The 46,726-nt window shown below is 68.5% G+C and carries 38 protein-coding genes and 1 pseudogene; 19 read left to right on the top strand and 20 right to left on the bottom strand.

Features of this window, described 5'->3' with window-relative positions:
• The 6 genes and pseudogenes from DAT35_RS55965 to DAT35_RS59660 all read left to right on the top strand — a co-directional run.
• Positions 1 to 1,096 (top strand): annotated as a pseudogene (locus tag DAT35_RS55965) (hypothetical protein); the annotation flags it as partial.
• Positions 1,093 to 2,433: a hypothetical protein gene (locus tag DAT35_RS55960; protein WP_108077683.1), complete on the top strand. Its 1,341-nt coding sequence runs from the start codon at positions 1,093 to 1,095 to the stop codon at positions 2,431 to 2,433. The pseudogene DAT35_RS55965 and the gene DAT35_RS55960, both read left to right, overlap by 4 nt.
• A gap of 175 nt (positions 2,434 to 2,608) precedes the next feature.
• The gene (locus tag DAT35_RS55955) at positions 2,609 to 2,803 is read left to right on the top strand and encodes a hypothetical protein (RefSeq protein ID WP_108077682.1); all 195 of its coding nucleotides are present in this window, start codon (positions 2,609 to 2,611) and stop codon (positions 2,801 to 2,803) included.
• 246 nt (positions 2,804 to 3,049) lie between these two features.
• Positions 3,050 to 3,400 carry a hypothetical protein gene (locus DAT35_RS58630; protein ID WP_146210305.1) on the top strand — a complete coding sequence of 117 codons (351 nt, stop codon included), beginning with the start codon at positions 3,050 to 3,052 and terminating at the stop codon, positions 3,398 to 3,400.
• A gap of 247 nt (positions 3,401 to 3,647) precedes the next feature.
• Positions 3,648 to 4,376 (top strand): hypothetical protein, encoded by a 729-nt coding sequence (locus DAT35_RS59665; protein WP_158502388.1) that lies wholly within the window; start codon positions 3,648 to 3,650, stop codon positions 4,374 to 4,376.
• A 146-nt stretch (positions 4,377 to 4,522) separates the two neighbouring features.
• Positions 4,523 to 5,257, top strand: a complete 735-nt coding sequence (locus DAT35_RS59660) for a glycerophosphoryl diester phosphodiesterase membrane domain-containing protein (protein WP_158502386.1) — start codon at positions 4,523 to 4,525, stop codon at positions 5,255 to 5,257.
• On the opposite strand, the gene DAT35_RS55940 is transcribed toward DAT35_RS59660, so the two are convergent.
• Positions 5,229 to 6,149 (bottom strand): ATP adenylyltransferase, encoded by a 921-nt coding sequence (locus DAT35_RS55940; protein WP_108077687.1) that lies wholly within the window; start codon positions 6,147 to 6,149, stop codon positions 5,229 to 5,231. The genes DAT35_RS59660 and DAT35_RS55940 overlap by 29 nt on opposite strands.
• Before the next feature lie 50 nt (positions 6,150 to 6,199).
• On the opposite strand from DAT35_RS55940, the gene DAT35_RS55935 reads away from it, so the two are divergent.
• A complete protein-coding gene (locus DAT35_RS55935) occupies positions 6,200 to 7,411 on the top strand; it encodes a transglutaminase domain-containing protein (RefSeq protein WP_146210304.1) in 1,212 nt (403 codons plus the stop codon).
• Between the two features lie 25 nt (positions 7,412 to 7,436).
• On the opposite strand, the gene DAT35_RS55930 is transcribed toward DAT35_RS55935, so the two are convergent.
• The 4 genes from DAT35_RS55930 to DAT35_RS55915 form a co-directional block, all read right to left on the bottom strand.
• Positions 7,437 to 7,901, bottom strand: coding sequence for a hypothetical protein (locus DAT35_RS55930; protein ID WP_108077678.1), 465 nt, complete (start codon positions 7,899 to 7,901; stop codon positions 7,437 to 7,439).
• A 65-nt stretch (positions 7,902 to 7,966) separates the two neighbouring features.
• The gene (locus DAT35_RS55925) at positions 7,967 to 8,224 is read right to left on the bottom strand and encodes an acyl-CoA-binding protein (protein WP_108077677.1); all 258 of its coding nucleotides are present in this window, start codon (positions 8,222 to 8,224) and stop codon (positions 7,967 to 7,969) included.
• On the bottom strand, positions 8,208 to 9,218 hold the full coding sequence (locus DAT35_RS55920; RefSeq protein WP_108077676.1) for a hypothetical protein: 1,011 nt from the start codon (positions 9,216 to 9,218) through the stop codon (positions 8,208 to 8,210). The genes DAT35_RS55925 and DAT35_RS55920 overlap by 17 nt, the downstream gene beginning before the upstream one ends.
• Positions 9,219 to 9,305: 87 nt before the next feature.
• Positions 9,306 to 10,799 carry an amino acid permease gene (locus DAT35_RS55915; RefSeq protein ID WP_108077675.1) on the bottom strand — a complete coding sequence of 498 codons (1,494 nt, stop codon included), beginning with the start codon at positions 10,797 to 10,799 and terminating at the stop codon, positions 9,306 to 9,308.
• A 113-nt stretch (positions 10,800 to 10,912) separates the two neighbouring features.
• Between DAT35_RS55915 and DAT35_RS55910 the strand changes: the two genes are divergently transcribed.
• From DAT35_RS55910 to DAT35_RS55895, 4 genes are all read left to right on the top strand, one after another.
• Positions 10,913 to 11,221, top strand: coding sequence for a hypothetical protein (locus DAT35_RS55910; protein ID WP_108077674.1), 309 nt, complete (start codon positions 10,913 to 10,915; stop codon positions 11,219 to 11,221).
• Between the two features lie 105 nt (positions 11,222 to 11,326).
• Positions 11,327 to 12,556 (top strand): TolC family protein, encoded by a 1,230-nt coding sequence (locus DAT35_RS55905; protein ID WP_233262294.1) that lies wholly within the window; start codon positions 11,327 to 11,329, stop codon positions 12,554 to 12,556.
• On the top strand, positions 12,553 to 13,743 hold the full coding sequence (locus DAT35_RS55900; protein WP_108077672.1) for an efflux RND transporter periplasmic adaptor subunit: 1,191 nt from the start codon (positions 12,553 to 12,555) through the stop codon (positions 13,741 to 13,743). Before DAT35_RS55905 ends, DAT35_RS55900 begins: the two co-directional genes overlap by 4 nt.
• Positions 13,744 to 13,755: 12 nt before the next feature.
• Positions 13,756 to 16,854: an efflux RND transporter permease subunit gene (locus tag DAT35_RS55895; RefSeq protein ID WP_108077671.1), complete on the top strand. Its 3,099-nt coding sequence runs from the start codon at positions 13,756 to 13,758 to the stop codon at positions 16,852 to 16,854.
• Positions 16,855 to 16,866: 12 nt separating this feature from the next.
• Here DAT35_RS55895 and DAT35_RS55890 read toward each other — a convergent pair whose 3' ends face one another.
• From DAT35_RS55890 to DAT35_RS55860, 7 genes are all read right to left on the bottom strand, one after another.
• Complete coding sequence (locus DAT35_RS55890; RefSeq protein ID WP_108077670.1) at positions 16,867 to 18,207, bottom strand: hypothetical protein; 1,341 nt, start codon at positions 18,205 to 18,207, stop codon at positions 16,867 to 16,869.
• Positions 18,204 to 20,495, bottom strand: a complete 2,292-nt coding sequence (locus DAT35_RS55885; protein WP_233262293.1) for a hypothetical protein — start codon at positions 20,493 to 20,495, stop codon at positions 18,204 to 18,206. The genes DAT35_RS55890 and DAT35_RS55885 overlap by 4 nt, the downstream gene beginning before the upstream one ends.
• An 86-nt stretch (positions 20,496 to 20,581) precedes the next feature.
• The gene (locus DAT35_RS55880; RefSeq protein ID WP_108077669.1) at positions 20,582 to 21,220 is read right to left on the bottom strand and encodes a hypothetical protein; all 639 of its coding nucleotides are present in this window, start codon (positions 21,218 to 21,220) and stop codon (positions 20,582 to 20,584) included.
• 12 nt (positions 21,221 to 21,232) lie between these two features.
• Complete coding sequence (locus tag DAT35_RS55875) at positions 21,233 to 21,964, bottom strand: hypothetical protein (protein ID WP_108077668.1); 732 nt, start codon at positions 21,962 to 21,964, stop codon at positions 21,233 to 21,235.
• 18 nt (positions 21,965 to 21,982) lie between these two features.
• On the bottom strand, positions 21,983 to 22,588 hold the full coding sequence (locus DAT35_RS55870; protein WP_108077667.1) for a hypothetical protein: 606 nt from the start codon (positions 22,586 to 22,588) through the stop codon (positions 21,983 to 21,985).
• A 209-nt stretch (positions 22,589 to 22,797) separates the two neighbouring features.
• Complete coding sequence (locus DAT35_RS55865; RefSeq protein ID WP_108077666.1) at positions 22,798 to 24,231, bottom strand: sigma-54 dependent transcriptional regulator; 1,434 nt, start codon at positions 24,229 to 24,231, stop codon at positions 22,798 to 22,800.
• Positions 24,228 to 25,865, bottom strand: coding sequence for an ATP-binding protein (locus DAT35_RS55860; RefSeq protein WP_108077665.1), 1,638 nt, complete (start codon positions 25,863 to 25,865; stop codon positions 24,228 to 24,230). The genes DAT35_RS55865 and DAT35_RS55860 overlap by 4 nt, the downstream gene beginning before the upstream one ends.
• A gap of 66 nt (positions 25,866 to 25,931) precedes the next feature.
• On the opposite strand from DAT35_RS55860, the gene DAT35_RS55855 reads away from it, so the two are divergent.
• Together DAT35_RS55855 and DAT35_RS55850 are read left to right on the top strand one after the other, a co-directional pair.
• Positions 25,932 to 26,984, top strand: a complete 1,053-nt coding sequence (locus DAT35_RS55855; RefSeq protein WP_108077664.1) for a hypothetical protein — start codon at positions 25,932 to 25,934, stop codon at positions 26,982 to 26,984.
• Entirely contained in the window at positions 26,981 to 27,868 is an 888-nt protein-coding gene (locus tag DAT35_RS55850) for an SUMF1/EgtB/PvdO family nonheme iron enzyme (protein WP_199243312.1), read from the top strand. The genes DAT35_RS55855 and DAT35_RS55850 overlap by 4 nt, the downstream gene beginning before the upstream one ends.
• Positions 27,869 to 27,878: 10 nt before the next feature.
• Here DAT35_RS55850 and DAT35_RS55845 read toward each other — a convergent pair whose 3' ends face one another.
• Both DAT35_RS55845 and DAT35_RS55840 read right to left on the bottom strand, forming a co-directional pair.
• Positions 27,879 to 31,232 carry an ATP-binding protein gene (locus tag DAT35_RS55845; RefSeq protein WP_233262292.1) on the bottom strand — a complete coding sequence of 1,118 codons (3,354 nt, stop codon included), beginning with the start codon at positions 31,230 to 31,232 and terminating at the stop codon, positions 27,879 to 27,881.
• A gap of 231 nt (positions 31,233 to 31,463) precedes the next feature.
• On the bottom strand, positions 31,464 to 32,333 hold the full coding sequence (locus DAT35_RS55840; protein WP_108077662.1) for a LysR family transcriptional regulator: 870 nt from the start codon (positions 32,331 to 32,333) through the stop codon (positions 31,464 to 31,466).
• Positions 32,334 to 32,447: 114 nt separating this feature from the next.
• Here DAT35_RS55840 and DAT35_RS55835 point away from each other — a divergent pair, with 114 nt between their 5' ends.
• Both DAT35_RS55835 and DAT35_RS55830 read left to right on the top strand, forming a co-directional pair.
• The gene (locus tag DAT35_RS55835) at positions 32,448 to 33,905 is read left to right on the top strand and encodes a DNA-3-methyladenine glycosylase 2 (RefSeq protein ID WP_304466093.1); all 1,458 of its coding nucleotides are present in this window, start codon (positions 32,448 to 32,450) and stop codon (positions 33,903 to 33,905) included.
• Positions 33,902 to 34,390, top strand: a complete 489-nt coding sequence (locus DAT35_RS55830) for a methylated-DNA--[protein]-cysteine S-methyltransferase (RefSeq protein ID WP_108077660.1) — start codon at positions 33,902 to 33,904, stop codon at positions 34,388 to 34,390. Before DAT35_RS55835 ends, DAT35_RS55830 begins: the two co-directional genes overlap by 4 nt.
• 60 nt (positions 34,391 to 34,450) lie before the next feature.
• Here DAT35_RS55830 and DAT35_RS55825 read toward each other — a convergent pair whose 3' ends face one another.
• The 5 genes from DAT35_RS55825 to DAT35_RS55805 form a co-directional block, all read right to left on the bottom strand.
• Complete coding sequence (locus DAT35_RS55825; RefSeq protein WP_108077659.1) at positions 34,451 to 35,734, bottom strand: hypothetical protein; 1,284 nt, start codon at positions 35,732 to 35,734, stop codon at positions 34,451 to 34,453.
• 335 nt (positions 35,735 to 36,069) lie between these two features.
• Positions 36,070 to 36,543: a carboxymuconolactone decarboxylase family protein gene (locus tag DAT35_RS55820; protein ID WP_108077658.1), complete on the bottom strand. Its 474-nt coding sequence runs from the start codon at positions 36,541 to 36,543 to the stop codon at positions 36,070 to 36,072.
• Positions 36,544 to 36,663: 120 nt separating this feature from the next.
• Positions 36,664 to 38,130, bottom strand: coding sequence for a PLP-dependent aminotransferase family protein (locus DAT35_RS55815; RefSeq protein WP_233262291.1), 1,467 nt, complete (start codon positions 38,128 to 38,130; stop codon positions 36,664 to 36,666).
• A gap of 115 nt (positions 38,131 to 38,245) precedes the next feature.
• The gene (locus DAT35_RS55810) at positions 38,246 to 39,109 is read right to left on the bottom strand and encodes a hypothetical protein (protein ID WP_108077656.1); all 864 of its coding nucleotides are present in this window, start codon (positions 39,107 to 39,109) and stop codon (positions 38,246 to 38,248) included.
• 137 nt (positions 39,110 to 39,246) lie between these two features.
• Positions 39,247 to 40,176 carry an endonuclease/exonuclease/phosphatase family protein gene (locus DAT35_RS55805; protein WP_108077655.1) on the bottom strand — a complete coding sequence of 310 codons (930 nt, stop codon included), beginning with the start codon at positions 40,174 to 40,176 and terminating at the stop codon, positions 39,247 to 39,249.
• Between the two features lie 226 nt (positions 40,177 to 40,402).
• Between DAT35_RS55805 and DAT35_RS55800 the strand changes: the two genes are divergently transcribed.
• Both DAT35_RS55800 and DAT35_RS55795 read left to right on the top strand, forming a co-directional pair.
• Entirely contained in the window at positions 40,403 to 41,872 is a 1,470-nt protein-coding gene (locus DAT35_RS55800; protein WP_108077654.1) for a S8 family serine peptidase, read from the top strand.
• 263 nt (positions 41,873 to 42,135) lie between these two features.
• A complete protein-coding gene (locus DAT35_RS55795; RefSeq protein ID WP_108077653.1) occupies positions 42,136 to 42,855 on the top strand; it encodes an endonuclease/exonuclease/phosphatase family protein in 720 nt (239 codons plus the stop codon).
• 59 nt (positions 42,856 to 42,914) lie between these two features.
• Here DAT35_RS55795 and DAT35_RS55790 read toward each other — a convergent pair whose 3' ends face one another.
• Positions 42,915 to 43,925, bottom strand: a complete 1,011-nt coding sequence (locus DAT35_RS55790; protein WP_108077684.1) for a phosphagen kinase — start codon at positions 43,923 to 43,925, stop codon at positions 42,915 to 42,917.
• Positions 43,926 to 44,301: 376 nt separating this feature from the next.
• Between DAT35_RS55790 and DAT35_RS55785 the strand changes: the two genes are divergently transcribed.
• Positions 44,302 to 45,279, top strand: coding sequence for a hypothetical protein (locus DAT35_RS55785; RefSeq protein ID WP_108077652.1), 978 nt, complete (start codon positions 44,302 to 44,304; stop codon positions 45,277 to 45,279).
• 238 nt (positions 45,280 to 45,517) lie between these two features.
• Complete coding sequence (locus DAT35_RS55780; RefSeq protein ID WP_108077651.1) at positions 45,518 to 46,603, top strand: hypothetical protein; 1,086 nt, start codon at positions 45,518 to 45,520, stop codon at positions 46,601 to 46,603.
• The last annotated feature ends 123 nt before the right edge of the window (positions 46,604 to 46,726 follow it).

The following is a 46,726-nucleotide window of genomic DNA, read 5'->3' as shown; positions in this document are numbered from 1 at the left end:
GGAGACGGCGCGGCAGTTCAATGGGGCGATGAGCCTGGAGGGCCTGCGGGAGTTGGTGCGGGAGGTTCGGGCGAGCCGGGAGGCAGGCCGCTTCGTCGCCGTGGGCGGGGCGGACGCCGCGTTGGCGCTGCATGAGGCCGGAGGGGACGTGGCCAGGGCACGGCCGCTCATGTCCAGGGCACGTCCCGGGGCCACGGGCTCGGGCACTCCACCCGGGAAGAGTGGCGCGGGGACCGGTGCCGGGAAGGCCGCCGTGACGGAAGAGGTCGCACGCCCCTCCGCTACGAAGGCCGGTGCCGCGGAACGCCAGGGCACCCTGGCCTCGCTCGTGGACGAGGGAGTTGGCCACACCCTGGATGTGGTGGAGGCGAAGCTCGCGGCGGCGGAGCTCGAGGCCACGGGCCCGCGCCTACCCGCGGACGTGGGCGTGCTGGAGAAATACCGTCCCTCCCTCGACGCCCCGCCGCCCGAGGCTCGGGGCAACCCACGCTGGCGCGAGTACGTCGACTACTACAACAGGCGCTTCAAGGAGGTGAAGGAGGGCACGGCCGCCGAGGGCCCCCTCAAGTGGGAGCCCTACGAGCGGATGCGCGCGTGGTTTGCCCGGGGGCTGGCCTTCGAGCGCGACATGGTGAAGCTGCTGCAAGAGGACGCGAAGAAGCCTCGGGCCGAGCGCACCTTCCTCGGGGACTTCGACAAGCCCCGAATTGAAACGCAGGTGGGCGTGAGGAAGCCGGGCCCTGGCCTGCGCTACGCGGATGTGCTCGTCATCGAAGAGGGCAAGCTCGGTGGGCAGCCACGGCGCGTGGAGACGTTCAGCTTCAAGAGCCGTGATCTTTCGGGGCTGAACCCCAAAGCCCTAAAGGCGCAGATGGTTGAGGATGCGCGGGAAGCTCTGCAGAAGTACGGCGAGCGGCTGGACATCCGCCGGGACTCTCTCCAGTCCCTTTTTCCGGGAGGCATCGAGGTGGAAGTGCCGCGAGTGCACCTCGTTTACGAGGGCGGCGAGCTCAAGCCTATGAACGCAGACGCTTTGAAGGCAGCCGTGGACGCGACGAAGGATTCCGTTCCGGGAGTGGAGGTACTGTTCCAATGAAGGTGCTGAACGTGCGTGATTTGAAGGCAGAGGACAGTCTTCTGCTCACCTTTGACGGTGCCTTCGATCCAAACGCTAACCTTGGGATCGAGCTGGAGCCTTATTTCCAGGCACTCGAACTATACGCCGACGGGTGGATGCCGGACGTCGTCGAGGGTAAGCGGCGACGCAAGTACGCCCGCGCCGCCATTTGGAAGGCGCTGGAGGAGGAGCGCGACGAAAGGACCACGTCCATCGGTCTCTACCGGACGGCGTGGCCCGCATTGGATATGTGGCCAAGGCTCAATTACCCGCCGCTTCCTCTTAAGTTTGCCACCTTGCTTGAGGTGCGACCGCTTTCGTTCTTCTCCGAAACGGAGCGCTGCCAAAAGTTCGTCGAGATGGTGCGAGCTTGGGCCAGTCGCTATCCAGTCTACCATGCCAAGGCCCACAGCACTGATGACACGCAATTGACGGACTCGCCGAATTTCGGCCGCGACGACGAGACTCGACGCAGAGACGGGTTCGACAAGGTCTACGAGGTGTTCTGGCTCAACGTCTTCGGCCCCAAGTTGGTGGAAACCGTGGGTCGCGAGCGCGTGTTGTCCACACCAGCTCACCGGGTGGAGGAGTTGCCCAATGGCTCCGTCCTCTTGGTGCTGTGGCCCATTGTGGCGGATTTCGCGAGCAAGGAGGCACGGCTCGCCCAGGCCCGCGCCCACGCCCACCTCCGGCCGGACCTGGACTTCGACACTGTGCTGCGCACCTTGCTTGAGCGCAGCGCCAAGCTCGCTCCCGTGGAGCCCCGCTTCCACCCGGACCTGGCCCCGCTCCTCTCGCGTGTGGTGGACCGCGCTCCCAGTCACGAGCGCCAGCGCAGAATCGCCGAGCTCAACGCTTGGCGTCCGCCCGAGCCCGAGGAGTGGCGCCCCGCCGACTCCGCACTGCCTCCGGACGTAGAGGACCAGGCACGTGCGTGCGAGTATTACAGAACCCTCGCCGAGCACCTTGTTGCGCTGCTGCATTCGGAGGTACCCTCCGTCTTCGAGTCGAAACCCGAGTCCCTCACGGACGCCGACTTCTATTTCTGGCGCGAGGAATTCCCTACGAGCCGCCTACGGGAGGCGATTGACGAGCACGCAGTGTCCGCCATTGGTGCGTACCTGGGTGAAGTGCTGGTGCGCAACCTCGGTGGCAGGTGGATTCCGCGCCAGAAGATCGAGGAGGCACAAGTGCTCGTGGGCAACCGCGTGTGGTTGCCCTTCGCCAGAGCCCGCCACTACATGCGCTCGCGTCAGGCGCTGCTGGACTACTCCCTCACCCAGTTCTTCCGCGTGGCCGAGCGGCACCGGGGCTGAGTACCGGCAGGCAATGCCTCCGTGCTGGAGGGGCGGCTCCGCGAGCCCGGGTTCACTGTGCTCACCGCCACGGCGGATGCCGGCGCTACCGTCTCGTCGCGGAGTTGACGGAATTGGCGCCCGCGTCGAGCCTGCCCTCGCATCCGGGGACGAGCGCACCACTGGAAGTGCCCCTGTGCGCGGCCAATCCCTCGAGCCACGCGAGGGCCTCACGTCGAAACGGGGCGTGGAGGAGTTGGCCCTGTGGATGGTGGCAGGCATCGTCGCGAAGGGCCTGGGCTTCTTCGCGACGGAGGGGCTGGAGTGGGTAACGAGAGCGCTGGGGCGTGAGCCCGAAGCAGCAGCCGGCTGGCTGCGCACCGCGATCTAGCGCCTGTCACCTGCCCATGAACCATTGAAAGCCGGGAGCTCATTGGAGGGCGTTCCCTTCGACCCGGTCCTGGCGAGTATTTATGCGCGCCTGGGGCATGCTGCGTTCGCTACCGAGGTGATGGGCTGGGTTCTCAGCCGCTTCGATGACCAGGTGCACACGCTAACGAAGGATAATAAATGGTGGCGGGAAAAATACTGGGAGCGACTGGGCAAGCCCGTGACTGTTTTTGGTGGTGAGATGGCAATGGCCTATACCTATGCCACCGTGCCTGAGCTCGCGGATGAGTGGGGACGGCAGCCCGTGGTGTATATAGATACCTACGAGTACGAGCCCAAGGTCATGCCCATCGCCTCAAACGTGGACCGCTTCTTCGACAGCTACTCGCGCTACCTGGAAGCCCTCGTCGCGGAGCCGAGCTACCAGAAATCAGGAGAAACGGATCTCCTCTTTCCCTGGCACACGACCGAAATCCTCGCGCGGGACGAGCGGTTGGTGGAGTTGATGCGCGCGGGTCGCTTCGACTCGTTGATGAAGAACGTGGACGATGAAACGCGCCGCTGGGCCGCCAGGGTAATGGGCACCGCCTCGCCGTGAGCCGTGGAAGGAGCACGAGCGGCGCGGCCGCACGGGAGCTCCTCATGGACACGTCCCCAACGACTCTCATTCTCTCGGACATTTTGGTGGAGGTGGAGTTTTCACGGGCCGGGAGCCGGTCGCCGCCGTCCGCGAGCGCCTGCGCAAGGAGAAGCAGGCGGACCTGCACGAAGACATTCTGTTGGAGCTCTACCGGCACCGTATCCTGATGGAGGCCTGAGTCCGGCCGTCTCAAGGAGGAGAACGGATGCGAGTGGATATCGTGCGGGTGAGGAGCTCGTGGTGGGTGTCGTGCGTGCTGGCCCTGGTGTGCACAGGGTGTGCGGAGTTGCGGAACGCCGTGGTTCCACCTCCGGAGGCTCGGACGCGGCAGACCGCCCAGGTGCAGCAGGTCCAGGCTCAGGGGCCTTCTCCGAAGTGCCCGGAGCGCATCGCCCTGGAGGAGCCGCTGGAGCCGGGCCGCATGACCCTGCCGGGCGCCCGCGCCTTCGTTCCGGGCCTGTCGCTGCCGCAGCTCGGTCTCCTCGACGCGCGCAGCTCCTTCCAGTCCCAGCTGACGTTCGCCGAGGGTTCCCTGGAGCTGGTGGGGGTGTCGTACGAGAACGGCGCGGGCCTGCTGTTCTTGCGGCCGGAGGCGGACGGCTACTGCGTGGTGAACACGTGGTCCACGTGGCAGTCGAGTGACGTCCAGTACACGGTGGACTCCAAATGGACGTCCCCGGATGGCCGCATGGCCATCCTCCTGCTGAAGCTGATGGTGGCTCCGGGTACTCCGGGCGAGGAGACGCGCTGGGTGGTGCTGGGCACCGACGGGTGGCGCGCCTGGGTCGCCCTCGGCACGCCGCCCGAGCACCAGCTCCTGGTTCACTCGGTGAGCTTGCTGCCCAAGGGCAAGCAGCTCTACCTGGACGTGAAGATGGAGCGGACCTCGCGCTTCGCGCTGGGCAAGGACGGACACTTCATCACCGGGCAGTAGGTCCTCGGAACGACCCTCCACTCCTGGAGGCCGTGCCCTCGGCCGTGCCTCCAGGCGCTCGCTCATGCTGCTGCTGCGCGCGAGCGGGAGGCTCGCCACTCCTGATGCAGGGCTGCGTCATGGGACTCGCGGCCAGGAGATGCGAGATGGTCACCGAGATCCTCCGGGACTCCTTTTCTCTCTACCGGCGTTTCGCGGGGCGGTTCATCGCGACAGCCGCCATCGTCTTCGCGGGGCTGGATCTCTTCTCGGCACTCAGCAACGTGGAGTCTCGCCGGGGGCACACGGCGGGAGCTGTCTTCTGGGGGATCATCGCCCTCGTGGCCTGGGTGGTGGGCTCGTTCTGGATCCAGGGCGCCATCGTCGAGGCGGTGGAGGACGTGCGTGACGGCCGCGCCGACATGACGATCGGCCAGCTCTACGAGCGGGTCCGGCCCCGTCTGGCCACGCTGATCGGCGCCGGGCTCCTGGCGGGCCTTGGCATCGCCTTCGGCCTCCTGCTGTTCATCATCCCCGGGCTGTACCTGCTCACGCGGTGGATCGTCCTCGCCCCCGTCATCATCATCGAGAAGAGGAGCATCTCCGAGGCGTTCAGCCGTTCGAACAACCTGGTCCGGGGCGACGGCTGGGAGGTCTTCGCGCTGGTGCTCATCACCGGCATCCTCACCGTCCTCGCCCAGGCCATCATCGGGGCCGTGTTCTCGTGGCTGCCGCTCTTCCTGGATGTGTGGATCGGCAATCTGATCGCTCACAGCCTGGTGATGCCCTTCGTCCTCATCGTGTGGACGCTGCTGTACCACCAGCTCGTCGCCCGCCGGGTCCAGGTCCCCCCACTCCCGGGCCCGCCGCCCTTCAGACCTCCGACTCCGACGACGCCGTAGGACGGGCGGGCGGAGTGACCTGCCGCAGCAGCTCCAGGGGGCCCAGCTCCTGGAGCTTCTGGAACTGCTCCGGCGTCTTGACGAGCAGCGAGCCGGCGAACCCCATGGCGTTGACGTTGATGCCATGGGTCTCGGCGCACGAGCGGGGCACGAGCAGCATCCAGTCCCGCGTGGCGAGCAGGTTGTAGGGAGGCAGGGCGTGCTCCATCCCGAGCGTGGCCCTCAGGGACTGGTAGGCCTCGAACAGCCGCGCCCCGTCCCTCCCGGCGGAGGACTCCCACGGCCCGAGGCCCGTGAGGACGTGGAGGAAGTTCAGGGCGGGCACGGTGGTGACGTGGCCTCGCGCGGGCGGCGCGGAGAGCAGCGTCTCCATGGGAGCGCGCAGGCCCTGCGGACCCAGCGGCGGAATGAGCTGAAGGTGCTTGTGCCGCTGGCTGGCACCGGCCATCTCGCCCGAGTTGTAGAAGGCCAGCCCATCCAGGCCGCTCATGCAGAAGGCGAGCGCCTCGAAGTCCGCGGCCGTGAGCGGGGACTCCTGCTCCTCGAAGATGCGTGTCACGAGGAGCAGGTGGTGCTCGACGACGTTGAACTTGTTGAGCATGCACGTGTGGGCAGGTGGAACGTCTCCGACCACCATGACCGGGTCCGGGTTCTCGAAGGGATTGAAGGGCGCCGCGCGGGGCTTCTCGCGCTTCGCCCGGTCATCCTTGAGATGCGCCCGGCCGAGCACGCGCACCTGGAAGGGAACTTCCCGCTCCTCCAGCGTCTGACACTCGGTGGCGATCGGTTGCAGGGCTCCGGTGGCCAGTGCGTTCCGGGTCGTTTCGAGGGTCCGGGGCCACAGGTCCTCGGGCTGCGGCAGTGGCCGATGCGGGGCGGGGGGCGTGCTCATCGCGGCGCACATTACCGCAGGGAAATCGTGTGGAGTGCCAGTCGTAGAGAATGAGAATGCGACACGCCGCTTCCCTCACCGTCCTGTTGGCCCTGTTGGGCACCGCGCCGGCCGCCCTCGCCGAGGCCCCCGCCGCCACGCCCGGTCCCCTCAAGAAGATCTCCATCCTCGAGTCCTCCAACCTCAAGCTGGACGACCGCTACCGCACCCTGAAGCTGCCCGAGAGCCCCGATACCCCCGAGCTCCGCCAGTTGCGCGAGTACGTCCTGAAGGAGGTGGACCTCTCGAAGCGCTCGGAGCCGGAGGTCATCCTCGCGGCGCTCGAGTGGGTGAGCATCCAGTGGGACCACGACGGGATGAACGAGCCTGCCCCGGGCACCTCGTCGTACCAGATCCTCCAGAACGTGAAGCAGGGGCAGCGCTACCGGTGCGTGGAGTACGGCACGGTGGTGTCGGACCTGCTGCTGTCGCTGGGCTACCCCTCGCGTCCGCTCGGCATCAAGACGCCCGATGCCGCCTACGGAGGCTTCGGGCAGGCCCACGTGGTGTCCGAGGTCTGGTCCAATGCGCTGGACAAGTGGATCTTCATCGACCCGCAATTCAGCATGTACGCGACCCACCAGGGGCGCTACCTCAACTTCTACGAGATGTACCAGCTCGAGCGAGAGGGCCGGTTCGGGGAGATCCGCTTCGTCCCGTCACCTCGCTATCTCGAGCGCCACAAGAAGGATCCGGCCGAGCTCGACAAGGAGTACCGCGCGTTCCTGGGCCGGTACTTCGGCTACATGAACATCCCGTACCTGCGGGATGGGAAGAAGGCCACGTTGATGCTGCCGCTGAAGGGGAAGGGGCAGTTCGCGACCTTCCAGGGGTTCCAGTCGGATGGCCTGCTCTTCACCGATGACCCGAGAGAGCTCTACTTCCCGCTCAACCACACCCAGGTGCTGCTCACGTACAACGACGCGCGCCGGCCCATCGACCTCATCCAGGAACACCACGTCACCACGGAGCAGGAGTTCCTGAGCAAGCGGCCGCTGTTCGCCGCGCGGCCGGACTACACACTCACGCTCCAGCACGGCATGCCCTGGTTCGACCACTACGAGCTGCGTGTCGACGGTGGGGAGTGGAAGCGGCTGCCCGGCGACACGGCGCCCGCGAAGCTCCACGAGGGGGAGAACACGCTCGAGGTCCGGGCCGTGAATCGCGCCGGGGCCGCCGGTCCCGTCAATCGGATGAAGATTCGCTACGCGGCGGACCCTTGAGCCGAGGGGCCTCCAGTGGAGGCTCCTATCCGTTCGAGCCTACGCGGAACGCCTGGAAGCCCGAGTCCGGATCGTTTCCCGTCACCTCGATGCGGCCCCGGATGGACCACTCGTGCTGGGCGTAACGCCCGGTGAAGGAGGGCTGCGCGCTGGAGGGCAGGGTCACCACGCCCTCGAACACCTTCGTCTCGTTCGGGGCGAGGGTGAAGGCCGGGGCGATCCGCAGCTCCTGCTCGAAGGTGGTGTGCGAGGTCTGGATGGGCTGCTCCACGCCCACGGTCGTACCCCTCGGCAGATTCACCCGTTCGACGGCGCGGAGATCCGTGAAGACGCCACCTGACTTCACCTGCGCGCCCGTGGACGTGGCCGTGATGCGCACGGAGATGTTCTCCCCGGGGAACGCCACCTGCGGCTCGTACTCGATGGAGACGCGGGCTGCGCCTCCCGTCACCATGTTGGCCACGTCCTTCAGCTTGTCGAACAGTCCCATGCCGCCCTCCAGGCATCGTGAAATGAGGCGGCAGCATAGGCACCAGCAGTGGCTCTCCGCGAGCCTCAGCCCCGCAGCAGCCGCTCCACGAGCGCGACGTACTGTTGCTTGGCTGTCTCTCGGCCCACTCCCTTGCGGCCGGCCCACGCGTCGTACTTGGCGCGTCCCTTCAGGTCGAGCATCCCCGGGCGCTTGCCCTGCACGTCTCCCTCGGTGGCCTGCTTGAAGAGCGAATACAGCTCCAGCAGCGTCTCATTGGAGGGGCGGGTCTTGAGCGTCTTCACGCGCTCCTGTGCGGAGCGGAAATCATCCTCGAGTGCCATTCGGTGTCTCCTCTGTCATCAGCGTCTCCAGCCAGCGCGCGAAGGGCTCCGAAGCCACGATCGGCGCGAGCCTCCCGCGCAGCGCATCCCGGCCCACCTTCTGGAAGGTGTCGAGCAGTCCGAGTGTCCCGAGCACCTCGCGCACCGGGCGCTTGCCGTTGCGCTCCATGGCACGCGTGAGCCAGCCTTCCAGCTCCGCGGTGGCGTCCTTCGAGGCGAGCCACTGCGAGAGCCCCTTGCGCACCACCGCCACGCCACCCGGGACGTCCACGCGGGACAGCTCGCGTCCGAGCCGCGCCAGGGGCTGGCCCAGCACGCCGTCGAGGATGGCCACGCGCATCTCCGCCTGCTCCGAGGCCCGGTTCGGGTCGGTGAGCGCGTCGGCGAACTGCTGGAAGATGCCGGACAGCGCCGAGTCGGTGAAGTCCCGGGCGCGCTTCTCCACCTGGCGCTCGATCTCATCCGAGAGCGCACTGGCGATGCCACCCAGCGCCCCGCCGGAGCTCCTGGCCTGATCGGCCGCGAGCTTCGCCAGGCCGGAGAAGCCCTTGGCGATGCGGTTCTCCGTCACGGGTGCGCTCACCTTGCGGCTGAACTCGATGAGCACGTTGAGCAGCAGTCCGCGCGCCAGCGAGCGCACGGGCGGCCGATCCACCACTGCGAGCACCAGCGCCCGGTCCGGCGAGTAGCGGCGGGCGGCCAGCTCCGCCAGTCCCTTGGAGAGCTCCGGTGGCACGGCCTCGCGCACCGTGCGCGGGTCCTGGGTGAGCTGGCGGTGAAGGTGCTCGATGGCGGAGGCGAGCTCGCGGTCGGCGGTGTCTGAGGCGAGCCACCCCTCGAGCGCCGTCTTCAGTGCGCGCGCCACCAGGGCGGGCGGGAAGAGGGTCTCGAGAGGCTGGGAGAGCTCGTGCTCCACGACGAGCGCGGCGAGACGGTCCAGCGGACCCTCGGCGGAGGTGTCCTGGAGTCGGGCGAGGAGTTGCTGGGAATTCATGGCTGCATCACGGGGAGGTTCATCACGTCCAGGCGAGTATGGCTCGCCTCACGGGTCCTGCGTGTCTGAAAGCGCGGCCTGTCCGGTTCAGGGTTGCCCGCCTGGTGGGGCGGGTGGCGCGGCGGCGGCGGACTCCTGGTGGCCGATGCGCGAGTGCTTGCGGCCATAGCCGAAGTAGATGCCGAACCCGAGGGCCATCCAGACCAGGAGCCGCAACCACGTCGCGAGCCCCAGGCCCAGCATGAGGGTCCCGCAGATGAGGATGCCGAGCACCGGCACCACGGGAACGAAGGGCGTGCGGAAGGGCCGGGGCAGGTCCGGCTTCTGGTAGCGCAACACGAGGATGCCCGCGCAGACGACGACGAAGGCGAACAGGGTACCAATGGAGACCAGCTCCCCCAGCAGGCCGATGGGGAACAGTCCCGCCACCACCATGGACACCACCCCGGTGATGAGGGTGGCGATGTACGGGGTGCGGAAGCGCGGATGCACCCGGCCGAAGAAGGGGGGCAGCAGGCCGTCGCGCGCCATCGCGTAGAAGATGCGCGGCTGTCCCATCAGCATGACGAGCACCACCGAGGCCAACCCGGAGATGGCTCCCAGGCTGACGATGGGCCGCAGCCAGGCGAGCGCCGGTCCCGCGTTCGCGATGGCCACGTACACGGGCTCGGGCACGTTGAGGGTGCTGTAGTGCGCCAGCCCCGTCATGACCAGCGCCATGAGGACGTACAGCAGGGTGCAGATGGCGAGCGAGCCCAGGATGCCCACGGGCAGGTCCTTCTGCGGATTGCGCGTCTCCTGCGCGGCGGTGGAGACGGCGTCGAAGCCGATATAGGCGAAGAAGATGACGCCCGCTCCCGAGAGGACTCCGCTCCAGCCGAACTCGCCGAACCTCCCCGTGTTCTCCGGGATGAAGGGCTTCCAGTTGTCGGTGTTCACGTACGCCGCGCCGAAGCCGATGACCAGCAGCACGACGCCAATCTTCACGAAGACGATGATGTTGTTGACTCGCGCCGACTCGTGGACACCGACGACGAGCAGCGAGGTGAGCAGCCCCACCAGCAGCACGGCTGGCAGGTTGATGAGGGCTCCCGTGGCATGGGGGATGTGCGAGCCCGGCCGCACGTCGAAGGGGGCGCTCGTCAGCTCCGGCGGGAGCTGCCAGTGCAGGTAGTCCCTCAGGAAGGCGGTGAAGTAGCCGGACCAGCCCACCGCCACCGCCGAGGAGGCGAAGAGGTACTCGAGCATGAGATCCCACCCGATGCTCCACGCCACGAGCTCGCCAAGCGTGGCGTAGCCATACGTGTAGGCGCTGCCTGCCACGGGAATCATCGCGGCGAACTCGGCGTAGCACAGCCCCGCGAAGAGGCAGCCCACCCCCGCCATCACGAACGCCAGGGCGATGGCTGGCCCCGCGTGCTGCGCCGCCGCCGTGCCCGTCACCACGAAGATGCCCGCACCGATGATGGCGCCCACGCCCAGCAGCATCAGGTGGAAGCCGCTGAGGGTGCGACGCAGCTCGTGTGTGGTTCCTTCCTCGCCCTGCAACTGGGCGATGCTTTTCTTCGACCAGAGACCCATGGCCGGCAGTCAACAATGCTCCGGTCCATCGCGGAAGGATTTCACTTCAGGGTCGCGTGTTCTCCGCAACAACTCCGGGCAGAGCTTTCGCCGACGTGTTATGAGGGCTCCCGGTGCTTCGCGTCTGGTTCTTCCTCAGCCTGCTGCTGTTCGCCCCGGTCGGTGGTGGCCTGCTGTCCTCCGCCAGCTCGGGTGACGTGTGCGTGCAGAGCTGCCGGGATGATGACGAGCGCGGGCAGTGTGCCCCGGACTGCGTCGATTGCACCTGTTGCTCCCATGGGCGTCTGGTCGTCGTGGCTCCCGTTGCCTCGGTCGTCCCGATGGCTCCGCGGCCTCCTCCCACCGCCGGGCACGAGGAGGATGAACCCCCCTCCGCCGAGGTGGGTGACATCCTGCGTCCCCCGATAGTCCACCTCGCGTAAGGCCCTGTTCGTTCATCCGCCTCGAGCGTCATGAGGAGACGTGTGCCCCGTTCGTCCTGGGGGACTCCTCTTCGTGGCTGCTCGCGTACTTCCGCGAGGTTTTCCGTGTTCTACCGTCTGGCGACGGCAGCCCTCGGGCTCGCCGCCGTGATTCTCTGGCCTCGTCCTGGTGCGGCCTCGTCGTCCGAGCTCACCCTGGAGGAAGCCCTGGCCCTGGCCCGCCAGCGCGCCCCCGCCCTGTTGGAGGCCGCGGGCCGCGTGGCCGAAGCCCGAGGGCCCGTGGCTGGCGCTTCCCCCCTGTTGCAGTCCAACCCCACGCTGGAGGTCGAAGCGGGCCCTCGCACCCTGGCCTCCGGAGAACGGGCGCCCAATGTCGTGGTGGGGCTCGCGCAACCCGTCGAGCTGGGCGGGAAGCGAGGGGCCCGCCTCGATGCCGCCCGCGCTGGCCTCGCCCGGGAGACCGCCCGACAGCGAGACACGGAGCGGTTGGTGCTCGGAGAGGTAGCAGCCACCTTCTTGCGGGCGCTGCATGCGCGGGACCGGCTTCGCCTGGCGCGAGGCTCGGAGGAAACCTCTCGGGACATCTTCCAGTCCACCCAGCGGCGATTCGAGGCCGGGGATGTGCCAGTGGTGGACGTCAACGTGGCACGCGTGGGCCTGGCGCGGGCCCGGGCGGAGGTAGCGAGTGCCGAGGGGGATGAGGCGGCCCTCCTCGGCGAGCTCCGCGGACTGCTCGGCCTTCCCGCGGACGCGGCTTTCGCGGTGCGCGGTGAGTTGAGTGCGCTGGCCGCTCGAGCCGTGGAGCTTCCGTCCACCCTGCCGGAACGGCCGGACATCACCGCCCTGACATCAGAGTTGGAGGAGGCCCGGGCGGAGCAGCGCCTGGGTGAGAGCTCCCTGTGGCCTGACATCAGCGTGGGGGCCCGCTATGCGCTCGAGGGCGATGAGCGTGCGATCGTCGGTGCCCTGGGCGTGTCCCTGCCGCTCTTCGCGCGGGGACAGTCCGCCCGGGTGACGGGTGCGGCCCGCGTGGGGCGTCTCCAGGTGGCGTTGGAGGCCGCTCGCCGGGCGCAGTCCGTCCAGGTGCAGTCCGCCCTCGCCCGGTATCGCAAGGAGCGCGAGGCGGTGGAGCTGCTGGAGCGCGATGCCCTCCCGTTGCTCGCGGACAACGAGCAGCTGGCGCGCAAGTCCTATGACGCCGGGGAGATGGGCCTGGCCGAGTTCCTCCTCGTGCGCCGTGACGTCCTCGAGGCTCGTGCCGACTACCTCACCCGTCTCCTGCAAGCCGCCCTCTCCCGCGTCCAGCTCGCCGTCCAGACCGGAGCCCTCCCATGAAGTCCCTTCACGTTCTTCTGCTGTGTCTCCTCTGGGTGTGCGCCTGCAAGCGCGAGACGGCTCCGCACGAAGAGGAGCAGGCCCATGCGCCGGAGTCCGAGGCCCATGCCCACGATGGAGGCGAAGACGAAGCGCTCGTCCGCATCGACCCGGAGATGTTGAGGGATCTGCGCGTCACCACGGCCCCGGTGCAGGAGCGCCCCGGGGGTGAAGGCGTGACTGCCCTGGGCGAGCTGGGAGTGAACGAGAACGCCTACGCCGAGGTGGCCTCGCCCATCACCGCCCGGGTGCTCTCGCTCCTGGCCTCACCCGGTGAGCAGGTGAAGAAAGGGCAGTCGCTCGTGGAGCTCCAGAGCCCCGAGCTGGGCAAGGCCCGCGCGGCCCTCCAGGCGGCCCAGGCCCGCGCCAGTGCCGCCCGGCAGGCCGCGGAGCGCAAGCGCACCCTGGGGGCCGAGCGCATCGTGGCCGAGAAGGAGGTGCAGGCCACCGAAGCCGAAGCGGCCACGGCCGAGGCGGAGCTGGCGGCGGCCCGGTCCGCACTGCTGGCGCTCGGCGTGGAGTCCCAGGAGGCGGCCAATGGCCGGGGAGCCGCGGGATTCACCCTGCGCTCGCCCCTCGCCGGCACCGTCATCGAGCGCTCCGCCCTGATGGGGCAGATGGTGGAGCCTTCCCGGACCCTCTTCCACATCGGAGACCTGTCCCGGTTGTGGCTCACCGTGCATGCCTTCGAGCGGGATGCGGTGCGCATCCAGCACGGAGCCCTGGCGCGCGTCACCTTCGCCGCCCTTCCCGGCAAGGACTTCGCCGCGAAGGTGGGCTTCGTCGGTCAGCGGGTGGACCCGGCCTCGCGCACCATCCCCGTGCGGCTGGAGCTGGACAACCCGGACGGCATGCTGAGGCCGGGCATGTCCGCCTCGGCCTTCATCCCGCTGGGGGAGCCGGGAGCCACGGTCATCACCGTCCCGGCGGCGGCCCTTCAGCGGCTGGAGGACGGCTGGTTCGCCTTCCTTCCCAGGAGCGGGGACACCTTCGAGCGGCGAGCGGTGGGGCGTGGCCGCACCCTCGGCGGGGACGTGGAGGTGCTCTCGGGGCTCACGCCCGGCGAGCAGGTGGTGGTGGAGGGCGCCTTCCTCCTCAAGGCCGAGGTGGAGAAGTCACGAGGCCAGGGTGAGCACCATGAGCACTGAAAGGAGGCTGTCATGATCGCGCGGATCCTCAAGTCATCCTTCTCGCGTCCGGGCCTCACGGTGGTGCTGGCCCTGGCGCTCTCCGCCTTCGGTGCGGTGGCGCTGCGGGGCCTGCGCCGCGACGTCTTCCCGGACCTGTCCGCCCCCATCTTCAACGTCATCGTGCAGAACCCGGCCATGGGGGCGGAGGAGCTCGAGACGGCCGTGGCCATCCCCATGGAGGTGGCGCTCGCGGGCCTGCCGGACGTGCGCCGCATCCGCTCCACGTCGCAGCTCGGAGTCACCCAGGTGACGGTGGAGTTCGAGCCGGACGCGGACTACTACCGCAGCCGCCAGTTCGTCGCGGAGCGCGTGGCGGCGGCTTCGGGCGAGCTGCCACCCGGGACGGATACGCCGCTCGTCTCCAGCCTCACCGGCCGGCTCAACGAGGTGTTCGAGTTCACGCTCGAGGCCGAGCCGGGAGCCGTGGACCTGATGACACTGCGGGACCTGGCCGAGTTCGAGGTGAAGAACCGGCTGCTCGCGGTGCCCGGGGTGGCGGGCGTGGAGCGGTTGGGAGGCTACCTGCGCCAGTTCCAGGTGCAGCTCGACTCGGAGCAGTTGGCCGCCCGGAACATCTCACTCGACGAGGTGGAGCATGCTCTGGAGGGTGCCAACCTCAACGCCGCGGGGGGCTTCGTGGTGCAGGGGCCCATGGAGTGGACGATCCGGGCCGTGGGGCGGGCGAAGACGCTGGACGACCTGCGCGGCACGGTGGTGGCCCTGCGAGGGGGAACGCCCGTGCTGATCGGAGACGTGGCCGACGTGCGCGAGGCGCCCGCCATTCGCAGGGGCATGGCCCACCGGCTCGACGGTGAGGTGGTGAGCTGCCGCGTCAGCAAGCAGTTCGGCGCGGACACCATGAAGGTGGCTGAGGGCGTGCGCCGGGCCATCTCCGAAGTGCAGTCGAGCCTCCCGCCCGGTGTCCGCCTGCGCGTCGTGTACGATCAGTCTGAGCTGGTGTCCTCCTCGTTGGGAGGTGTCAGCCGGGCCATCCTCATTGGGGCCTTCCTGGTGGTGCTCGTCCTCTTCGGGCTCCTGGGAGACATCCGCGCCGCGGCCATCGTCACCCTCACGCTGCCGCTGTCGCTCGCGCTAGCCGGCCTGCTGCTGAAGGCCACCGGTGTCGGCATCAACACCATGACGCTCGGCGGGCTCGCCATCGCGGTGGGCCTGCTGGTGGACGCGGCCATCATCGTCACCGAGAACATCGTCCACCGCCTCCAGGCCGGAAACGACAAGGCCTCCCGGAAGGCCCAGGCGCTGAAGGCGGCGCGGGAGGTGGGCCGGCCCATCACCTTCGCCACGCTCATCGTCGTCTCCGTCTTCATCCCCCTCTTCGCCATGTCGGGGATTGAAGGGCGCATGTACCGGCCACTCGCGGCGGCCGTGGTGTCGTGCCTCGCCGCCTCGCTGTTGCTCGCGCTCACGTTGGTACCGGTGGCTTCGGCGCTCCTGCTCCGGCCCCGGCAGGTGGGACAGCCCGAGGACGTGTGGCTCATCCGCCGGGTGAAGGTCCTCTATGCCCCCCTGTTGGATGCCTGCATGCGGCGGGCGGGCCTGGTGCGCGTGGTGGCGCTCGCCATCACCCTGCCGGCCCTAGGACTTGCTCTCGCGGTGGGCAGCGACTTCATGCCCAAGCTGGACGAGGGGGCGCTGCTCCTCCAGACGATGCTGCCGCCCGAGGCCTCACTGGAGGAGGTGGATCGGCTCAACCACCGCGTGGAGGACGTGCTGCGCGAGTTCCCCGAGGTCGAGGATGTGGTGCGCCGCACGGGACGCGCCGAGCGCACCGAGGATCCCATGCCGCATACCGTCTCCGACGTGCTGGTGGTGTTGAAGAAGGACAGGCGGCGCGGCATGGACGCCCTGGAGGACGCCATGCGCGAGGCGGTGTCCCGGGTGCCGGGCGTGTCCGTCCTCTTCACCACGCCGCTGGGGATGCGCATCGACGAGGGCCTGGGCGGCAGCCCCGCCGACGTGTCGGTGCGCATCTTCGGTCCAGACCTGGAGCAACTCGCGCAGCTCGCCGAGCGGGCCCGTGCCGTCATGGCGCGAGTGGAGGGTATGGAGGACCTGCGCGTGGAGAAGCTCAGCGGGCTGCCTCAACTGCGGATCGACGTGAACCGCGCCGCGGTGGCCCGGGTGGGACTCACGCCTGGCGATGTCATCCGGGCGGTGCGCGTGGGGCTCGTGGGCGAGGAGGAGTCCCAGGTGTGGCTGGGCCAGCGTCGGTTCGACCTCGTGCTGCGTCTGGCGGACCACCACCGGGGAGACATCAACGCCATCCGCAACCTGCTGGTGGATGGGCACGATGGCACTCGGATTCCTCTCAGCCAGCTCGCCACCCTCGAGGAGACGACGGGGGCGGGGAGCGTGCGTCGGGAGGCGGGGAGTCGCCGCATCGCCATCGAGGCGAGCGTGGCGGGGCGCGATCTGGGAAGCACGGCGGCGGAGGTGCGCGAGCGGTTGGCGGAGCTGAAGCTGCCCACGGGTTACTTCCTCGACGTGGGAGGCCGGGTGGAGAGCCAGGAGCGCGCACAGCAGTCCCTGGTGCTCGCCATCGCGGTGGCGCTGCTCGCCGTCTTCCTGCTGCTGTACCTGGCGCTGGGCTCGCTGGCCGAGGCGCTCGTCATCCTCGCCACCCTGCCAGACGCCTTCGTGGGCGGCATCCTCGCGTTGCTGCTGGCCGGGGAGACGTGGAACGTGTCCAGCCTCGTGGGACTCATCGGCCTGTTCGGCATCGCGGTACAGAATGGCCTGGTGCTGGTGGCGCAGACGAAGGGGCTGGTGGCGGAAGGCAGGCCCTTCGCCGAGGCCCTTCGCGAGGCGAGTCTCGGCCGCGTGAGGCCCAAGCTGATGACGGCGGGGACGGCCATTCTCGGCCTGCTGCCCCTGCTGGTGCTGCCGCTCCATGGCACGGAGATCGAACGTCCGCTGGCCGTGGTGATGGTGGGCGGCCTGCTCACCTCGACCGTCTTCACGCTGCTGGCCCTGCCCACCTTCTACGCGCTCGTCCACGGTGTGCAGGAGCGGATGGGCCGGCGCCTGGAAGCCCGGAGAGCACCGTGAGCCATCGCCCGTTCAAGAACGGTGGCGCTCGGCCTCGCGGTAGAGCTGCGTGAGGGAGTAGTCCAACAGCGACTGGCGCGAGCGCATGTAGCGCCAGGCTCGGACAAAGGGCAACCAGACGCGGTTGCCCACGAGCACCTGCGCCTCCTCGAGCTTCTTGCGAGGTATCCACCGCCCGCCCAGGTTGCGCACCAGCACATGGCCCAGGTACGCGCCAATGGCGGGCACCGCGTGCGCGTCGATGTTCTCCCGCTCGAAGACTCTCGGGAAATCCTCGTGCCAGAACTGGTAGTCCACATCGGTGAGGGACTCGGGCGTGGCCGCGAAGACGGAGGGCACCTTCGTGTGCATCAGCGCCACCAGGAGCTCGGCCAGGTAGCTGTAATGCTCGCGAGCACGCTCCGGATCCTCCACGTCCGGAGGCAGGGCGGAGTCAGCGGGGCGCCACTCCTCGGGGTTGGGCGGCCGCCAGGCATTGAATTTGGAGATCGTCCGCTGGCGCTCGTGAATGGCGACGTCATCCACCACACGTGAGAGGAGCGGCGCCACGTCCGGGTGGAAGTGGGGTTCCACGGGAGCGAGTGTGGCACTGCGCTCGCGCAAGGTGCGCAGCACGGTGTCGTAGTCCAGGTCCGGCCGGAGGTGGACGTGGGCGCGGGCCTGGGCAAGGCGCGCCTCATCGCTGGCGAAGTCCGCGGCGGTGGGCCACGTCACCAGGAGGACGGAGCCGTTGGGCAACTCCTCCACCCGGTGGGCCGGCGTGGACAGCATGCGCTCGCGGCCGACGGTTTCCACCAGCTTCGGGCCGAAGACATTGAGCCAGGATAGCTCGTAGATTTTGTCGAACCCGTCCCTGTACGTGGTTTCGTCATCGCGGCCGAAATTGGGAGAGTCCGTCAACTCCGTGTCAGCCATGCTGTGTGCCTTGGCATGTGAGACCGGGTAGCGTGATGCCCAGGCGCGCACCATGTCCACGAACTGGCGGCAGCGCTCCACTTCCGCGAAGAAGGACAGGGGTTTGACGTTGATCGTGATGTCTAGTTCCGGAGGCCGTGGTGGGAGCCGGAGCCAGAGCGACATGTCCAGCGCGGGCCACTTCGTCCGATAGAGCCCGCAGTGTGCGTATCTTTCGTCGCGCCCCTCCTCCAGCGCCTTCCAGATGGCAGTGCGGGCATATTTGCGTTGCCGCTTTCCTTTGATGACGTCCGGCATCCACTCGCCTGCGTACTCCTCGAGCGCCTGGAGAAAGGGCTCCAGCTCGCTCTCCAGTGCGGCCTGCGGGTCGAAGGCACCTTCGAAGGTGAGCCGAAGGCGATCCTCTGGCTTCAGGTCGTGCAAGCTCAGCACCTTCATTGGAACGACACCTCCACTCCCGGGACCTCTTTCCGAGTTTCTTTCACGGCTGCCTTCAACACGTTTACATCCTTGGGCTTGAGAGTACCGCCCTCGTAGATGAGGCGGACCCTCTGGACGGGCACCTTGCTGCCTTCTGGGAGAAGGCGTTGGAGGGAGGGCCGACGGATGTCCAGCGTCTCGCCGTAATACTCCAGGGCCTCCCTCGCGTCCTCAATCATCTGCGCCTTCAACGCGTCTTCCTCCAGCAGCGCGAGGTTTCGGCTCTTGAAGCTGAGTGTCTCTACGCGACGGAACCGGCCGGTGAACTGACCCTCTTCAATGATGAGCACGTCCGCGAAGCGCAGGCCGGAGCCCGGCTTCCACACGCCCACGCACCTCTCGATGCGGGGACGGTCGAAGTCCGCGAGAAAGCGGCGCGCCGCCCGAGGCAGTTTCGCGTCGGCTTGCAGCAACGCCACCATGAAGCGCTCGAAGGCCATCCCCCGTGCGAACCATCCCCACATCCGCTCGTAGGCCTCCCAGCGCAGAGGCCCTTCGACGGCCATTCCCTGTTTGATTTCCCCGAGACGCTTCTCCCGGTATGCGACGTACTCACTCCAGCGCGGGTTTCCTTCTGCTCCAGGTGGTGGGGCGTCGAGGGAGGGGCGCTGCTTCTCCAGCACCGCCACGTCTGCGGGCAGGCGTGGTCCCGTAGACTCGAGCTCCGCCAGCGCCAGTTTGGCCTGCACCACCTCCTGCGTGAGACCCGCTTGCGGGTCCACCAGCGAGGCCAGCCCTCCGGGGCGCTCCGCTGCACCGGCTCTCTTGGGGTTGGGGCGTGCTGCGTCATCCGCCACGGTGGCCACTTCCCCGGGGCCTGTTTCCGTACCGCTCCTCACGATCGAAGAGCCAGTGGCCCCGGACCTGGCCTTGGACATCATTGCCTGCGCCCGGGCTACATTGCCCCGGGCCTCGCGTAGGGCCAGGGCGGCATCCACTCCTCCCACGGCCACGAAGCGGCCCGCCTCCCGGCTGGCTTGTATGTCCCGGGCCAGATCCCGCAGGCCGTCCGCACCCAGCCGTGCCTCCAACTGCCGTGCCATCTCCTTGAGGGTCTTGAGGCGCAGCTCCGCTAGCCCCAACCCTTGCGCGCCTCCGAGTCCGGCGCCCGAAGTACCTCGAGCCTTGGACAAGGCGCGCAGGCCTTTGCCTCCGGCGTACAGGGTGCCCCACAGCAACGCGGGCGCCACCTCGCGTGCGGCCTGCTCGTACTGGCCCTGAGTGAGTGAGTACGCCCCATGGCCCGCGCCGGCCAGCAGATAGTAGAAGCCCAGCGGCGCGCCGAATGTCATCGCGTCGAAGGTGCCCAACGTCACACTGCCCGGGGCGAAGTGCCGCAGCGCCAGGGCCCGCTCCACGTTCTCGCCGGCCTGCTGGTAGGGTGGTGGCAATTGCGCCCGCCGCGCGGTCATCTCCGTGTAGCGGGAGCCGTCGCTCCCCGGGCTAGTGGACAGTACGTCCCTGGCGGCGCGGCCCATGCCCCGCAGCACATCACCGGCCTGCTCGGCCCTCTCCGGGTAGCGCGAGAGCGGCATTCCCCGCTGCTCCAACTCCTCGCGTACGGCCGGCATGAATGCCAGCGTCTGTCCCAACTGCTTGTCCCGGGCCAGCAGCCGCAGCACCTCGTCCACTTCGTCGTCATGGGCCGAATGCAGGACGAAGAGAGCGAACACCTCGGCATGGAGGAATCCGTAGCGCTCGGTGGTGGTGACGAGGAACGAGGCGCGCTTGCGCTGGAGGAGGTGGGCGGCGTCTTCGCGCACGGGCCCCAGGGCGCCCAGCCGCACCGCGTGCCAGTCGTCCAAGGCCTCCACCAGCCGGGGCATGTCCACGCGTTCCTGCAACGCGATGAATTCGGCGGGCGAGGTGCACGCGAGGAAGGGGGCGAGCAGCGCCTCTGTATCGCTGGAGGACAGGTCGGGCCAGCCAGGAGGACGTGCCTCTTCCTCCAGGCAGCCCGTCTCCTGCGCTCCTTGGAAGGCGTTCACCTTCTGCTCGGGGAAGCCACCCGCGCCTCCCGAAGCCTCCGTCTGTGTTGCGGAGGAGACCGGCTGCTTCGGCCCTGAGCCTTGACGGAACGAGGAGGGCCGAGAATGGATGCCAAAGCCGCTCAGCAGGTTCGCGCGAGGATGGTCCGTGGCGCACCCTCCCATCAGCATCACCAGGAGCAACCCAGGGGCCAACGTGCCCGCGTGCGTGTGCAACCGCGCGCCCGCCGGGTGTGGACCAACGAGACGGGTGGACATGCCGCACCTCCCCAGTGAGCCACGTGGGCTGAAATCGCAACCCTGGTACTACGCGGAAGTGCGGTTGCGGCTGTCAAGCAACCAGGTCAAGCCCGCGCCACCTGGGCCGGTGGTGGCGCCTGGCTCGTGTCAGGCTGCGAGGCCTCCGCGAGCGCCTCGATGCGCAGCAGCAGCTCCTCGATGTGTCCACGCTCCACACGGGTGGCGGACGGGTTGCCCAGGTCGGAGAATCGCAGCAGGGTGAGCTGCGCTGCCAGCTCCTCGACGAGCCCGATGCTGTGCTCCAGCTCGGTCGCGGAGTGCTCGTACAGCCGGGTGAGCCGCTCCTTCACGCTCGCGGGGGCCCTCGCCAGCGCTGCCTCCATCTCCATCAGGCGCCGCTCCTGGGCTCGCAGGCGCGCGACGAACCCGTCCAGCAACCGGTGCTCGCGCGCCTGCTCCGCCGCCCATGAGCTCTCCACTGCCGCCTGCCTCCAACACTCCTCGAGCCGCCCCGTCACTTCATCCAGTCGCCGTGCCCGCTCGCTCCGGTCGCCACGCTCCGGGCGGAGGGCCGCGTCCCCAGGGGACAGCAGCACGGGCAGCAGGAAGGGCCAGAGGGCGAGGGTCAGCACGGCCTGTCCGAACCGGTTCGCAAGCGAGCCCTCCTGCTTGCGGACGAGGGAGAACACCGCCGCCACCAGTCCAAGGCCTCCATACACCGCGAGAATCACGAGTGCCGTCATGGTCCGTTCTCCTCAACCCAGCGCGTTGAAGGCCCAGAAGCCGAGGCCCGACGTGAACGCCACCATCATCCAGGAGACGCGAGCGAGGATGCCCACGCGGTAGGCGTCCTCGGTGGACAGGACGGCGGAGGCATTGCCCAGCGCGGAGCGGGTGACTTCCTCGGCCATGAGGCTCAGCAGCCGGTGGATGCGCGCTCCCGCCGCCGCTCCAGAGAGCAGGAACGCCGCGATGAGCAGCAGCGGCCCCGCCCACTCCGCGTCCAGTCTCCACAGCAGGTACAGGGGCGGTGCGAGCCCCGCGAGCAGCAGCGAGCCCGTCGCCGCCGAGGCCAGCAGCGCCGCCACGAGCCGGGCAAGGGGCACGCGCGCCGCCACCAGGATGCTCGCCGCGTAGATGGGGCCCAGCGACGCCGCGAGCGCCATCAGCACGTTCACGGACGTCAGCGCCGCCGGAACCACCCAGGACTCCACGTGGCCGCGGGCGGCGCTCGACGTGGCGGCGAAGAGGCTCGTGCACACGGCGATGACTCCCACCGAGCCGAGCACCAGGCCCTGGAGCCTCGCCGGATCCAACAGCCGCTCCACGATGGACGAGGGCTCTCGCAGGAGCTCCACGAGCAGTTGCCGCTCGGGCGCTCCCACGGTGGCGGGCTCGGAGAGGGGAGCGCGCTCCTCCACGGACCAGGGCATGAACGGCGTGAGGGGCTCGGCGTTGAGCGTGACACTCTGGGAAAGGGCTTCCATGGGGAACCTCGTCAGGACTCAGGAGAGGTGGAGGAGGAACGTGTGGATGCGCAGGAGGAAGACGGCGCCGAGGAAGAAGGCGAAGGCCCGCGACATCCACCAGGCCGCTCGCGAGGAGTCGAGCGAGGTGATGACGCGCACCGGCAGGGCCGCCAGGGTGGCGAGCGCGAGCCCGGGGACGAACACCGTGGGGAGCGAAAGGATGAGCGGGGCCTCCTTCGAGACCAGCACGAGGAACGCCATGAGGGGCATGACACAGGTGGCCACCAATCCGGCGGCGAGCAGCCCGATGGAGGTGGCGGCCAGCAGGACGCGCGTGGAGAGCCGCAGGCGCAGGTAGATGGCGAAGACGAGGGTGCCGGGGATGACGACGAGCAGCGCCTCGAAGATAGCGCGCAGGGCATCGAGCCTCGGTGCGAACCGCGGACCTTCGGGAGAGACGAAGCCCGCGGCGGCCGAAGTCGCCGCCACGAGGAAGATGCCGAGCAGCGCGGGTGCCAGGGTGGCCGCGAGCGGGCGCCGGGCCATGTCCAGCGCCTCGCGAGCGGGCCGGTCCACCGCGCGTAGAAGTGAATTCACCAGGTCCAGGCGGCCCACCGCCGCCCCGGGAGATGCAGAGCCCATGAGGCCTCCTTGAGAGCGCGTCATCGCGCCCCCGGAGGCAGAGCAAGCCCCGTGCCTTCACTCATCGACTCGCGCCCGTCCCGCGTGTCCCTCGGGAGCGGGGCGGTGTGGGGGGCCGGGCTTCCATCCTCCCACCCGTGAAGCCAGGGCGTTACCTGACAGAGCTATGTAAGGCCTTACACAGGCATGCCACCGGCGAAATGGGAGGTTCAGCCGATGTGCAACTCTTCGCGGATGTCGTGCTCGTGAATCTTGTTGAAGAGGGTCTTGTAGCTCACGCCGAGCAGCCGCGCGGCCACGGTCTTCTGTCCCTTCGCGGCCTGGAGCGCCGCGATGACGGCGGCGCGCTCCGCTCGGGCCACTGCCTCCCGGAGCGGCAGGACGGGCGCGTGGGCCTCGGCGGGCGCGGTGGGCTCATGGACCTCCACGGGAGTGGACGCGGGTGCCGCCTTCGCGGGCTGTGGCATCCGGAGTGACTCCGGGTCGAACCGGCCGAGCACGACGGAGCGCTCGACGAAGTTCTCCAGCTCGCGCACGTTGCCGGGCCAGGGCCAGGACTCGGCGCGCCGCAAGGTCTCCGCATCGGGGCGGGGGGGCCGGAGTCCCTTCTTCGCCGCGTGTTTCTCCAGGAAGTGATGGATGAGGCCGGGGATGTCCCGGGTCCGCTCGCGCAGCGGTGGCAGGAGGATGGGAATCACCGCGAGCCGGTAGAGGAGGTCCGAGCGAAACTGCCCGCTGGCGGCCATCGCATCGAGGTCGCGGTGGGTGGCGGCGATGACGCGGATGTCCACCTTCACCGGCTCGCGCCCGCCGATGCGGGTGAGCTCCCGCTCCTGGAGCACGCGGAGCAGCCGCGACTGGGCCTCGAGCGACATGTCGCCAATCTCATCGAGGAAGAGCGTGCCTCCCTCGGCGGCCTCGATGAGGCCCTTGTGGCGGGCATGGGCCCCGGTGAAGACGCCGCGCTCGAAGCCGAACAGCTCGGACTCGAGCAGGGAGGAGGGCAGGGCCGCGCAGTTGACGGAGATGAACGGCCCGTCGAGCCGCGACGAGGCGGCGTGGATGGCGCGGGCGACGAGCTCCTTGCCCGTCCCGGACTCTCCCCGCACGAGCACGGTGGCGTCCGAGGCGGCCACCCGGGGCAGGAGCGCGACCACGTCCCGCAGTCCTCCGTCGGCTCCGACGAGTGCGCGGACGGCCTCCGTGCCCGGGCCGAGTGTGGGGGCCGCCAGCTCCAGCTCCACCAGACGTCGGCCCGACTCCAGCGCGGCCTCCACCGAGGAGATGAGGCGCTCGTTGCCGAACGGTTTGACGAGGAAGTCCGCCGCGCCCGCGCGCAGCGCCTGCACTGCCCTCTCCACGGTGCCGAACGCGGTCATCACGATGACGGGAGTGCGGAACCCCCGCCCGCGCAGCCTGTCCAGCAGCACCAGCCCATCGCCATCGCCCAGCCTCACGTCGAGCACCAGGAGGTCTGGCACACGCCGGGCGAGGTACGCCTCCGCGGCCGCCACAGAGTCGAGCGGGACGACGTTCAGCCCCCGCGCGCCCAGCACGTCCAGGTAGAGCTCGCGCACGTTGCGCTCGTCCTCCACGAGCGCCACCTCGGGCCGCTTGTCCACCGTGCCTTCGTCCACCGTCATCGCACGTCCTCCCTCGCCGGGCGGCTGTCTCCCGGTGCCATGGGTAGCTCCACACGGGCCACCGCGCCCGGAGCATCGGGCCGGGGCACCAGGTCGAGCTTCCCGCCCATCGACTCGATGGCCGAGCGCGAGATGGCGAGCCCCAGCCCCGTCCCGTCCGACTTCGTCGTGTAGAAGGGCCGGAAGAGCCTCTCGCGGTCCACCCCGCCGAGCCCCGGGCCCTCGTCGCGTACCTCGATGACGGCGCGCCCCTGCTCGCTCCGGGCCACCACTTCGATGCGACCGCCCGCTGACTCCCGCATCGCCTCGGCGGCGTTCTTCAGCAGGTTGAGCAGCACGCCGCGCAGCGCGTCCTCATCCCCCACCACCCGCAGGGTCGTGTCCAGCCGGGGCACGAGTGTGGGGAAGCCCGGCTCTCCCTCGGCCACCGCCATCGTCTCGAGCACCATGCGCGACACGTCGAGCGTGCTCCCGCTCTTCTCGCCGCGCGGCGCCCTCCCGAGGCTGAGCAGCTCGGCCACCCGCGCGTCGATGCGATCGCTCTCCTCGCAGATGATGCGGACGGCCTTCTCGAAGCGGGCCCGGTGCTCGGGCGCGACGTGGGGGGCCTGGCCGGCGAGGAGCTCGGCGTAGCCGCGCACGGCAGTCAGGGGATTCTTGACCTCGTGGGCGATGGCTGCCGCCAGCTCCCCGGCGATGGAGAGCCGCTCGGCGCGCTCCAGCCGGCTGCGCAGCGCGGCGGCCTCGGCCCGAGAGGCCGACAGCTGCCCGGTGAGCCGCACCTGCTGGGGGAAGAGGATCTGCTCGATGCCCCGGTTGAGCTGCTCGCCCAGGCCGATGAAGAGCAGCGAGGCCAGCAGCGCCACCGCCACTGCCACCGCCATCTGGACGAGGTCCACCGGGCGGCCCAAGGCGCGGAGACCCGCGACGACGGCGAACGCCACCGCGACGGCGAGCACGGCGTGGGTCAGTGCCCGGGAGACGGGCAGCCGCACGGCCACCTGTTCGTGGAGTGTGTAGCTGAGCGTCGCCGTCTCCGCGACGAGGATGACGCACAGGAGCATTCCGCTGCCGGCGACTCCCCCTCGGCTGAGCTCGAACAGGGTGCGGACCAGGCAGACGAGCAGCGAGGCGCTGATGAACGCCACCATGTGCCGGGACAGGCGCCGGGTGGCCGCGTTCTCGTGCCGGCAGAGGACGAGGCGCATGCCGCTGAGCAGCCCCACCGTGGCGAGCGCCAGCACCTGGGGGAACAGCGCCACCATGGGTTGCTCATAGAGCGCCGCGCCCAGGGCGGAGAGCCCGAGGAGGCCGAGTCCGAGGGGCACGAGCGAGACGAGCAGGCGCGTGCGTGCCGGTGACGGCCCGAGGTCTCTCAAGGCATCAGCGGCGAAGCCGGAGACGGACAGCAGCGCGGCGAGCCCGACGGCGACGCGGACGGAGGGCTGGGCCTTGGGCTCCAGGAGGACGACGAACCACCCGATGGCGAAGAGGGCCACTCCGGCGGGTCCACAGGCGAAGAAGAGCTTGCGCGGCTCTCCGCGGGCCGAGGCGAGGACATAGCCTGCCAGCAGGCCGTTGAAGAGCGCCACGACGAGCGCGACCACCGATGAAGCGAAGAGATGCGCCGACATGCTGGCCCCCCGGAGCGGCGGCGCGCCCGTGGATGGTCCCGAGCGTAACATGCGCGGCGCGGTATCATGTCCGGGATGCGTGTTTTCGCCCTCCTCGCCGTCCTTGCCTCCTCGGTCGCTTTCGCCAGTGAGCCGGACCTCTCCGCCTTCGCGAGCCTGCCCGCCGATCCCGCCCCGTCCGAGATCGTTCGTGGAACCCACTACTGGATTTCCAACGAGGACAGCCTCGACCTCTTCCGAGATGCGGTGAAGGACAAGGGCGGCATCTACGTGGGAGTCGGGACGGATCAGAACTATCTGCTGGGGGCCTGGGCGCGAGCGGAGGTGCTCGTCCTGCTGGACTTCGATCAGGCCGTCGTCGATCTCCACCGTGTCTACCGAGTCCTCTTCCGGGCGGCGGAGACGCCCGAGGACTTCCTGCGCCTGTGGCGGTTGGAGAGCCGTGCGGAGGTGCGCCGCCTCATCGAGGAGGGCTATCCGGACAAGAAGGAGCGGGTGCCCGTGCTCCGGGCCTATGGCGTTGCCCGCTGGGCGGTGGAGCGGCGCTTGAAGCGCGTGGTGGCGCAGATGGGGAAGGCATCCCTGCCGTGCTTCCTGGTGGATGAGGCCGAGTACGCGCACATCCGCCGCCTCTACCAGGAGGACAAGGTCTTCATGGTGCGGGGGGACCTGACGGCACAGCGGAGCGTGAGCGCCGTGGGCCGGGCGGTGGCGCAGGCGGGGAAGAAGGTGGGAGTGCTCTACCTGTCTAACGCCGAGCAGTACTTCCCCTATGACGCGCAGTACCGGCGCAACATCCGCGAGCTCGCTCTGGACGAGCACAGCGTCGTGGTGCGCACGAGCGGCCAGCGGGGAATCACGCACCTGAAGGGCTCCTACTACCACTACAACACCCAGTCGGGTCCGAGCTTCCTGGCCTGGCTGGCCGACGCGAAGACGCGGAGTGTGCTCGCGATGCTCCGGTACGCGCCGGACACGGACAAGGTGCACGGATTGTCGCGGCTGGACATCGGGCCCGACGAGGCGCGCGAGGCGGTGAAGCAGAAGCTCCTGGCGAAGCGGCAGGTGAAGAAGGCGAAGGGGTTGTCGCGGCCCGTGCACGGTGAGGCGGTGCCGTGAGCGGCGACGTGCGGAGCTTCTCCCTGATGCTCGGGCTCCTGCTGGCGGGCGTGGCGAGAGCGGAGGAGCCATTCCCCGGTGCTCCCGAGGTGGTGCCCTGTCTCGAGGCGCCGGTGTCCAGCATGGCCTGCATCCCTGGAGGCCCCTTCCTGCGCGGCGTGGATGGAGGGCACCATGCGCCAGCCCGGCCCCAGGCGAAGGTCTGGGTGCGGAGCTTCTACATGGACACCCACGAGGTGACGTACGGCGCCTACAAGGCCTGCGAGAAGGAAGGGCGGTGCCGGAAGTCGGGGCCCAACTACCGGGACTTCGACAACCCCCAGCAGCCCATCAACGGGGTGAGCTGGTACGACGCGAAGACCTATTGCGAGGCCCACGGCAAGCACCTGCCGACGGAGGCCGAGTGGGAGAAGGCGGCGAGGGGCACGGACGGGCGGCTCTATCCCTGGGGCGACGAGCCCGCCACCTGTGAGCGCGCGGTCATCATGGACAGCCGGGGGCGCAGCTGCGGGAAGAAGCAGCACTCGGCGACGCACGCCGACGTGGGGCGCCCGGAGCCGGTGGGCACGAAGCCTCCCAACCCCTACGGGCTCTACGACATGGCGGGCAACTCCTGGGAGTGGGTGGCGGACTGGTTCACGCCCTCGTGGAAGGCCTGTGGCGCGGCGTGTCTGGGCGTGGACCCCAAGGGCCCGTGCGAGGGCCGCGAGCCCTGTCCGGGCTACACCGAGAAGGTGGTGCGAGGAGGCTCCTGGTTCTGGCCGGCGTCGTATGCGACGACGGTGTACCGGCGGCCCCACGTGCCGGCCAACCGGCCCATCTTCCACCACTTCGGCTTCCGGTGTGCGGCGAGCCTCGACGAGGCGCGAGCACTCGCGAAGTGAGCCGCGGGCCTCAGTGCCGGGTCGGAGTGCCAGGTGAGCGGGGCAGCCGCGCCGTGAAGGTCGTGCCCTCGTCCTGGCTCGACTGCGCGGACACGGTGCCCCCGTGCGCCTCCACCAGGTGCTTCACGATGTACAGGCCGAGCCCGATGCTGCGGCTCGCCCGGTCCATCTCCCGGGTTCCGCGCTGGAGTGGCTCGAAGAGGTGGGGAAGGCGGTCGGGCGGGATGGGCGCGCCCTCGTTGTGCACGGACAGCACCGCGGCCTCGTCCTCGGCGCGCAACTCCACGCGCACGGGAGTCTCCGGGGGGCTGTACTTGAGGGCGTTGGTCACCAGGTTGGACACCACCTGGGCCATCCGGTCCGAGTCCCACTCACCCCAGGCGCTGCCGTGCTGGAGCACCTCGATGTGGCGCTCCGGCCAGGCCCCTTCCACCTCGTCCAGCACCTGCTGCACGAGCAGCCGCAGGTCCGTGGGCCGGCGCTCCAGCGAGATGCCTCCGCCCAGGCGGGCCTGGGTGAAGTCGAGCAGATCGCGGATCATCCGAGTGGCGCGCTCGGCCGAGGAGAGGATGCGGCTGGCGGACTTCGTGGCTCGCGCGTCGAGCTCCTCGCGCCGCAGCAGCGCGTGGGCGGCCAGGGTGATGGCGTTGATGGGGTTGCGCAGGTCGTGGCTGACGATGCCGAGGAGCTGTTGCTCGAACTCCATGCGGCGGCGCAGCTCCGCCTCCTGTTCCTTCTGCAGCGTCACATCCTGGACGATGGCGACGCCCGCGATGATGCGGTCCTCCTGGTCCCGGATCGGACTGGATCTCACCCGCACCAGCGCTCGGGTCCCGTCTTGGCACACCAGGAGCAGCTCCTGGTCCACCAGCTCCTCGCCATGGAGCAGCGAGCGCGCCAGAGGCCACTCCTCGGGCTGGATGGGGCGGCCGTCCGGGTGGAAGCCGCGATAGTGGATGAACTCCTCCAGGGAACTGGCGGTGAACGGAGGGCCGCGCAGCAGCTCCACCATCTGGTGGTTGCAGAACGTCAGCCGGCCCGACGGCTCGGAGAGGATGAATCCGGCGGGCATCTGCTGGAGCACCGCGTCCAGCAGCCGCTGCTTGGCCTCCATGTCAGCCACGTATTGTTGCTCGCGGTGGAGTGCCTCCTGGCGCACCTGGGCGATGGCGAGCGCGGCGCCCACGCGGGCCACCAGCTCGCGCGCGCTGAAGGGCTTGATGAGGTAGTCGTCCGCGCCGGCACCCAGTCCCTCCACCGTGGCTTCCTCGCCCGCGCGGGCGGACAGCAGGATGAGGGGCACGGTGTGGGTGTGCGCGTCCTCGCGCAGGGCGTGCAGCAGACCGAAGCCGTCCAGCCGGGGCATCATCACGTCGCTGAGGACGAGGTCCGGTGGGCGCGCGCGGGCCGCCTCGAGCGCGGTGGCCCCGTCTGCCACCGCTTCCACTTCCCAGCCCTGGGTGCGCAGCAGCCGCTCCACGTAGGCGCGCATGTCCGCGTTGTCGTCGGCGAGCAGGATGCGGGCCTCGCGCGGGACGGAATGCGGCAGAGGGGCCGCGGCGCTTGGGACGGTTGTTGCGGGTGGCATGCACTCGGCAGCGGAGGAGGGAGCAACTTCCATCCACCCGGCGGCCTCCTGGAGGAAGGGGCTCGCTCCCATCGCGGTGGAGGCCTGGGTCCTCGCCGTCCCGAGCCGCTCGGGCGGCAGGTGCGCGTTGCCCGTGGGAATGCTCACGGTGAAGGTGGTGCCCCGGTCCAGCTCGCTCTGGAGCTTCACGGTGCCGCCGTGCAGCTTCACCAACTCCTGCACCAGGGCCAGCCCGATGCCCGTTCCCTCGAAGCATCGCCCTCGCGCGCTGTGCACGCGGTGGAAGCGCTCGAAGATGCGAGGCAGCTCCTCGGGGGTGATGCCGGTGCCCGTGTCGCGCACGGTCAGCTCCACGTGCGGGCCCCGCCACCGCAGGGCGACCTCCACCTCTCCCTCGAAGGTGAACTTGAAGGCGTTGGAGACGAGGTTGAGGACGATCTTCTCCCACAGCTCCGGGTCCACCCAGATGGGAGAGGGCAGGGAAGGGCAGTCCACCACCAACCGCAACCCGGCGCGCTCCATGGCCGAGCGGAAGGTGCTGGCGAGGTCGGCGGTGAGGGTGGCCAGGTTGGTGGGGACATAGGAGGCCTGTATGCGTCCGGCCTCGATGCGGCTGAAGTCCAGCAGGGCGTTGACGAGCTTGAGCAGGCGCACGCCGTTGCGGTGCACGGTGGAGAGCTCCTCGCCGGCCAGACACTTCTGGGGGGAGGCCAGCGCGTCCTCCATCGGGGAGAGCATCAGCGTGAGGGGGGTGCGGAATTCATGGGAGATGTTGGAGAAAAAGGTTGTCTTGGCCCGGTCCAGCTCGGCGAGCTGCTCGGCGCGGCGGCGCTCGGCTTCGTAGGCCTGCGCGTTGACGACGGCCGAGGCCACGTGCCCGGTGGCCAGCGTGAAGAAGCTCCGATAGCACTCATCCAGCCTGCGGCGAGGGGACACGCCCGCCACCAGCACGCCGTAGGGGGCTCTCTGTCCGGGCTGCGAGATGGGCAACAGCACCGCTGAGTGCGGGGACTCGTCCCAGGGGCCTCCCGGCAGGTCTCCGAAGAGCTCGCGCACGTGGGAGACGATTTCCATGCGCCCCGTGGCCGCCACGCGCGCCAGCGGCCAGCCGTGGGCACCTGATTCTTCGAGGCTCACCTTTCGAGGGCTCGCCGCCCCGCCTTCCTCCAGCCCCGAGGCACCGACCAGGGTGGCCTGGGTGCGCCGCTCGTCGAGTTGGTACATCAGCGCGAAGGGCACGTCCGCCGGGTTGGCCGAGAAGGTGCGTGCGGCCTGCCGGCAGGCCTCCTCGGGCGAGCGGGCCTCGCTGACGTGCTCGGCGAGCTCGCGCAGGGTGCGCAACCTCCGCTCGCCAATGACGCGCTCGGTGCTGAAGTTCACTGCGGCGAAGATGCCCTCCACCCGGCCCGTCTCGAGGCCAATGGGGCTATAGGAGAAGGTGAAGTACGTCTCCTCCAGGTAGCCGGCCCGATCGATGACGAGCAGCAGATCGTCCGACCACGTGGCCTTGCCCGTGGCGAGCACTCCAAGCTGCATGGGCCCGATGATGTGCCAGATCTCCGACCACACCTCGCGGCTCAGCTGACCCAGGGCCATGGGATGTTTGCGCCCGAAGATGGGAATGCAGGCGTCGTTGTAGAGGACGAGCAGCTCCGGCCCGCAGTAGAGGACGGTGGGGAAGCGCGAGGTGAGGCAGATGCTCACCGCGCTGCGCAGAGATGGGGACCAGTCCTCCATGGGCCCGAGCGACGTGGCCGCCCAATCGATGGCCTGCATGCGGGCGCCCATCTCTCCGCCGCCCGCGAAGCTGTCATTCAGAAGTATGGGCGGAGGGGCGTGAGCCGCCTCGTGCGGATGCGTCTTGGGCGGGAGGGCGGGGGCCCCATGGGCGTGCTGGTTCATGAGTGCTTGTCGGTCGTAGAAGGACCCGACATGCCTCAACAGCGCTGAAGTGCATGGGATTCGCCGTCGTGCCTCTGCCTGGAGGGAACCCAGGCATGGCGCACGCTACGTCCACTCGCGGTGGCGGAACTCCTGGGCCAGGCAGTCGAGGAGCTTGCGGACGCGTGGCGGAGGTGAGCGCCCGGCGGCGTGCACGGCGTAGATGCCGACGGGGCGCGGGGCGAAGCCGTCGAGCACGGTGACGAGTCGCCCTGCGCGGAGGTCGTCGTCGATGAAGAAGCGTGGGAGCACGGCCAGTCCCACTCCCGCGAGCGCCGCCTCGCGCAGCAGGGTGCCATTGCTCGCGGAGAACGAGCCGGACACCGGCACGGACACACGCCCGGAAGGGACCTGGAAGCGCCACTCGTCCTCGGCGCGCAGGTGGAGGTAGCGGAGGCAGTCGTGGCGGAGCAGGTCCTCCGGGCGCTCGGGCTGCCCACGGCGCGAGAGGTAGTCAGGGGAGGCGCACACGTGCAGGGACGAGGAGGCGAGCCGCCGGGCGACGAGGCTGGAGTCCTTGAGCTTCGTGATGCGGATGGCGACATCCACCCGCTCCTCCACGATGTCGACGAGGCGGTCGCTGAGCACCACCTCCACGTGCACGCCGGGGTTGGCGGCGAGGAAGGACGCCAGGGGCGGCGCGAGGTACATCTGCGCGAAGCTGACGGGGGCGTTGACGCGGATGTGGCCTCGCTCGGCATTGGAGGCCCCCCGGGTGGCAGCCTGGGCCTCCTCGAGCATCCGCGCACAGCGGGCGTAGAGGCTCAGGCCGGCATCCGTGACGCTGAGCTTGCGGGTCGTCCGGACGAGCAACCGCTCGCCGAGGCGCGCCTCGAGCTGGGAGATGCGCTCGCTCACCACGGACTTGGAGATGCCGAGCGCGGTGGCTGCCTGGGTGAACGAGCGGTGCTCCACGACGCGTGCGAAGCAGAGCATTCCGGGCAGATCTTCGAAGAGCGGGTCCACGGGAGCGGGGTTGTACCCGATTTTCGCGGTCAGGTCCGAAAACGGCCAGACAGGGACGCGCGTCCACGCTACGAAAGCCGCGTGATGCAGACACTGGAAACCGAGACCTGCTACCGGGCCCTGACCGCGCGAGACCGGCGCTTCGATGGGCTCTTCTTCGTCGCCGTGTCGACCACGGGAATCTACTGCCGGCCGGTGTGCACGGCGAGGACGCCCCGCCAGGACCGGTGTGCGTTCTACCGCACGGCCGCCGAGGCCGAGCACGCGGGCTTCCGGGCGTGTCTCCTGTGCCGCCCCGAGCTGGCGCCGGGCAGCGCGCCAGTGGACTCCGTGCCGCGGCTCGTGGCGACCGCGGTCTCGCGCATCGAGGGGGGATACCTCAACGAGTCGTCCATCGATGACCTCGCGGCGGAGCTGGGCGTCACCAGCCGGCACCTGCGCCGGGCCATGGAGGCCGAGCTGGGGGTCTCACCTGTCGAGTTGGCCCAATCCAGGCGGCTCGCATTGGCGAAACAGCTCCTGCAGGACACCGCGCTCCCGTTGGCGGAGATCGCGTTCGCCAGCGGATTTCAGAGCGTCCGGCGCTTCAACGCGCTCTTCCAGGAGCGCTTCGGCAGGCCGCCCTCGGAGCTCCGGCGCAAGGGGGCGGAGGAAGAGGGCTCACGCTCGCTCGTCCTCCGGCTGGACTACCGCCCGCCGCTCGACTGGGGGCAGCTCCTGCTCTTCCTGCGGGGACGCGCCATTCCGGGGGTCGAGCACGTGGGGGACTCCGAGTACCGGCGCACGGTGCGCCTGGGCGGCAAGACGGGCTGGCTCGTGGTGCGGCACGATCCGAAGCGCCCCGCGCTGCTGGCCGAGGTCTCCCTCTCGTTGGCGGGCGTGCTGATGCCCGTGGCGGCGCGGCTGCGGACGCTCTTCGATCTGGACGCACAGCCGGAGGTCATCGCGGAGTGCCTCGGGCGCGATGCGCTCCTGGGGAAGCTGGTCCAGCAGCACCCGGGGCTTCGCGTGCTGGGGGCGTTTGATCCCTTCGAGATGACGGTGCGTGCCATCCTCGGGCAGCAGGTGTCCGTCCGTGCGGCGACCACGCTGAGCGGGAGACTCGTCGCGCGCTTCGGCGAGTCCCTCGACAGCCCTCATGCGGAGATCTCACGGCTCTTCCCTCTGCCGGAGACGCTGGCGGCGGCGACCGTGGATGACGTGGCGTCGCTGGGACTTCCGGGTGCGCGCGCGAAAAGCCTCCTGGGGGTGGCTCGGGCCGTCGCGGAGGGCTCCGTGCGGTTGGATCGGCACGCCGAGGTCGACGAGACGATGGCGGCACTCGAGGCACTGCCGGGCATCGGCGCGTGGACCTCGCACTACGTCGCGATGCGGGCGCTGCGCTGGCCCGATGCATTTCCCGCGAGTGATCTCGGGATTCGCAAGGCACTCGGCGGAGTGACGGCGAAGGTGGCCGCCGAGCGTGCCGAGGCCTGGCGGCCCTGGCGTTCCTACGCGGCGGTACACCTCTGGACCTCACTCTCTGAAGGAGCAGGCGGATGACACTGTTCACCACGACGATGAAGAGCCCCGTGGGCACGCTCCGGCTCTACGCCACGGAAGACGCGCTCACGGCCATCTACATGGAGAACCACAAGGGAGCGCCGGTGCTCGTCGCGAACGAGCGGAAGGACCATCCGGTGCTCGAGGCCGCGCGGCGCCAGTTGGAGGAGTACTTCGCGGGCGAGCGCGTGTCTTTCGACTTGCCGCTCGGACCGGCCGGGACGCCGTTTCAGCAGAGCGTGTGGGCGGCGCTGCGGGAGATTCCGTTGGGCGCCACGTGGTCCTACGCGAACCTCGCGCGCCACATCGGCCGGGAGGGATCGGCGCGGGCCGTGGGAGCCGCGAATGGGAAGAACCCCATCTCCATCATCGTCCCCTGCCACCGGGTGGTGGGGACGGATGGGTCGCTCACCGGCTACGCGGGAGGAGTGCCCGTCAAGCAGTGGCTGCTCGAGCACGAGCAGCGGATTCGGGCGGGGCGTTGAGAATGGGATGCCAGACCGGGCCCGGGTGCTGAACGAGCCCAGGCCCGGTCCAGGAAGCGCCTACGGGTGGTCCGAGACGACGATCGAGAAGGGATACCGATCATCGGTCCTCAGGTCTGGATCATACGTACCCGTCGGGAGGACGTTCACGATGAGGGTCCGGCGCTGATCCGCCGCGAACTTCAACTGCTTTGGACCCGACGACAGATCCAGGAACTCACCATCGGAGTCAGGCGTGAGCCCGGGCACGGCCTGGACGACGAAGCGCCGTCCCGCATCGCTCGGGGCTTCCAGGGACACGTAGACCGTCTGGGGGGTGCCCGAGCCGGCCGACAGCTCGATGTAGCTCGTGCCGAGCATCATCGGCGCGGTCTTGCTGTCGATGCTGATCGTCCCCGGCGTGGCTTCCTGCTGGGCCGCCAGCGTGAGCTTCGCCGCCTTGAGGTTCTCCAGCCCGTCCTTGAAGTGATGGAAGTGGCGGTCGTCGACGTGATCGCCGGTGTACCAGCGCCAGCGTGAGAACTCGGGGACGGTCTCCACGTAGCTCGAGCGCTTGTCCTTCAGCATCGCGTCGAGCGCATCGGCGAAATCGGGCTCGTTGAGCGTCTGATCATCCTGCGCGCCGGGCGGGTTGCGAGACCCGAGCCACATGTTGGAGATGAACTGCGGCTCGCCCCCGAAGAAACGATCCTTCAGGTAGAGCAGGTACATGGAGGAGCCGTACATGTACCAGGTCTCATAATCGTCGTAGTAGTCGAGCGCCCAATCAGGGTGGGCCTGGAAGTCGTCGAAATAGGTCTTGATGTAGCGGTCCGCGTACACCTGGTCCGTGAAGACGGCGGACATCTCGAAGGTGATGGGGGACTCGTACCAGTCGTCGGCGGCCTGGGAGGCGTGGGCCATCTCATGGACGACGGTCTCCTCGAGCTCGGGGCCGCCGTAGGGACCCCACGGATCGACGATCATGTATCCGCGCCGGTCATCCCACGGGGTGGAAGCGTCGCCAGAGAGGACGTCGACCAGGCAGCTGCGGTGCCCCTTCCACACGAACACGTCGAAGAAGTCATCGGGTCCGCACTCACCGCTGTCTTTGATCGCCGGGCGCATGCCGAGCCGGTTGACGTGATAGTCCCAGCCCTTCTCGACGGCCGCGAGGACCTGCCGGGCCGTCTCCCACTCGGATTCCTTGTAGTAGTGGACGAGCACCGGGCGCTTCGTGGAGCGGATGGAGTAGGGGAACATCTGCTTGAAGTCCGGCCGCCCGCAGATCAGCTCTCCCTCGGCCAGGGGGTGCGTGTAATCCTGGTCGTCGGTCGGACCGCAGCCCGCGATGGCGAGCCCCATTCCGAGGCACGTCAACCAGGACAGGAGCCTGGAGGCGCGAGGGCTACGGGATGAGCGTTCGCGGTGCACCCGCGGAGCTACAGCGCTGGGGGTCGAGAGCATGTGTGTTTTCCTTGGCGCACGGTCGGTGCGGTCCACGTCCCTTCTGGACGCGCAGTGACTACAGCAACGCGCGTGCCTGAATCCAAGGAACTCTCCGTCCGGCCCCTCGGGAGAGGGGGAAATCCATGGGGCCGGATGAATCGGCCCGGGCGCTTGGCGTGTCAGTCCCGGGTGGGTGACGTGTCAGCCGGGTCCGTTGACACGCCGGTGCGCCACGGCCGCGAGGAGGTTGCTCAGGTGGTCTTCCGGTGGTGGACCGTCGGCTTGTAGTCCCCCGCCTTCGTGCGCATGGAGATGGCCAGCCGGTTCCATGCGTTGATGGTGGCGATGGCCAGCGTCAGGTCTCCCAGCTCCTTCTCGGAGAAGTGCGGGCGCACGGCCTGGTAGACCGAGTCGGGCACGTGCCCATTCGTCACGAGCGTCACGGCCTCGGTCCACTCGAAGGCCGCCCGCTCGCGCGCCGTGTAGTAGGGGCTCTCGCGCCAGCCATCGAGCCCGTACAGGCGCTGCTCCGTCTCGCCCAGGGCCCTCGCGTCCTTCCAGTGCATGTCGATGCAGTAGGCGCAGCCGTTGACCTGGGAGGCCCGCAGCTTGATGAGGTGAAGCAGTCCCTCCTCCAGACCGCACTGGCCCAGGTATTTCTCGAGCCCCAGCATCGCCTGATAGCCACCGGGAGAGGTTGCACCCATGTTGAAACGCTGTTCCATGACCGTTCTCCGAAGTTGTTTCGTGTCCGTCCAACGAGGCGTTGTCTAACGGCCGCCGCCGCCGCGGACGAGAGCCACTCTCGCGCGGAGGAATGGGGCCACTTCTCGTGGAAATGTGCGTCAGCGAAGGGCCTGGCGCAGCCGCCGGACGCCCTCGGAGATCTCCCGCTCGGGCACGGCCGCGTAGCCGAGCACCAGTGCGCCGCGTGCGGACGGCTGACTCCGCATCCCGGAGAGGGGATGGGTCAGGACTCCGGCGGCGGCGGCTCGCTCGGAGGCGGTGCGATCGTCCACCCCTGGAGGCAGCCAGCCGAGCAGGTGCAGGCCTGTCTCCGCGGGGCCTATCTCGAGCAGCCCCGGGAGCTCGCGCCGGGCCTCCTCGACGAGCAGGGCCTGCCGCTCGGCATACAGGGTGCGCATCCGCCGCACGTGCCGGCTGAAGTGGCCTTGCGTGATGAAGTCCGTCAGGACCGCCTGCTGCAGCGAGGGCGAGTGCACATCCGCGAACACCCGGGCCTTGAGGAAGGCTTCGATCAGCGCTTCCGGTACGACGAGGTAGCCCAGACGCAGGGACGGCGACAGCACCTTGCTGAAGGTGCCGCAGTAGATGACACGCGCGTCCGGCGTGAGCCCCTGGAGCGCGGGGAGGGGCCGGCCGACGTAGCGGAACTCGCTGTCGTAATCGTCCTCGAAGATCCACGCGTTCCTGCGCTCGGCCCACTCCAGGAGTGCCCGCCGGCGTCTCAGGCTCATGCCGACGCCGAGCGGGAGCTGGCTAGAAGGCGTCACCACGGCGAGCCGGGCGTCCGGACGCAGCCGGCTCGCGGCCTCCACGTCCATCCCCTCCGCGTCCACGGGAACGGGCACGAGCGTGGCGCCCGCGGCGGTGAGCGCGCCCCGGGCCGAGGGGTAGCCCGGATCTTCGACCCATGCGGCCTCGCCTGGATCCAGCAGCAGCTGGGCGATCAGGCTGATGGCCTGCTGCGAGCCGTTCACGATGAGCACCTGCTCGGGACCGCACCGCACGCCGCGCGCGGTGGCCAGGTAGTTGGCGAGTGCCTGGCGCAGGGGGAGGTAGCCCCGGGGATCCTGATGGGAGAGCACGTCCCGCCACGAGCGCTGCCACCGCTGGTGGAGCAACCGGCCCCAGAGCTCACTCGGGAAGGCATCCGGGGCGGGCCCGACGCGGAACGCCATCGAGGTGGCCGGCACGCGGGCCTCGAGCGGGAACGGCGCCGGTGTGGTGGCCACCGCGGTGCCACGCTTCGATAGGGGGGGAGGGCTCGTGCGGGGCGGGCGGGACGGCTCCGGGGCGTGCCGCACGGAGAGGGCGCGCTCGGGGAGCTCGTCCGCCACGTAGGTCCCCGAGCCGTGGCGGCCGACGAGGTATCCCTCGGCGAGGAGCTGCGAGTAGGCGCTCATCACCGTGTTGCGTGACAGGTCGAGCTGCTCAGCCAGTGCGCGGGTCGCGGGCAGGCGCGTTCCCGGAGACAGGCGGCCGGCGACCATGGCCTCGCGAAGCGCCCGGTAGAGCTGCTCGTGCAGCGGCGCATGCGACGACGCGTCGAGCACGAGCGAGGTGGCCATGAGGGCCTGCCTCTTCCTGGGTTTCCGTCCCGATGTGGCTCCTGGGCTCATGGCAGGTGCTGGGGGCGGACGCACGAAGGGCTCGGAGCCGGTATGCGGCTCCGAGCCCCGGACCTCAGATGTTCCAGCGGATCATGCCCTGGAGCACGTTCTCCGTCTTGTTCTGGATGAGGTAGCGGTTGAAGGCGAGCTGGTACTCGACGCCCACGAGCAGCTTGTCGGGGGTGAAGGTGATGACCTTGCCGAAGTCCCACAGGAGCTCGGGCTGGGCGAGGAAGAAGCGGTTGCCCTTCTGCGTGGGGTCGAGCCGGTGCACGCCCTCACCGAAGAGGCCCGCCTGGAAGAAGCCGAGGAACTTGAAGTCCTGGCTGCCGAGCGCGAAGGACTTCTGCCAGGCCAGGCCCACCTGGAGGTCGACGCCGCGGAACATGTAGTCGTCGCGGATGACGGTGGTGGCCGACACGAAGTCCATGAAGGGCACCGCGAGGTCCCACTGCACGCCGTAGTAGCTGAGCATGCCGAACTTGGCGACGTGCTCCGCCTCGTACTTGAGCGACACGTTGGCGAGCGGACCCCAGTCCAGCTGGCGCTGCATCAGCTTCTCGCTGAAGTACTTGCCCGACAGCGTCACCGTGATGCCGCCGAAGAAGCCGCCCTTCTCGTTGGCGCTCGACGTGTTGGCGATGGCGCTGTTGAAGGGTCCGGTGATGTCGTAATACATGAACATCGTCCCGAACTCCCACGCCTGGAACGCCTTGATGGTGAGCGTGGTGCGGGAGCCCCCGCCATTGAAGTCCTTGTTGAAGCAGTCGACGGAGCCTCGGTAGTGGCCCATCACGCCGTCGTCGTCGACGAGGTTGTTCTCCTTGCCCGACCAACAGGGGGCGTGGAGGAGCTCGAACCAGACTCCGGCGAAGGCGTTGGACGAGGACAGCAGGATGGCGAGCAGGGCGAAGAGCTGCAGTGGTTTACGGGTCATGGGGGTCCCCTCGGGTGCGCGCGCGTTGTCATGATTGACGACCCATCTGTCAAGGGCGGATTGCGTTGTTCTCTTCTGTGGCCCTTAAGTAAACGTGCGCTGGCCGAGTGAATCCGGGCACTTCGGATGTCCCGAGCTCAGAAGAGGGGGATGCGGAAGTCCTTCACCACGCCCATGTGCTGCATGTTGGTGGCGGCGCTGTCCCCGGGCTGTACCGGAGAGATCTCCGACAGGGGGGTGTAGACGCGGCTGTCGAGGACGAGCCCGGCCGCGAAGACATTGGAGCCGATGATCGTGGCCTGCTGATACTTGCGGAGATCCTCGTCCACCAGGACGTAGTCGTAGGGCTTGCTCCGGGGGGCGCTGGTGTTGGTGTTCCCGTTCTTGTCGGAGGGGTAGGGACTGGCGGTGACGACCACCTGTGTGAGGACGGAGAGGCAGGGCTCGCTGCGGTTGGCCGTGTTGAGGTCGCCGCCGATGACGAGATAGTCGTCTGCGGGCACGGTGGCGCGGATCCGCTCGATGAGCGCGTTGGCCTCATCCTGGCGAACGGTGCTGTCGGCGGTGAGCAGGTGCACACTCACGGCCCAGAGGTCGCGCGGGCCTGGGATGTCGATGCGTGCCCAGGCGAAGTCCCGGGTGCCCGTCAGGGGATCGTCCCACTCACCTGACTCAATGATGGGCCAGCGGCTGATGATGCCATTGGCGATCTGCGCGCCCTCCTCCCGGTAATAGTGATAGCCCGAGCCTACCTGAGCCACCATGTTGCGGATGTCGGCCTCTTTGTTGGATGCGTAGTTGAACTCCTGGACGAGCACGATGTCCGGGGCCACGCCTCGCATCAGCCGGATGCCCTCGCCCGGGTCGTAGGACTGGGCATCCCCGCTGGTGAGGTTGGCCGCCATGATGCGGAGGTTCGCGTACTCGGTCCCCGCGTCCGTTCCCGGATTCACACCACCGTCCACCCCCGATGGCGGGACATGAGGTGATTCACGTCCCTCGCAGGCCAGGGTGAGTACGGCGATTGAAGCCGCGGTGCACAGCAGGAAGGAGAATGCCTTCGTCATAGGGGCTCCCAGGTTCCTGACTTCCGCGGGGAAGGAGGTGGACGACGATGGTGACCCGCGGACGACGAGGACAAACTAGGGCCTGATGGGGCAATGGCCTCATCATGGATTCATCATGAATTCAGCAGCGAAAAGGCAGACCTCGCGGCGTTCGTGGCGTGGATGTTTCTTTGGGAAAACAAAAAAAGCCGCTTACCGTGCATTCCCCCTCTGAACAGGAGAAGGTGTGCATATCAAGGCATGGAGTTCGTGGATCTTCAGTCTCGGTCTGGCAGGGAGCACGGGTGCGCTGGCGGCGGACTCGGAGCAGGCGGCGCTGGCGGCAGTCTCGGAGCAGGTGCGGGCGCTGGGCGGTGAGGAGCGCGTCGAGGCGGACCTGCTGGAGATCAAGTTTCACGAGAGCCAGCTCATCCGGCTTCGCAACGGCGTGCCCACGGACCTGGCGGGGCGCGGACTGCGCACGGCGGAGGCCGCGGTGCTGCTGAAGGCAGTGGCGGGCGGCAAGTGGATGCGCTCTCACGACGTGTCCGAGGAGGCACTGGAGTCGCTCCAGGCCGAGGGCGAGAAGCTGACGGCCGAGGCTCAGCCGGACCTCAATCTGTACTTCCGCGTACGGCTGCCGGTGGGCCTGGACGCCAACCGCATGGCGGAGCGCTTCCGCCAGTTGCCGGAGGTCGAGGCTGTCTACCGCGTCCCCCTTCCCGTGGAGCTGCCGACAGCGCCGGACTACTACTCGGTGAGCGCGGGCTCGTATCAGAAGTACCAGGACGCGGCGCCCGCGGGCATCGATGGACGCTATGCCGGCACCCTGGCGGGCGCGCGCGGTGCCAACGTGAAGATCTGCGACGTGGAGTACGCCTTCAACAGCGCGCACGCGGACCTGGGCACGGTGACGGTGGTGGGCCCCGCCGGTGTGGACCCGTTCAACGACAACAACCACGGCACCGCGACGCAGGGGGAGTACGGCAGCCTGCCCAACGGTGAGGGCACCACCGGCATCGCCTACGACGCGCAGAAGCTGTTCGCGTATTCCAATACGGCGTCTGGCTACAACGTGGGTGCGGCCGTGACGACGTGCGCGGCCAACATCAACGCCGGAGACGTCATCCTCATCGAGCAGCAGATCGTCGGTCCCAACGGCGGCACGAACTACGTACCGCCCGAGTGGTACAAGCCCTGGTACGACGCCATCAAGGCGGCGGTGGCGGCGAATAAGGTCGTCGTCGAGACGGCGGGCAACGGCAGCCAGAACCTGGATGACGCCATCTACGCCACGGGTAACGGCGGCCACTATCCGTTCCTGGCGGCCAACGATTCGGGCGCCATCCTCGTGGGTGCTGGCAAGTCGCCCGCATACGGCAGTGCGGCGCGCTCCGCCCACAGCTACTCCAACTACGGCTCCACACTGGATCTACAGGGGTGGGGTGACAGCGTGACGACCACGGGCTACGGCGACCTCTACAGCGCCGAGGGCGTCAACCGCTGGTACACCAAGACCTTCTCGGGCACCTCCAGCTCCGCGCCCATCGTCACCGGCGCGGTGGCCAGCCTCCAGGGCCGCAACCGGGCCCTGTACGGCGTCCCCCTGACGCCGGCCGTCGTGAAGTCCAAGCTGCGGACCTATGGCACCGCGCAGACGGGCACCCAGACCATCGGTCCCCTGCCGAACCTGGGGCTGGCGCTGCCGTCGCTGTAGTCCTGGACTTCGTCCGCTGAACCCAGGCCCGGTCCCTTCTCAGGGGCAGGGCCTTCTTCATTCAATCGGCTCTCATCCCTCTGATGCGCCGTCTATGTTTGGGAAATGAAGCGGCTTCTCCGTCTGCTGTCTGGCTCAGCGCGTGAACACTTCGAGACAATTCTCGGCGCGCGGCCAGACGGGTGCAGGTCCGCCCGCCATAGTGTCGAGTGCCACGAATGCGGTGAACGCCCAAGGCCCCCATTCGGCTATACTCTCGAATCGTGAAGGTGCTGACCTGGAACGTCCTCCACCGTGTGCACGCCGAGAACTACGGCGAGCCTGTCATTCACCGATGGCGCGATGAGCCCGAGCGCGTGCGTCATGTCGTCGACCTCGTGTCGAAGGCCTTGCGCGTCGACGGCTTCGAGGCCGCGCTGCTGCAGGAGGTGAGCGGCGACGTGCTCGAGTCCCTACGCGACCACCTGCCGACGTGGGCCGTGCTCGATCACCCGTACCCGCGCGTGCCGAGACTGAAGCGGCCCGGTGCGCCGATGCGCGACCTGAGCGAGCACCTGGTGGTCGTCGCACCCGAAGGCTCGACGGTGCTCCGTGCGCAGACCTTCGCGGGCGACCCCGGCAAGGGCGTGCTCGCGGTCACCATGCCCTCGGGGCTGGTCGTCGCCAGCACGCACGTGAGCTGGGGCCCGAAGGGCGAGGAGCAATTCGCCACGCTCCGGGAGTTGTTCCACGCGTCGAGTGCGCCCGTTTGCATCGGAGGTGACTTCAATGCCGAGCGCGAGGTGCTGGTGCGCGCGCTCGGCTCGGAAGTGGTGGTGGGCGCGCTGCCTCCCGGTTTGCCGCGCACGCGCCCCGCGGAGGACGCGACTGGCGGCGCGGACATAGACCACCTGTTGGTCTGCCGCGCGGAGCTCAGTGACCTGAGTGTGCTCGACCACAGAGAGCTGTCTGATCACCGCCCCGTCGCCGCGACCGTGACGTGAGCCGTGGTCGTTCACCGCCTCTTCACCGGCGGGTGCCCATGACCCACACGAAGTACCTCCTACTGCCATGAAAGTGCTCTGGCCAGAGCGGATTCCAACGCGATCAGCCGTCTGACCCCATCATAGAGCCCCCAATAGATTTCGCGCTCCGTGATGCCGAGCCGGTACTTGTTGGAGATGTCATGGATGCCATCCAGGGCCTCGGAGTGCTCGCCGTGGAGGCCGCGAATGGAAAGCCCCAGTTCATCGCAGATTCTTTCGAATCCGGGCTGCCCGGAAAGCAGGGGGAGCTTGATGTGTACTGATGCGCGCATGGCCGTGCCGAGGTTCGTGGGGCACGCCGTGTGAAAGCCACGAATTTCGTCGGAAGCGAAATCGAGCTTGCCACCGATGGCGTCGAGTGCGGTCTTCAGGCGGGTGAACGCTTCCGCGATATCGGCCCCCTCCTGCATGCTGATGATTCGCATGGAATCCTCCTCGCCCACCCAGACCAGGAATCTCTTGTCGGACGAGTGATAGATTCCGCGGCCCTCGGGCCAATCCCGGTTCACCCCCGCGCTTTCCAGGAAGCGATCTCCCTGTTTGAACAAGAAGTGGCCATCGACCATCTCCTGGCGCTCTTCCTCGGTCATCCCGCCCAGCGGATGATACGTGCCCGTCAATTCGCCCGTGAGCCCCAAAAGCACGCCGACGATCTCGGCTTCCAATCGAGCACGGTCCCCGGCGCTGATGGCCGGCGGAAACGCGTACGTCGCGAGGTTGCGCCCGACACGGATACGGGTCGAGACGATGAATTTCCCCTCAGGGTCCAGGTTTTCCGTGGGGAGCCCTTCGAGCGAGAAATCGCTTGGATGCCCACGCATGTCGTACCTGGAATGCTCGCGGATGACCGGGTCGAAAACCCGCGAGAACATGGCGTACGAATCGCTGTCGCCCGCGTAGATGCCGATGCTGGAGTCGGGATTGTCGATTCCGCTTTGTATGGCATGTCGCAGGGTCCATCCGTTCCTGGTCGCCAGGCCCTCGAGCTCCGCCTTTGATTCGAGCGTGAGATGCTTTTTCATCAGCATGTCTGGACTTGCCGGCTCCATGGCACTTCGTGTCCTGCTCCGAGGGGGACTTGCCACGCCACCGGCGCGGCATTCCCATGCTCAGCAATTACCGCACCATGCTGTGCCGGGCCCGTGAGCTGCCAGGAGGAGGCCCTCGCGAGGGAGAGATGAACGCGGTGCTAGCGAGGGATTGACGCGTCAGTGACGTGTCAACCAGGGGTTGACGCGTCATGGGCGTTCCCTCGAGCGGGGGCCGAGCCAGAGGAGGAGCGCCTGTTCTTGGCCGCGACGATGGAAGAGCCAAAGGCGGCATTTCGCTTGCACTCCCGTGTCGTGCGCTCGCTGTCCTGAATCACCGCGCATTCCATGACCTGGAAGGATGGAAACGATCGTTATGAGAGGATTCTCGCAACTCGCCGCGCGCTGCGCGGGTTTGCTGGTGTTGGCGGCTACTTCGGCCTGGGCGCAGCAGGAAGAACTCTGGCTCGAGTCCCGGAGCGCCGCCCCCGTTCCCAGCCAGACGGTGCTCAAAAAAGGCAGGCCGTATCTTCTCACGATGCAGGGGACCTATACCGTGTGGGGGAACAACGTCGTCCCGGGCGCGCAATCCGGTCAGCCAGAGCCCGCGCCCATGTTTCCGAGCCCGGGGGTCGCGACCCGCAATGTCGCCGCCGACCCCGAGTTCCTCTTCGCCGGCGTGAAGGCCCCGGGGACTGCTCCCCTGAGAAGTGGTGCCATCCAGATCAGCCTGGACGGGGGGAAGACCTGGAAGCACCCGGTCAGCACGGCCTCCTTCAACGCGACCAACCACAAGTACGCTTATGAGCTGGTGGGGGAGGACAACGCGCTGCAGGTGCGCATCGCTGACAATCCCGTCTCCGACAACCTCGGACGCCTGCAGATCTTCGTGCTGCCGGCCGAAGAGCTGTGGATTGAGTCCCGGAGCGCCGCCCCCGTTCCCAGCCAGCTGGTGCTCAAGAAAGGCACGCCGTATCGCGTCACGATGCAGGGGACCTTTACCGTGTGGGGGAACAACATCGTCCCTGGTGCGCAATCAGGTCAGCCGGAGTCCGCGCCCATGTTCCCGAGCCCGGGGGTAGCGACCCGCAATGTCGGCTTCGACCCCGAGTTCATCTTCGCTGGCGTGAAGGCCCCGGGGACTGCTCCCGCGAGAAATAGCCCCATCCAGATCAGCCTGGACGGGGGGAAGACCTGGAAGCACCCGGCCAGCACGGCCTCCTTCAACGCGACCGACCACCGCTACACCTATGAGCTGGTGGGGGAGGACAATGCACTGCAGGTGCGCTTCTCCGACAACCCCGTCTCCGACAACTTCGGGCGCGTGCAGATCTTCTTGCTGCCCGGTGCATAGGAGCCTTGCGGCACTGCCCTCGAGCCCAGTCCTGCGTTCCTGAAAAGAGGAACGCGGGGCCTTTTCGAGCTGTGCAGGCCCAGAGGGCAGCTTCCGCGTCAGAGGTTCGCCCCAGGTGTGCTCAAGGGTGGGCGTCAGCCCGTGAGCCCTCCATCTTTGAGCGTTCAGCAATGCAGTGGCCGTACCAGCAGCCGGGACGCGTGCCCTGTCTCTGAGGCGAAGTAAGGTGGCAGACTCTATGCCCTCCATTCGTTCTACCGTTCTCTCCTGCATCGTTGTGCTCGGCTTCGTCGCTGCTTGCGACGACGATTCCACCTCTGGCCCCGGCGACACACCCGACGCGTCCGTGCCGGTGATGTGCAACGGCGTCGGCGCCGAGCTGTGCGGCGGCTCCTGCGTGAGCACCGAGAGCGACCCGAAGCACTGCGGTGGTTGCGACCAGGCCTGCGCGACCGGCGAGGCTTGTGAGGGTGGCGTCTGTGTCGCGATCTGTCAGATCGACGACAAGCAGGTCGTCGCCGGGGCGGTGAACGCGGCGAATTCGTGCGAACAGTGCACCCCGGCGACGTCCGCGACCGCGTGGACGCAACGCGCTGACGGGACACCGTGCGACCCGGGACAGGTTTGCTCGGCTGGCGTGTGCGCCCCGAAGTGCTTCATCGACGGCGTGGTCTACGCCGCGGGTGCGCCGAACCCGGCGAACTTCTGCGAATCGTGCGTGCCGGCGACGTCGACGACGCAGTGGACTGCACGCGCGAGCATTCCGTTGCTGGTCGGCGGCGACGACATCACGGCGCAAGGCTGGACGACGGTCGCGCAGGCGCCGAACACGCTCACGTACGGCGCGGACTACGTTCGCCTCGAGACGTCGACGAACGGCGGCGCGCGGACGAGCGGGCAGTTGCTCATCACGCGGGCGAACGCGCTCGACGGAACGAAGCCGTTCAAGCTCCGTGTGACGATGCAGGTCGAGTCGGTGAACCCCCACAACCAGCTCGACAGCGGCGCGGCCATCCTGGGCAGCTTCACGCCGTCGGCCGGCAACGGCACGGATCGTTCAGAGATGATCTACCTCGACAGCGCGAAGATCGGCTGGGCGGACGACACGCAGTCCGCGGCGTTCTCGGTGACCGACGGCGCGTATCATGTCTACGAGCTCGCGGTGGACGCAGCGAAGGTGGCGACGGTGAGCGTCGACGGCGTCGCGAAGCTGACGCGGAACAACTTCACGACGAACGGCAACATCGCCATCGGCGACCAGACGAACGACCCGAATGTCGACGGAGCGGTGCGGATCAAGTCGGTCGAGCGGCTCTGTCCCTAAGTAGGTAGGCAAAAGTTCCTTTACATTAAGGAATGGAGCCAGAAGTGGAGGGAGAGGACTCCCGCCTTGCGCAGCGCCTGCTGCGCAGAGAGGCCCAGGACCCAGTCTTCGGCGTCCTGGGCC

Origin of the sequence: Vitiosangium sp. GDMCC 1.1324 (assembly GCF_003044305.1) — a bacterium.
Lineage (GTDB): Bacteria > Myxococcota > Myxococcia > Myxococcales > Myxococcaceae > Archangium.
The sequence above is the reverse complement of the archived record's forward strand: the minus strand, read 5'-3'. Positions and strand labels throughout refer to the sequence as shown.

Coding starts and splice junctions, on each gene's coding strand:
- DAT35_RS55960 (WP_108077683.1), top strand. CDS start 1,093: ATGAAGGTGCTGAACGTGCGTGATTTGAAGGCAGAGGACAGTCTTCTG.
- DAT35_RS55840 (WP_108077662.1), bottom strand. CDS start 32,333: ATGCTCTGCTTCGCACGCGTCGTGGAGCACCGCTCGTTCACCCAGGCA.
- DAT35_RS55885 (WP_233262293.1), bottom strand. CDS start 20,495: ATGTCCACCCGTCTCGTTGGTCCACACCCGGCGGGCGCGCGGTTGCAC.
- DAT35_RS55930 (WP_108077678.1), bottom strand. CDS start 7,901: ATGGGACTGTTCGACAAGCTGAAGGACGTGGCCAACATGGTGACGGGA.
- DAT35_RS55815 (WP_233262291.1), bottom strand. CDS start 38,130: ATGGCCACCTCGCTCGTGCTCGACGCGTCGTCGCATGCGCCGCTGCAC.
- DAT35_RS55940 (WP_108077687.1), bottom strand. CDS start 6,149: ATGAGCACGCCCCCCGCCCCGCATCGGCCACTGCCGCAGCCCGAGGAC.
- DAT35_RS55845 (WP_233262292.1), bottom strand. CDS start 31,232: ATGCAGGCCATCGATTGGGCGGCCACGTCGCTCGGGCCCATGGAGGAC.
- DAT35_RS55935 (WP_146210304.1), top strand. CDS start 6,200: ATGAGAATGCGACACGCCGCTTCCCTCACCGTCCTGTTGGCCCTGTTG.
- DAT35_RS58630 (WP_146210305.1), top strand. CDS start 3,050: ATGGCCTATACCTATGCCACCGTGCCTGAGCTCGCGGATGAGTGGGGA.
- DAT35_RS55805 (WP_108077655.1), bottom strand. CDS start 40,176: ATGACGAAGGCATTCTCCTTCCTGCTGTGCACCGCGGCTTCAATCGCC.
- DAT35_RS55830 (WP_108077660.1), top strand. CDS start 33,902: ATGACACTGTTCACCACGACGATGAAGAGCCCCGTGGGCACGCTCCGG.
- DAT35_RS55880 (WP_108077669.1), bottom strand. CDS start 21,220: ATGACGGCACTCGTGATTCTCGCGGTGTATGGAGGCCTTGGACTGGTG.
- DAT35_RS55890 (WP_108077670.1), bottom strand. CDS start 18,207: ATGAAGGTGCTGAGCTTGCACGACCTGAAGCCAGAGGATCGCCTTCGG.
- DAT35_RS55780 (WP_108077651.1), top strand. CDS start 45,518: ATGCCCTCCATTCGTTCTACCGTTCTCTCCTGCATCGTTGTGCTCGGC.
- DAT35_RS55860 (WP_108077665.1), bottom strand. CDS start 25,865: ATGTCGGCGCATCTCTTCGCTTCATCGGTGGTCGCGCTCGTCGTGGCG.
- DAT35_RS55875 (WP_108077668.1), bottom strand. CDS start 21,964: ATGGAAGCCCTTTCCCAGAGTGTCACGCTCAACGCCGAGCCCCTCACG.
- DAT35_RS55900 (WP_108077672.1), top strand. CDS start 12,553: ATGAAGTCCCTTCACGTTCTTCTGCTGTGTCTCCTCTGGGTGTGCGCC.
- DAT35_RS55820 (WP_108077658.1), bottom strand. CDS start 36,543: ATGGAACAGCGTTTCAACATGGGTGCAACCTCTCCCGGTGGCTATCAG.
- DAT35_RS55920 (WP_108077676.1), bottom strand. CDS start 9,218: ATGAATTCCCAGCAACTCCTCGCCCGACTCCAGGACACCTCCGCCGAG.
- DAT35_RS55825 (WP_108077659.1), bottom strand. CDS start 35,734: ATGGGGCTCGCCATCGCGGGCTGCGGTCCGACCGACGACCAGGATTAC.
- DAT35_RS55925 (WP_108077677.1), bottom strand. CDS start 8,224: ATGGCACTCGAGGATGATTTCCGCTCCGCACAGGAGCGCGTGAAGACG.
- DAT35_RS55810 (WP_108077656.1), bottom strand. CDS start 39,109: ATGACCCGTAAACCACTGCAGCTCTTCGCCCTGCTCGCCATCCTGCTG.
- DAT35_RS55915 (WP_108077675.1), bottom strand. CDS start 10,799: ATGGGTCTCTGGTCGAAGAAAAGCATCGCCCAGTTGCAGGGCGAGGAA.
- DAT35_RS55865 (WP_108077666.1), bottom strand. CDS start 24,231: ATGACGGTGGACGAAGGCACGGTGGACAAGCGGCCCGAGGTGGCGCTC.
- DAT35_RS59665 (WP_158502388.1), top strand. CDS start 3,648: ATGCGAGTGGATATCGTGCGGGTGAGGAGCTCGTGGTGGGTGTCGTGC.
- DAT35_RS55870 (WP_108077667.1), bottom strand. CDS start 22,588: ATGGGCTCTGCATCTCCCGGGGCGGCGGTGGGCCGCCTGGACCTGGTG.
- DAT35_RS55855 (WP_108077664.1), top strand. CDS start 25,932: ATGTCCGGGATGCGTGTTTTCGCCCTCCTCGCCGTCCTTGCCTCCTCG.
- DAT35_RS55895 (WP_108077671.1), top strand. CDS start 13,756: ATGATCGCGCGGATCCTCAAGTCATCCTTCTCGCGTCCGGGCCTCACG.
- DAT35_RS55835 (WP_304466093.1), top strand. CDS start 32,448: ATGCAGACACTGGAAACCGAGACCTGCTACCGGGCCCTGACCGCGCGA.
- DAT35_RS55785 (WP_108077652.1), top strand. CDS start 44,302: ATGAGAGGATTCTCGCAACTCGCCGCGCGCTGCGCGGGTTTGCTGGTG.
- DAT35_RS59660 (WP_158502386.1), top strand. CDS start 4,523: ATGGTCACCGAGATCCTCCGGGACTCCTTTTCTCTCTACCGGCGTTTC.
- DAT35_RS55790 (WP_108077684.1), bottom strand. CDS start 43,925: ATGCTGATGAAAAAGCATCTCACGCTCGAATCAAAGGCGGAGCTCGAG.